The 45,919-nt window shown below is 72.2% G+C and carries 36 protein-coding genes, 1 tRNA gene and 2 pseudogenes (1 of these 39 running past the window's edge); 21 read left to right on the top strand and 18 right to left on the bottom strand.

Annotated elements, in window-relative coordinates; genetic code table 11:
- From PV342_RS18410 to PV342_RS18395, 4 genes are all read left to right on the top strand, one after another.
- Positions 1-1,579 (top strand): DUF2334 domain-containing protein (locus PV342_RS18410; RefSeq protein WP_500317885.1); only part of this gene is annotated, 1,579 nt, incomplete at its 5' end.
- Positions 1,576-2,640, top strand: a complete 1,065-nt coding sequence (locus PV342_RS18405) for a glycoside hydrolase family 113 (protein WP_500317883.1) — start codon at positions 1,576-1,578, stop codon at positions 2,638-2,640. The genes PV342_RS18410 and PV342_RS18405, both read left to right, overlap by 4 nt.
- A gap of 38 nt (positions 2,641-2,678) precedes the next feature.
- Positions 2,679-4,508, top strand: coding sequence for an alkyl/aryl-sulfatase (locus PV342_RS18400; protein ID WP_500317882.1), 1,830 nt, complete (start codon positions 2,679-2,681; stop codon positions 4,506-4,508).
- Positions 4,505-5,515, top strand: coding sequence for an alpha/beta fold hydrolase (locus tag PV342_RS18395; RefSeq protein ID WP_400803160.1), 1,011 nt, complete (start codon positions 4,505-4,507; stop codon positions 5,513-5,515). Before PV342_RS18400 ends, PV342_RS18395 begins: the two co-directional genes overlap by 4 nt.
- Before the next feature lie 12 nt (positions 5,516-5,527).
- On the opposite strand, the gene PV342_RS18390 is transcribed toward PV342_RS18395, so the two are convergent.
- From PV342_RS18390 to PV342_RS18380, 3 genes are all read right to left on the bottom strand, one after another.
- Entirely contained in the window at positions 5,528-6,430 is a 903-nt protein-coding gene (locus PV342_RS18390) for a hypothetical protein (protein WP_386989410.1), read from the bottom strand.
- Between the two features lie 33 nt (positions 6,431-6,463).
- Positions 6,464-7,486 carry a class I SAM-dependent methyltransferase gene (locus PV342_RS18385; RefSeq protein ID WP_400803164.1) on the bottom strand — a complete coding sequence of 341 codons (1,023 nt, stop codon included), beginning with the start codon at positions 7,484-7,486 and terminating at the stop codon, positions 6,464-6,466.
- Between the two features lie 103 nt (positions 7,487-7,589).
- A complete protein-coding gene (locus tag PV342_RS18380; RefSeq protein WP_361006081.1) occupies positions 7,590-7,988 on the bottom strand; it encodes a VOC family protein in 399 nt (132 codons plus the stop codon).
- A gap of 197 nt (positions 7,989-8,185) precedes the next feature.
- Here PV342_RS18380 and PV342_RS18375 point away from each other — a divergent pair, with 197 nt between their 5' ends.
- The 7 genes from PV342_RS18375 to PV342_RS18345 all read left to right on the top strand — a co-directional run bounded on the left by PV342_RS18375 (position 8,186) and on the right by PV342_RS18345 (position 16,462).
- Entirely contained in the window at positions 8,186-8,428 is a 243-nt protein-coding gene (locus PV342_RS18375; RefSeq protein ID WP_400803168.1) for a hypothetical protein, read from the top strand.
- A gap of 13 nt (positions 8,429-8,441) precedes the next feature.
- The gene (locus PV342_RS18370; RefSeq protein ID WP_500317878.1) at positions 8,442-9,041 is read left to right on the top strand and encodes a sortase domain-containing protein; all 600 of its coding nucleotides are present in this window, start codon (positions 8,442-8,444) and stop codon (positions 9,039-9,041) included.
- A 231-nt stretch (positions 9,042-9,272) separates the two neighbouring features.
- Positions 9,273-10,526 carry an acetamidase/formamidase family protein gene (locus tag PV342_RS18365; RefSeq protein WP_400803176.1) on the top strand — a complete coding sequence of 418 codons (1,254 nt, stop codon included), beginning with the start codon at positions 9,273-9,275 and terminating at the stop codon, positions 10,524-10,526.
- Between the two features lie 99 nt (positions 10,527-10,625).
- Complete coding sequence (pepN, locus tag PV342_RS18360) at positions 10,626-13,121, top strand: aminopeptidase N (protein WP_400803179.1); 2,496 nt, start codon at positions 10,626-10,628, stop codon at positions 13,119-13,121.
- Positions 13,122-13,244: 123 nt separating this feature from the next.
- Entirely contained in the window at positions 13,245-13,385 is a 141-nt protein-coding gene (locus PV342_RS18355; RefSeq protein WP_018557199.1) for a hypothetical protein, read from the top strand.
- Between the two features lie 261 nt (positions 13,386-13,646).
- A complete protein-coding gene (locus PV342_RS18350) occupies positions 13,647-15,032 on the top strand; it encodes a pyridoxal phosphate-dependent decarboxylase family protein (RefSeq protein ID WP_400803182.1) in 1,386 nt (461 codons plus the stop codon).
- Positions 15,029-16,462, top strand: coding sequence for a lysine N(6)-hydroxylase/L-ornithine N(5)-oxygenase family protein (locus tag PV342_RS18345; protein ID WP_018557201.1), 1,434 nt, complete (start codon positions 15,029-15,031; stop codon positions 16,460-16,462). Before PV342_RS18350 ends, PV342_RS18345 begins: the two co-directional genes overlap by 4 nt.
- On the opposite strand, the gene PV342_RS18340 is transcribed toward PV342_RS18345, so the two are convergent.
- Genes PV342_RS18340 through PV342_RS18330 form a run of 3 tightly spaced genes read right to left on the bottom strand, consistent with a single transcriptional unit; the run spans position 16,404 to position 19,821 of the window.
- Positions 16,404-17,162: a succinate dehydrogenase/fumarate reductase iron-sulfur subunit gene (locus PV342_RS18340; protein ID WP_018557202.1), complete on the bottom strand. Its 759-nt coding sequence runs from the start codon at positions 17,160-17,162 to the stop codon at positions 16,404-16,406. The two genes, PV342_RS18345 and PV342_RS18340, sit on opposite strands and share 59 nt — an antisense overlap.
- Positions 17,159-19,093: a fumarate reductase/succinate dehydrogenase flavoprotein subunit gene (locus PV342_RS18335; protein ID WP_361006103.1), complete on the bottom strand. Its 1,935-nt coding sequence runs from the start codon at positions 19,091-19,093 to the stop codon at positions 17,159-17,161. The genes PV342_RS18340 and PV342_RS18335 overlap by 4 nt, the downstream gene beginning before the upstream one ends.
- A 2-nt stretch (positions 19,094-19,095) precedes the next feature.
- Positions 19,096-19,821 (bottom strand): succinate dehydrogenase cytochrome b subunit, encoded by a 726-nt coding sequence (locus tag PV342_RS18330; RefSeq protein ID WP_037730947.1) that lies wholly within the window; start codon positions 19,819-19,821, stop codon positions 19,096-19,098.
- Positions 19,822-19,914: 93 nt separating this feature from the next.
- On the opposite strand from PV342_RS18330, the gene PV342_RS18325 reads away from it, so the two are divergent.
- Positions 19,915-20,802, top strand: a complete 888-nt coding sequence (locus PV342_RS18325) for a LysR family transcriptional regulator (RefSeq protein ID WP_400803188.1) — start codon at positions 19,915-19,917, stop codon at positions 20,800-20,802.
- A 113-nt stretch (positions 20,803-20,915) separates the two neighbouring features.
- Here PV342_RS18325 and PV342_RS18320 read toward each other — a convergent pair whose 3' ends face one another.
- The gene (locus PV342_RS18320; RefSeq protein WP_400803191.1) at positions 20,916-22,745 is read right to left on the bottom strand and encodes a bifunctional metallophosphatase/5'-nucleotidase; all 1,830 of its coding nucleotides are present in this window, start codon (positions 22,743-22,745) and stop codon (positions 20,916-20,918) included.
- Between the two features lie 174 nt (positions 22,746-22,919).
- On the opposite strand from PV342_RS18320, the gene PV342_RS18315 reads away from it, so the two are divergent.
- Together PV342_RS18315 and pyk are read left to right on the top strand one after the other, a co-directional pair.
- Complete coding sequence (locus PV342_RS18315) at positions 22,920-23,624, top strand: SIMPL domain-containing protein (RefSeq protein WP_400803194.1); 705 nt, start codon at positions 22,920-22,922, stop codon at positions 23,622-23,624.
- A 139-nt stretch (positions 23,625-23,763) separates the two neighbouring features.
- Positions 23,764-25,203: a pyruvate kinase gene (pyk, locus tag PV342_RS18310; protein WP_400803196.1), complete on the top strand. Its 1,440-nt coding sequence runs from the start codon at positions 23,764-23,766 to the stop codon at positions 25,201-25,203.
- A gap of 22 nt (positions 25,204-25,225) precedes the next feature.
- Here the strand turns inward: pyk and PV342_RS18305 are convergent.
- Together PV342_RS18305 and PV342_RS18300 are read right to left on the bottom strand one after the other, a co-directional pair.
- Positions 25,226-25,510: pseudogene (locus tag PV342_RS18305) on the bottom strand (porin PorA family protein); the annotation flags it as partial.
- A gap of 4 nt (positions 25,511-25,514) precedes the next feature.
- Complete coding sequence (locus PV342_RS18300; RefSeq protein ID WP_400803199.1) at positions 25,515-26,720, bottom strand: lytic transglycosylase domain-containing protein; 1,206 nt, start codon at positions 26,718-26,720, stop codon at positions 25,515-25,517.
- A gap of 138 nt (positions 26,721-26,858) precedes the next feature.
- Between PV342_RS18300 and PV342_RS18295 the strand changes: the two genes are divergently transcribed.
- A complete protein-coding gene (locus PV342_RS18295; protein ID WP_400803201.1) occupies positions 26,859-27,761 on the top strand; it encodes a DUF4184 family protein in 903 nt (300 codons plus the stop codon).
- Here the strand turns inward: PV342_RS18295 and polA are convergent.
- Positions 27,692-30,427 carry a DNA polymerase I gene (gene polA, locus PV342_RS18290; protein WP_361006124.1) on the bottom strand — a complete coding sequence of 912 codons (2,736 nt, stop codon included), beginning with the start codon at positions 30,425-30,427 and terminating at the stop codon, positions 27,692-27,694. The genes PV342_RS18295 and polA overlap by 70 nt on opposite strands.
- 67 nt (positions 30,428-30,494) lie before the next feature.
- On the opposite strand from polA, the gene PV342_RS18285 reads away from it, so the two are divergent.
- Both PV342_RS18285 and PV342_RS18280 read left to right on the top strand, forming a co-directional pair.
- Positions 30,495-32,804 (top strand): FdhF/YdeP family oxidoreductase, encoded by a 2,310-nt coding sequence (locus PV342_RS18285; protein ID WP_400803205.1) that lies wholly within the window; start codon positions 30,495-30,497, stop codon positions 32,802-32,804.
- A 56-nt stretch (positions 32,805-32,860) separates the two neighbouring features.
- Positions 32,861-33,337: a PaaI family thioesterase gene (locus tag PV342_RS18280; protein ID WP_018557213.1), complete on the top strand. Its 477-nt coding sequence runs from the start codon at positions 32,861-32,863 to the stop codon at positions 33,335-33,337.
- A gap of 115 nt (positions 33,338-33,452) precedes the next feature.
- On the opposite strand, the gene PV342_RS18275 is transcribed toward PV342_RS18280, so the two are convergent.
- The 5 genes from PV342_RS18275 to PV342_RS18255 form a co-directional block, all read right to left on the bottom strand.
- The gene (locus PV342_RS18275; protein WP_089221981.1) at positions 33,453-34,220 is read right to left on the bottom strand and encodes an ABC transporter ATP-binding protein; all 768 of its coding nucleotides are present in this window, start codon (positions 34,218-34,220) and stop codon (positions 33,453-33,455) included.
- Positions 34,217-35,149 (bottom strand): ABC transporter ATP-binding protein, encoded by a 933-nt coding sequence (locus tag PV342_RS18270; protein ID WP_400803209.1) that lies wholly within the window; start codon positions 35,147-35,149, stop codon positions 34,217-34,219. The genes PV342_RS18275 and PV342_RS18270 overlap by 4 nt, the downstream gene beginning before the upstream one ends.
- Positions 35,146-36,513 carry a branched-chain amino acid ABC transporter permease gene (locus tag PV342_RS18265; RefSeq protein WP_400803212.1) on the bottom strand — a complete coding sequence of 456 codons (1,368 nt, stop codon included), beginning with the start codon at positions 36,511-36,513 and terminating at the stop codon, positions 35,146-35,148. Before PV342_RS18265 ends, PV342_RS18270 begins: the two co-directional genes overlap by 4 nt.
- Positions 36,510-37,439, bottom strand: coding sequence for a branched-chain amino acid ABC transporter permease (locus tag PV342_RS18260; RefSeq protein ID WP_018557217.1), 930 nt, complete (start codon positions 37,437-37,439; stop codon positions 36,510-36,512). The genes PV342_RS18265 and PV342_RS18260 overlap by 4 nt, the downstream gene beginning before the upstream one ends.
- 133 nt (positions 37,440-37,572) lie before the next feature.
- On the bottom strand, positions 37,573-38,712 hold the full coding sequence (locus tag PV342_RS18255; protein ID WP_396344991.1) for a branched-chain amino acid ABC transporter substrate-binding protein: 1,140 nt from the start codon (positions 38,710-38,712) through the stop codon (positions 37,573-37,575).
- 310 nt (positions 38,713-39,022) lie between these two features.
- Between PV342_RS18255 and PV342_RS18250 the strand changes: the two genes are divergently transcribed.
- Positions 39,023-39,553, top strand: a complete 531-nt coding sequence (locus PV342_RS18250) for a DUF4352 domain-containing protein (RefSeq protein ID WP_500317875.1) — start codon at positions 39,023-39,025, stop codon at positions 39,551-39,553.
- Positions 39,554-39,571: 18 nt separating this feature from the next.
- Here the strand turns inward: PV342_RS18250 and PV342_RS18245 are convergent, their stop codons facing one another.
- Positions 39,572-40,198 (bottom strand): ANTAR domain-containing response regulator, encoded by a 627-nt coding sequence (locus PV342_RS18245; RefSeq protein WP_018557220.1) that lies wholly within the window; start codon positions 40,196-40,198, stop codon positions 39,572-39,574.
- Positions 40,199-40,297: 99 nt separating this feature from the next.
- Between PV342_RS18245 and PV342_RS18240 the strand changes: the two genes are divergently transcribed.
- Positions 40,298-40,370, top strand: a tRNA-Leu gene (locus tag PV342_RS18240).
- Between the two features lie 111 nt (positions 40,371-40,481).
- Positions 40,482-41,218, top strand: a pseudogene (locus PV342_RS18235) (hypothetical protein).
- On the opposite strand, the gene hrpB reads toward PV342_RS18235, so the two are convergent.
- Complete coding sequence (gene hrpB / locus PV342_RS18230; protein ID WP_400803222.1) at positions 41,199-43,844, bottom strand: ATP-dependent helicase HrpB; 2,646 nt, start codon at positions 43,842-43,844, stop codon at positions 41,199-41,201. The pseudogene PV342_RS18235 and the gene hrpB sit on opposite strands and share 20 nt — an antisense overlap.
- On the bottom strand, positions 43,748-44,581 hold the full coding sequence (locus PV342_RS18225; protein WP_361006150.1) for a class I SAM-dependent methyltransferase: 834 nt from the start codon (positions 44,579-44,581) through the stop codon (positions 43,748-43,750). Before PV342_RS18225 ends, hrpB begins: the two co-directional genes overlap by 97 nt.
- A 302-nt stretch (positions 44,582-44,883) precedes the next feature.
- Here PV342_RS18225 and rpsA point away from each other — a divergent pair, with 302 nt between their 5' ends.
- Positions 44,884-45,919: the 5' portion of a 30S ribosomal protein S1 gene (rpsA, locus tag PV342_RS18220; RefSeq protein WP_354795880.1), read on the top strand. It continues 461 nt past the right edge of the window; only the first 1,036 of its 1,497 coding nucleotides appear in the window; it begins with the start codon at positions 44,884-44,886; its stop codon lies off the right edge, out of view.

Below are 45,919 nucleotides of genomic sequence, written 5' to 3'. Positions count from 1 at the left end.
CGCCGGCGCGCGCGCCCCGCTGGCAGCCGGCTCCGCGCGGGCCGCGGCCGCCGCCGACGCGGGCACCACCGCGCTCGTCCTGTACGACACCGCCGGCCCCTACGGGCACCTCGGCGAGCTGTACGCCATGGCCACCGCCAACCTCGCCGGCCACTTCGGGACGGTGACCGCCAAGCCCGTCTCGCAGTACACCGCGGGCATGGTCGGCCAGTACACGGCCACCTACTACATCGGCTCCACCTACTACGGCGGAAGCGTCCCGGACGCCGTTCCCGCCGCCTTCTACCAGGACGTGGTCACCACCACGCGCCCGGTGACCTGGCTCGCCGACAACATCTGGTCGCTGGCGAACGCGACGGGCGTCGCCCAGTTCCAGAACAAGTACGGCTGGGACCCCACCGCGTCGTACTTCGAGGCGAACGGCAGCGTCGGCAGCGTCACGCAGGTGACGTACAAGAACCAGACCCTCACCCGGAAGGTCCCCGCCGGCCAGGACGGCGGCGTGCTGCGGCCCGCCGTCATGCCGGGGCCCGGCTACCCGGCGGTGACACGGCTGGCCACCGCCCGCGACACCAGCACGGGCACCGACTTCCCGTGGGCGCTGCGCTCGGGCAACCTCACCTACGTCGGTGAGATCCCCTTCGCCTACGTCTCCGAGAGCGACCGGATCATCGCCTTCCAGGACCTGCTCTTCGACTCCCTCGCCCCCGCCACCGCCGAGCGGCACCGGGCCATGATGCGGCTGGAGGACATCAGCCCCAACTCCGACCCCGCGGAGCTGCGGGCCATCGCCGACTACCTCGCCGCGGAGCAGATCCCCTACGGCATCAACGTCATCCCCGTCTACACCGACCCCAAGGGCACGTACAACAACGGTCAGCCGCAGACGGTCACCCTGGTGCAGCGTCCGCAACTGGTCGCCACCCTGAAGTACATGCTCCAGCACGGCGCCGTGCTGATGAACCACGGGTACACCCACCAGCACGGGAACACCGCCAACCCCTACAACGGCGTCACCGGCGACGACTTCGAGTTCTACCGGGCCCACGTCGACGCCTCCGACAACGTGGTCTATGACGGGCCGGTCACCGGGGACTCCGCCCTGTGGGCGCAGACCCGGGTCACCCTGGGCCTGACGCAGTTCGCCCTGGCGGGCCTGCCGGTGCCCAAGCTGTGGACCACCCCGCACTACGCGGCCTCCGCCACCGACTACAAGGTCTTCGCCCGGAACTACACCGCGCGTCTGGAACGTTCGCTGTACTTCTCCGGCACCCTCGGCGGCAGTACGGCCGACCCCAACCGCTTCATCGGGCAGTTCTTCCCCTACGTCGTCAAGGACGTGTACGGCACCAAGGTGCTGCCCGAGAACATCGGCAACTACGAGCCCGAGGCCTACAACAACCACCCGGCGCGCCTGCCGGCCGACCTGATCGCCTCGGCCAAGGCGAACCTCGCCGTGCGCGACGGCTACGCCAGCTTCTTCTACCACCCCTACTACCCGGTCGAGCCGCTCAAGGAGACGGTCGAGGGCATCCGCGCCCTGGGCTACACCTTCGTCAGCCCCGCGACCGCCGGATGACCCTGTCCGGGAGGACCGCCGCCGCGACCGTCGCGGCGGCGGTCCTCGCCCTCACCGCCGGCTGCACCACCGTCGGCGCCCGGCCCGCGGACCGTCCCGACGACCGGCCGCACGAGCGCCCCCGCGACACCGCGGACGACCGCGTCCGCGGCATCGCGCTGCCCTCCTGGGCCGCGGACGACTACGACAGCCCCGCGGCCGGGCGCTACCTGCGCGGCATCGCCGCCACCGGCGCCGGGTGGGTGTCCTTCACCCCCACCTGGTACCAGTCCGGTATCCACGACTCCTCGATGCGCACCACCGGGGAGACCGCGAGCGACGCGAGCCTGCGGCGGATCGTCCGAGAAGCGCACGCCGCCGGCCTGAAGGTGCTGCTCAAGCCGCACGTCGACCTCACCGGCGGTGGCGACCGGGCCGGCATCACGCCCGCCGACCCCGGCGCGTGGTTCGCCTCGTACACCCGCTTCATCACCCACTACGCGGAACTGGCGGGATCGCTCGGCGTCGAGCGGTTCTCCGTCGGCACCGAACTGGCCGGCACCTCGCGGGACGGTAGGCGCTGGGAGGCGGTGATCCGCGCCGTCCGGGAGGCCTACGGCGGTCCGCTGGTCTACGCCGCCAACTACGACGAGTACGAGCACGTCCCCTTCTGGGGCGCCCTCGACCTGATCGGCGTCGACGCCTACTGGCCGCTGGCCGACCGCCCCACCACCGACGCCCGCAGGCTGCGCGACGCCTGGCGGCCCGTCATCCGGGAGCTGGCCGGCCACTCCGCCCGGTACCACCGCCGCGTGCTGTTCACGGAGGCCGGGTACGTCAGCCAGCGGGGGGCGACCACGGCGCCGTACTCCTGGACCGTCAGCCGGCAGCCGGGGGAGGCCGAACAGGCGGCCGCCTACGAGGCGCTGCTCTCCGCCCTGGACGGGGAGCGCTGGTGGGCCGGGGTGTGCTGGTGGATGTGGGACGACTGGCCGGACAGCGGTGAGACCCCGGCCCGGCTCACGTACAGCCCGCACGGCAAACCCGCGGAGGAGGTACTGCGCCGCTGGTGGCGCACATGAGCGTGACAATTCCGACTAAACGCTGACATTGTGTCGTCATGACGGCTCTCGCACCCGGCGCAACCGAGGACACGACGGACTTCGCCGACGCCGACCGGGGATTCCTCGGTGCCCTGACCCCCGGCCGCGTCACCGACGGCGGCGGCCGGGTGGTCTGGGACGGTGACGCGTACTCCTTCCTGCAGGGCCCGTGCCCCGACACCGCGCACCCCGGCCTGTGGCGGCAGAGCCGGCTCGCGTCCCGGCAGGGCCTGTTCGAGGTCGTCGAAGGCATCTACCAGGTACGCGGCCTCGACCTGTCGAACATGACCCTCGTCGAGGGGGACCGCGGGGTCGTCGTCATCGATCCCCTCCGCTCCGCCGAGTGCGCCGCCGCCGCCCTCGCCCTCTACCGCGAGCACCGGGGGGACCGGCCCGTCACCGCCCTCATCTACAGCCACTCGCACGTCGACCACTTCGGCGGCGCCCGCGGCGTCCTGCCGCACGGCCACGACCCGGTGCCCGTCCTCGCCCCGTCCGGCTTCCTGGAGCACGCCGCGGGCGAGAGCGTCGACGCCGGGGTCGCGATGACCCGCCGCGCCGTCTACATGTACGGCTCCGAACTGCCCAAGGGGCCGGCCGGGCAGATCGGCTGCGGCCTCGGCCAGACCGCCTCCACCGGCACCGTCACCCTGATCCCGCCGACCGTGCACGTCACCCGCACCGGCCAGGACGAGACGATCGACGGGGTCCGGATGATCTTCCAGCTGACCCCGGGGGCCGAGGCGCCCGCCGAGATGAACTTCCACTTCCCCGCCAAGCGGGTGCTGTGCATGGCGGAGAACGCCACGCACACCATGCACAACGTCCTCACCCTGCGCGGCGCGCAGGTCCGCGACGCCCGGCTGTGGGCGCACTACCTCAACGAGGCCCTCGTCCTCTTCGGCAACGCCTCCGACGTCGTCATCGCCTCCCACCACTGGCCGACCTGGAGCCGCGAGGGCATCCACCGGCTGATGTCCCACCAGCGCGACCTGTACGCCTACCTCCACGACCAGACCCTGCGGCTGATCAACCGAGGCCTCACCGGCAGCGAGATCGCCGAGGAACTGACCCTGCCCCCCGCCCTGGAACGGCTCAACTCCAACCGCGGCTACTACGGCTCCCTCAGCCACAACGTGAAGGCCGTCTACCAGCGCTACATGGGCTGGTTCGACGGCAACCCGGCCCACCTGTGGCAGCACCCCCCGGTGGCGGAGGCGCGCCGCTACGTGGACTGCCTCGGCGGCACCGACGCCACCGTCGCCAAGGCCAGGGAGTACGCCGAGGCGGGCGACCTGCGCTTCGCCGTCACCCTGCTGGGCCACGCCGTCTTCGCCGACCCCGGGCACGCCTGCGCGGCGGAGGAACTGGCCCTGCTCTACGAGCGCCTGGGGCACGGCTGCGAGAACGGGCCCTGGCGCAACTTCTACCTGATGGGCGCCCAGGAACTGCGGCAGGGCGTCACCAGGACCCCGGTCGTCATCGCCAACCCGGACGTGATGGCCGCCCTCACCGTCGACCAGCTCATCGACTCCCTCGCCATCCGCGTCAACGGCCCCAAGGCGTGGGACGTCCACCTGACCATCGACTGGCGCCTCACCGACGAGCACCGCACCTGGCACCTGACCCTCTCCAACGGCGCCCTCACCTACTTCTCCACCCAGGACGGGCGCCCCGCCGTACGGCACGCCGACCTGACGCTCACCCTCACCCGGCCCGAGCTGCACCGGCTCCTCGCGGGCGGCCGCTTCGAGGGCGTGGAGCACGAGGGGGACCTGAAGGTGGTCGCGACCCTCGTCGGGCTGCTGGACGCCGCCGACCAGGACTTCCCGATCGTCACACCGTGAAGGTCCCCCGGAGCGCGGGGCGCGCGGCGGTCCGGCACCGCACCGTCGAAGCGAACGGAATCCGGCTGCACATCGCGGAGGCGGGCGAGGGCCCGCTCGTCCTGCTGCTGCACGGGTTCCCCGAGTGCTGGTACTCCTGGCGCCACCAGTTCGGGCCGTTCGCCGCCGCCGGCTACCGGGTGGTCGCCCCCGACCAGCGGGGCTACGGCCGCAGCGAACGGCCCGGCGCCGTCGAGGAGTACACCGTGCTCGACCTCGTCGGCGACGTCGTCGGCCTCGTGCACGCCCTCGGCGAGAGCCGCGCCGCCGTGGTCGGCCACGACTGGGGCGCCCCCGTCGCCTGGAACACCGCGCTGATGCGGCCGGACGTCGTCCGCGCCGTCGCCGGCCTCAGCGTCCCGCCGACCGTGCGCAGCGGCGGCACACCGCCGTTGCGGGCCATGCGGGAGCTGTACGGCGGGCACTTCTACTGGAACTACTTCGAGCGGCCCGGTGTCGCCGACGCCGAGTTCGCCGCCGACCCGCGGACGACCTTCCGGCGCTTCCTGTACGGCGCCTGCGGCGCCAACCCCGCCAACGACCCGGTTCCGGCGCAGCCCCTCGTACCGCCGGGCGGCGGCTTCCTCGACATCGTCGAGGAGCCCGAGGAACTGCCGGAGTGGCTCACCGAGGAGGACCTCGACGCCTTCACCGCCGAGTACGCCGGGCCGGGCTTCACCGGCGGGCTCAACTGGTACCGCAACATCGACCGCAACTGGCGGCTGACCGCGCCCTGGGCCGGCGCCGCGCTCCAGGTCCCCGCCCTCTACGTCACCGGCGACCGCGACCTCGTCCACGGCTTCCCGGGGATGTCCGAGCTGATCCCGGCGCTGCGGCGGCTCCACCCCACGCTGCGCGAACCGGTGGTGCTGCCCGGGTGCGGGCACTGGACCCAGCAGGAGCGCCCGGCGGAGGTCAACGCCGCGCTGCTGGACTTCCTGCGGGAGGCCGCCCCGCCCACCGGCTGAGCACCCGCGCGGTCAGGTGTCGCACTCCAGCACGGTCCGGCACAGCCCGCACCGTGCCTTCACCCGGCCCCGCACGGGTACCCGGATCCGCTGGTGGCACATGGGGCAGGGGAAGGAGACCCGCTGGGGGTCGCCGCCCTCGAAGGCGTAGCCGGCGGCCGGGTACGCGAGGCCGCGCCGCCGGTCGTGGGCGTACCGGCGGCGGCCCGCCCAGCCGCAGCCGACCATCGGCGGATGCCGCAGATCGTCCTCGGCGACCCGCAGTCCGGCCCGGTAGGCCTCGCGGGCCCTCGGGCTGGTGAGCCACGGCTCGATGTCGTCGCCGAAGGCCTGCGCCCGCTTGGCCAGGACGTAGCCGAACTCCTCCGGGGTGAGGTAGCCCAGCTTGGACGCGGCCGTCGTCAGCCGCTCCCCGAGCAGCGCCGGCTCCTCGCGGTAGGAGTCCAGCAGCAGCCATCCCGCGCCCAGATAGGTCGTGGCGGTGTCGGTCAGGATCTCGTTCTCCCGCGCTCCGGGGAACTCCAGGCCCAGCCGGTGCAGGTAGACGTGCATGACCTCGTGCGCCAGCACCGCCCCGACGTCCCGCCGGTCGTCCCGGAAGCGGCCGTGCAGCTCCACGAAGTACTCGGGCCCCGCGGCCAGTTCCACGTTGCCCGCGTGCACCATGTCCCGGAAACTGACCACCATGCGGGCCTCCGGCAGGCGGAAGTGCTGCACGATGGCCCGGGCCACCCGCTGGGCGCCCAGATGGAGGTCCTCGTCCGCGGGGAAGGCCACGGCCTCCGGGCGCACGCTCGCCGGGAAGCGGCTCACCGTGTCGTACGACAGCCGCCGGTAGAGCGCGGTCAGGGCGGTCCGCACCTGCTCCAGATGCGGGAAGCCGTGCACGATCGGGCTGGACGACGGCTCGGTCACGGCGCCTCCCCAAGCGGGTACGACGCTTCGAGCCTACGCGTCGACCCAGGCCGTTGTCGCCGTGCGCTCCGGCCCCGCGCCGCTCGCCGAACCACCCACCGGCACACCCAGCGCCGCGAGCCGCTCCACGGCGGTCGGCGCGGTGCCGCCCTCCGCCTGGTACACGCTGAGCAGCAGCCGGCCGCCCGGCTCCACGAGCTCCGCCAGGAGTCTGCGCACCAGGTCGCCCAGCCGGCGCTCGGGCACGCAGTCGGCGAGGGCGTGCACGAACGTGAACCGCCCGCCGTCCGCCGGCCGCCAGTCCAGCGCGTTGCCCACGGCTATCCGCCCGGCCCAGCGCGGCAGCCGGCGCCGGGCCAGCTCCACCAGGCGCGGGGCGAAGTCCACACCGTAGGGCTCGATCACCCGGCCCCGCTCCGCCGCCCACCCCCGCACCGAATCCATCAGCAGCCCGTTGGCGCAGCCGACGTCCAGGAACGTGCCGTCCTTGTGCAGCGCCTCGACCACCATCGAGCGCCGCGCGCGCCACTGCTCCGGCTCCCGGCCGAAGCCCGAACCGCCCTCGGGCGTGGTCGCCCGCAGGTAGGCGGGCTCCAGCAGGCGCAGGTTGTCGGCGAAGTACGAGGCGTCGTCCTGTTCCCGGAAGGAACGCGCGGCGTCCAGCACGGCACGCCGGTCGGAACCCTGGGGGAGCATGCCCGCGATCGTGCCGGCGTCGGCCACGACCAGGTCCGCGTCGGCGGCGTGCGGCCGCCGGCCCCGGTAGCGGTCGCCGTCCAGCCAGGCGTAGAGCCGCTGCCGCCCGGGGTCCCAGGCGAAGGGGTGCACACGCTGCCGGTAGTAGCCGGCGGTCTCCAGCGGCACCCGGGCGGCGGTGTCGAGGATCCAGTCCTCTCCGGGCAGCACCTCGCCGGAGGGCAGCCGCACCACCCCGTCGCCGCCGCGTACCGCGCCCACCAGGCCGCCCGGCAGGAACGGCACGAAGGTGACCCGGCGCACCGACGCGGGGTCCGGGTCCTGCCCGACCGGCTCGTACGCCGTTCGTCCCGTGTCCATACCGTCCCCCTCGGCCTTGTGTGTCCGCATGCCGCCGCACCCGGCGGCGGCATGCGGACACCGTACAAGCGGGCACCGACACCGACACCGGGCCGGCGGCCCCTCACCCCGTGACGGCCGGCCCCGGAGCCTGCCCGTAGCAGAGGCAGAACGGGTGCCCTGCCGGGTCGGCGAAGACCCGGAAGCCGCTGCGCTCGCCGCCGCTGTCGTGCAGGAAGACGGCGCCCAGCGCCACGACCTCCTCGTGGGCCCGCTCCACGTCGGCGCGGGTCGGGACGTCGAAGTCGAGGTGGAACTGCTGGGGGTGCTCCGGGTCGGGCCAGCGCGGAGGCCGGTGGAAGGGCACTTCCTGGAAGGCGAACCGGGCACCGTGCGGGGCCGTCAGGGTCACCCACGAGGGGTCCGCGGTGTCCAGCGCCCAGCCCAGGATGCCCTGGTAGAAGGTGCCCAGCGCGGTCGGGTCCGGGCAGTCGATCACGGTGCACTGCAAGGTGGCGATCATCCGCCGAGCCTGCCCGGCGTCCTCCTGCGGACGCAAGACCCGCCCCCAGGACCATACTTTCGGCTGATACGGAACCCGTCCGGCGGTGGAGGCCCCGGCACCCTCGGGCTCAGTACGGTGGGACCCGTGGCCGGCCGCCCGTCGCCCGGCGGCCGGCCACGACGTCCGTACCGCCGCCGCCCGAGGGACCCCGACCCATGTCCGCCGTCCGCGCCACCTCCGCCGCGACCGTCCGGACCGCCGTCGCCCGGACCGCCGTCGCCCGGACCGCCGTCGCCCGGACCGCCGTCGCCCGGGGCGCGGCGCTCGCCGCGCTCGTGGTCCTCGTGGGGTGCGTGGCCGGGATCCCCGGCGCCCTCGGTCCGGGGCCGGCGCTGACCGGCGCGCTGCTGCCGGCGACGGGCGTCTTCGGTGTCCTCCACGCCGTCCGTCCGAGGTGAGCCCGGGATGCGGATGACGCACCGTCGCATCAACGTCCTCGCCCTCGTCCTCCTCGCCGTCGCCGCCGCCGCGACCGGCTGGGCGGCCACCCACGCGGGGCAGGGCCGGGCGGCCGCCGTCGTCCACGGCAGCACACCCGCCCGCGCCTCCGACCCGGACGGGCACACCCCCGTGACGATCGACATCCCCAGCGCGGGCGTGCACGCCCGGGTCGTCGATCTCGGGGTCACCGACGACGGCACCCTCCAGATCCCCGCCACCGAGCAGGGCCGCTACGCCGGCTGGTACGACCGCAGCGCCGCCCCCGGCGACACCGGCACCTCCGTGATCGTGGGCCGCGACGACGGCAGGCGCGGACGCGCGGTCTTCCACGACCTCCACGAGGTGCGCCTGGCCGACACCGTCGACGTCACCCGGCGCGACGGCAGCCGCGTCCGCTTCACCGTCACGCAGGTCGAGCACCTGCCCCGGCACGCCCTGGTCACCGAGGTCCGGCGCGCCGGCGGCGACACGTCCACCCTTCGGCTCGTCACCTGCGCGGGAGACCGGCACGACGGTGGCCGGCCCACCGGGACGCTGGTCGTGCGGGCGACCGCCGTCCACGCCTCCTGAGTCGCGCGCCCGCACGTCCCCCGCCCCCGGTTGCCGCGGCATTTTCGGCGGAGGATCGTGAGGAGCGGGGCCGCTCCGCATCGGATGACGGAGTCGCGCGCCCTCGCAGCGGCGCGCCACCCGGTTCCCCGCCGCCTCGGGCGCCGCCCGGCCGACACCGGGTCGTGCCCCGAAAGCCGGGTGGCCGCGGGCACCCGGGACGCAGGGCCACGGGAGGCCGCGATGTGTTTCGTGCATTCTGGTACCGCAGGCGCCCGCAGCCTGGTCCAGCAGGCCTCCGCGGGACCGGCCGCGGCCGCGCTGTCGGCACTGGCGGCGGGTGGCGGGACGGTCGGCGGCATGGACGTCGCCGGCGCCGGCGGCCCGGACGTGACGACGGGACCGGACGGGGACAAGGTCGTGGACGGGTTCGGCCACGTGCTGCACAACCGATGGAACCGCGACCTGCGTCCGGTCACCACGGTGCGGCCGGGCGAGGTCGTCCAACTGCTGTGCCGCGACGCCCTGGACATCGGCGCCGCGGCCCGGACGATGACCCCCGAGGCGACCCTGACCATCGACCTGGGGAAGGTCCATCCGCTCACCGGCGCCATCGAGGTGGAGGGCGCGAAGCCGGGTGACATCCTCGAGGTCGAGGTCCTGGACGTCGCCCCCCTCGTGGACTTCGGCTACGTCGTCGTCAGCTCCGCCCTGGGCCTCTTCGGATCCCTGCGCCCCGAACCGCTCGCCCCGCTCGCCCCGTGGAGCGAGGCCTCCCAGCTGAGCGACCCCACTCCCGGCCCTGCCGCCGGTGCCCTGCCGGAGGACCAACCCCACAACAGCGGCGCCCCGTTCATCCAGTTGTTCGGCTTCGAGCGCGGCCAGAACACCGGCTTCGCCACGTTCACCGGCGCCGACACCGGCCGGCAGGCCCGCATCCCCGTCGCGCCCTTCATGGGGATCATGGGCGTCGCGCCCCTGCGCAAGGGCATGTACCGCACCTTCCCACCCGATGTCAGCGGCGGAATGGGCGGCAACACGGACATCCGGCAGCTCGTCAGGGGAACACGGATGCAGATCCCGGTCTACGCCGAGGGCGCGTTGTTCTCCGCCGGGGACGGGCACATGGCGCAGGGCGACGGAGAGGTGACCGGGACGGCCATCGAGACGCTCATGGCGGTCACCCTGCGCTTCGGCATCGTCCCGGACACGGTGATCGCCGGCCCCCGCGCCGTCGTGCCCGCCGCGGACCCGACTCAGCTGGCCCTGTCCGAGGAGATGCTCGCCCAGGGCTACTACCAGACGACCGGCACCGGACCGGACCTGATGGAGAACGCCAAGAACGCGGTCCGGGACATGATCGACTGGCTCGCCGGCGACCAGGGGCTGAGCCTGCACGAGGCCTACACGCTCTGCAGCGTGGCGGGCGACCTGAAGATCAACGAGACGGTGGACCTGCCGTCCTGGCTCGTGTCGATGACCCTTCCGCGCGGCATCTTCACCTGACGGCAGGCCGGGGCCGACGTCCGGGCGCCGGAGCCGGGCGACGGCGGGCCGCGGGGAACCCCCGTGCGCCGCGGGCCGGGCATGGGGCAGCATGGCGGCATGCCTGCTCTCACGCGCGCCGAGGCCGAGACCCGCGCCCGGCTGATCGCCGTCCAGCACTACTCCGTCGACCTGGACCTCACCCGCGGCGACGAGGTGTTCGGATCGACCACCGACATCCGCTTCACCGCCCTCGCCGACGGCGACACCTTCGTCGAGCTGAAGCCGGCCGTGCTGCACGCCGCCGTCCTGGACGGGCGACCGCTGGATCCCGCGACCCTGGACGGCAACCGGCTGCCGCTCACCGGCCTCGCCGCCGGACCCCACGAGCTGCGGGTCGAGGCGGACATGCGGTACTCCCGCACCGGTGAAGGCATGCACCGCTTCACGGACCCGTCCGACGGCGAGACGTACCTGTACACCCAGCTCTTCCTGGACGACGTGCAGCGCGTCGTCGCCGCCTTCGACCAGCCCGACCTCAAGGCCGTCTTCGAGGTCGCCGTGACCGCGCCCGCCGCGTGGACCGTCCTCGGCAACGGCGTCGCCGAGCGCACCGGCGAGGCGGAGGGCCGCTGGCGCGTCGCGGCGACCCCGCCGATCAGCACCTACCTGCTCGCCGTCGCGGCCGGCCCCTGGCACTCGGTGCGCACCGAGCACGCGGGTCTGCCCTTCGGGCTGCACTGCCGCCGCTCGCTCGCCCCGTACCTGGACGCCGACGTCGAGGAGCTCTTCGACATCACCCGGCGCTGCTTCGACCGCTACCACGAGCTGTTCGAGGAGCCGTACCCCTTCGACTCCTACGACCAGGCCTTCGTCCCCGAGTTCAACGCGGGCGCGATGGAGAACCCCGGCCTGGTCACCTTCCGCGACGAGATGGTCTTCCGCTCCGCCGTCACCGACACCGAGCGGCAGACCCGCGGCATGGTCGTCGCCCACGAGATGGCCCACATGTGGTTCGGCGACCTGGTCACCCTGCGCTGGTGGGACGACATCTGGCTCAACGAGTCCTTCGCCGAGTACATGGGCTACCAGGTGCTCTCCGAGGCGACCCGGTTCACCGATACGTGGACCGACTTCGCCGTCGCCCGCAAGGGCTGGGGCTACGACGCCGACCAGCGCCCCTCCACCCACCCCGTCGCCCCCGCGCCGGAGGCCGTTCCCGACACCGCCTCGGCCCTGCTGAACTTCGACGGCATCTCCTACGCCAAGGGCGCCTCGGCGCTGCGCCAGCTCGTCACGTGGCTCGGCCGCAAGGACTTCCTCGCCGGCATCAACGAGCACTTCGCGCGGCACCGCTTCGGCAACGCCGCCCTCGCCGACTTCATCGACTCCCTCGCCGGCGCCACCGACCGCGACGTGCACGCCTGGGCCGACCGCTGGCTGCGCACGACCGGCGTCGACACGCTCACCCCCGTCCCCGCGGACGCCGACGGCGGCTGGCGGCTCGACGTCACGCAGCAGGGCGGCCGCCCGCACCGCATCGCCGTCGCCGCGTACGACCGCGCCGGCGACGACCCGGCGCAACTGGTGCTGCGCGAGCGCTTCGAGACCGACGTGCCCGCGAACGGCGAGACGCCCGGCGCCCGTCCTGGAACCCGTCCCGACCTGGTGCTCCTCAACGACCAGGACCTGACGTACGCCAAGATCCGCTTCGACGCCCGGTCCTGGGACACCCTGGTCGCCGCGCTGCGCGGCCTGCCCGACCCGCTCAGCCGGGCCCTGGTCTGGAACGCCGCCCGCGACCTCGTCCGGGACGGCGAACTCCCGCCCGCCGCCTACCTCGACGTCGCCCGTACCCACCTGACGTACGAGACCGACATCGCCGTCGTGCAGGGGGTGCTCGGGTTCGCCCGCGGGCAGATCGCCGACCGCTACCTGCCCGCCGCCGAACGACCCGGCGCGCTCGCCACGCTGGAGGCGCTCGCCCGCGACCTGCTCGCCGGCGAGGACCCCGGGCTGCGGCTGGCCGCGGCCCGCGAGCTCATCGCCGCCACCGCCGACCCCGGTGCCCTGCGCGGCTGGCTCACCGAGGGCTCACTGCCCGGCGGGCCCGCGCTCGACCCCGAACTGCGCTGGCAGATCCTCACCCGGCTCAGTGTCCTGGGCGCGGCGTCGGACGAGGACATCGCGGCCGAACTGGCCTCCGACCCCAGCGCCACCGGCCAGGAGGGCGCCGCCCGCTGCCGGGCGGCGCTGCCCGACCCGGAGGCCAAGCGGGACGCCTGGGCGCGGATGTTCGACGGCGACACCCTGTCCAACTACCTCTTCACGGCCACCGCCCAGGGCTTCTGGCAGCCCGAACAGCTCGACCTCGTCCGGGAGTACGTGCCCCGGTTCTTCCCCGCCGCGGTGGCGGTCGCCGCCCGCCGGGGCCCCGCACTCGCCGAGGCCGCGGGCCGCTGGGCCTTCCCCGTCCCCGTCGTCGAGGCCGCCGTGCTCGACCTCGGCGAGGAGTGCCTCCGCACCGGCGACCCCGCCCCCACCCCCGCGCTGCGCCGCCGACTCGCCGACCAGCTCGACGACCTGCGCCGCGCCCTGCGCGTGCGGACCGGCTGAGGACGCCCGCGCGGGGCCGGGCGGCGCGGACGGCCACGGTGACCGGTGCGCGCCCGGGAGCCGATGGGGGCATTGCGCCGTACAGTGAGCGACGCTCGAGCGGAAAGCAACCTGGAGGTACGCATGTTCGGCAGAGTCGGGGCACCGGAGCTGCTCCTGATACTGGTCGTACCGGCCGTCGTCGTCATCGGCATCGTGATCGCCGTCGTGCGCAGGCGGCAGCCCCGGCCCGACGCGGCGGCGTGGCAGGAGCGGCAGCACTGACCGCCTCGCACGCGGACTGACGCACCGAAGCCCCGCGGCGGCCCGGAACCATCCGGGCCGCCGCGGGGCTTCGCCATGGTCCCCGGGTGGGCGCCCACGGGGTCCGGGGCGGCGCCTCGGCTCGTGGGCGGTCCGCGGGTGCGCCGGGGCGGCGACCGTTCGGGGCGCGGTGGCAACACCCGGGGCGGGGGAGCGTCGTTACGCAGGTCGCCCAGCGCGCACGCGCCGGTGACCCGCGACAACGGAGAGGGCGCCGACTCCATGCCACCCCATCTCGCCGGCGGAAGTGAAGGGCCGGACCGGTTGAGCCCGTTGGTCGAGGACGCGCTCGGCGCGCTCGCGGCGGGGGCGGCCGCCCGGAAGGGACCGCTTCCCGCGGGTGGCCCGGGGGCGGTGGAGCGGCGGGTACGGGAGGTACTGGGGGAGGCTCTGCCGGAGGACGGCACCGGGGCCGCGGAGGCGCTGCGCGCGCTGGTCGGGGTGGTCGCCGAGGGCGCGGCCGATCCGGCGGACCCTTTGTGCGCCGCCCACCTGCACTGCCCTCCGCTCGCCGTGGCGGTGGCGGCCGACCTGGCCGCGAGCGCGCTCAACCCCTCGATGGACTCCTGGGACCAGGCACCGGCCGCGACCGCGCTGGAGGCGGAGGTCACTCGCGCACTGGCCCGCCTGGTCCACCCGGACGCGGCCGCGCCGGACGCGCTGATCACGACCGGCGGCACGGAGTCCAACCAGCTCGCCCTGCTGCTGGCCCGGGAGACCGCCACCGGCGTGCGGGTCGTCGCCGGGGCCAACGGCCACCACAGCGTGCCGCGTTCCGCCTGGCTGCTCGGGATGCCCGCCCCCCTCGTCGTGGACACCCCCGGCGGGGTGCTCGACCCGGAGCGGGTGCGGGACGCGCTCGCCGCGGACGGGGGCCCGGCCCTGCTGGTCGCCACCGCGGGCACCACGGACTCGGGGGACATCGACCCGCTCCCCGAACTCGCCCGCGCCGCCCGGGAGTACGGTGCCCGCCTGCACGTCGACGCCGCGTACGGCGGGTCGCTGCTGTTCAGCGACCGGGAGGCGGCAAGGCTCACCGGGCTGCGGGAGGCCGACACCGTCACCCTCGACCTGCACAAACTGGGCTGGCAGCCCGTGGCGGCCGGGGTGCTCGCGGTGCGGGAGGCCGGGCTGCTGCGCCCGCTCGACCACCGCGCCGACTACCTGAACGCCGCCGACGACACCGAGGCCGGCTTCCCCGACCTGCTCGGCCGCTCGCTGCGCACCTCCCGCCGCCCCGACGTGCTGAAGATCGCCGTCACCCTGCGCGCCCTGGGCCGCCGCGGCCTGGGCGGGCTCGTCGAGGCCGTCTGCGACCGGGCCCGCCACCTCGCGGACCTGGTGGACCGGCACCCCGCACTGACCCTGCGTGCCCGTCCGGCCGTCAGCACCGTCCTCTTCCGCCCCACCGGCGCCCGCGACGAGGAGGTCGCCGCGATCCGCCGCCGGCTCATGCTCGACGGCCGCGCCGTCCTCGGCCGGGCCCGCGCCGACGGACGGCTCTGGCTCAAGGCCACCCTGCTCAACCCGGCCACCGCACCCACCGACCTCGAGGCACTGCTCACGCTCGTATGCGCGACCCACCAGGAAGGCAGCACCCCCCGATGACCGCGACCGACGACCACGACCCCCACCGGGACCAGCCCTTCGACCTGCTCGGCATCGGCATCGGCCCGTGCAACCTGTCCCTGGCCGCGCTCGCCGACGGCGTGCCGTACCTCAGCGCGGCCTTCTACGAGCAGGAGCGCTCCTTCCGCTGGCACCCGGGGCTGCTGCTCGACGACGCCACCCTCCAGGTGCCGTTCCTCGCCGACCTGGTGAGCCTGGTCGATCCGACGAGCCGGTGGAGCTACCTGAACTACCTCAGGACCCGAGAGCGGCTCTTCCCGTTCTACTTCGCCGAGCGCTTCCACACGCACCGCGCCGAGTACGACGCCTACTGCCGGTGGGTCGCCGAGTCGCTGCCCAGCACCTGCTTCGGCCACCAGGTCGACACCGTCCGCTGGAACCCCGGGCGCGCCGTGTTCGAGGTGGACCACACCCGGCTGGACGCCGACGGCCAGGCCGAGGCCCTCGGCCGCACGTACGCCCGCAATCTGGTGCTCGGGGTCGGCAGCGCGCCGTACGTGCCGGAACCGCTGCGGCCGCTGGCCGAGTCGCCCGCCGTCCCCGTCGTGCACTCGGCCCACTACCTGGAGCACCGGGACCGGCTGCTGGCCGCCGAGCACGTCACCGTCGTCGGCTCCGGGCAGTCGGGCGCCGAGGTCTTCCTGGACCTGCTGCGTGCCCGGCCCGCCGGGCGCGAACGGCTGACGTGGATCGCCCGCAGCCCCTCGTTCGCCCCGATGGAGTACAGCAAGCTCGGCCTGGAGCAGTTCACCCCCGACTACACGCGCTTCTTCCACGGGCTGGCCGAGCCGGTCCGCGACAACCTCCTGCCCCGCCAGTGGCAGTTGCACCGGGCCATCGACCACGGGACGATCGGCGCCGTCCACGACGAGCTGTACCGCCGCACCCTGGGCGGCGGCTGGCCGGACGCCGTCCTCACTCCCGGTGTGACGGTCCGTACGGCCGGCCGGATGGGGCTGGGAGCCGTCGAACTCCACCTGGAGCACGAGCAGCAGGGCACCCGCAGCAGGCTGGTCACCAACGCGGTCGTCCTCGCCACCGGCTACCGCGAGCGCTCCCTGGACGCGCTGCTCGCCCCGATCCACCCGTACATCCGCCGCGACGCGTCCGGCCGGCCCCGGATCGACGAGTGCCACCGGCTGGAGCTGGACCCGGTTGTCGCGGGCACCGGCGCGGCCGTGCACGTGCAGAACGCCGAGCGCCACACCCACGGTGTCGGGGCCCCCGACCTGGGGCTCGCCGCGTGGCGCTCGGCGGTCGTCCTCAACGCGGTGACCGGCAAGGAGCCCTACCCGCTGCCCTCCCGGACGGCCTTCACGACCTTCGGGCTCGGCGCGGCCACCGAGCCGGTCAGCCCTTGGACCGCGACTTCTCCTTGCGCAAGGCCCGCAGGTACTCGCGGTTCATAGCGGCGATCGACGGCAGCGGGATGCCCTTGGGGCAGGCCGTGGCGCACTCCCCGGTGTTGGTGCAGCCGCCGAAGCCCTGGTCGTCCATGGCCGCGACCATGTCCAGCACCCGGGTCTCGCGCTCGGGCTGCCCCTGGGGCAGCACGTTGAGGTGGTTGACCTTGGCCGAGGTGAACAGCATCGCCGAGCCGTTGGGGCAGGCCGCCACGCACGCGCCGCAGCCGATGCACTCGGCGTGCTCGAAGGCGAAGTCGGCGGCCTCCTTGGGCACGGCCGTCGCGTGCGCCTCGGGGGCGCTGCCGGTGGGCACGCTGATGTAGCCGCCCGCCTGGATCACCCGGTCGAAGGCCGAGCGGTCCACCACCAGGTCCTTGACGACCGGGAAGGCGGCGGCCCGCCACGGCTCGACGTCGACGGTGTCGCCGTCCTTGAAGTGCCGCATGTGCAGCTGGCAGGTGGTGGTCCGCTCCGGGCCGTGGGCCTGGCCGTTGATGACCATGCCGCAGGCGCCGCAGATGCCCTCCCGGCAGTCGTGGTCGAAGGCCACGGGCTCGTCGCCCGCGAGGATCAGCTCCTCGTTGAGGACGTCGAGCATCTCCAGGAAGGACATGTCGGGGCTGATGTCCTCGACGCGGTAGGTGACCATGGCGCCCTCCTCCTCGGAGGACTGCTGGCGCCAGATGCGCAGGGTGAGGTTCACGCGTAGCTCCGCTGGGTGGGGTGTACGTACTCGAAGTCGAGGGCCTCCTTGTGGAGCACCGGGTCCTCGCCGGGACCGGTGAACTCCCAGGCCGCGGCGTACGAGAAGTTCTCGTCGTCGCGCAGGGCCTCGCCGTCCGGGGTCTGGCTCTCCTCGCGGAAGTGGCCGCCGCAGGACTCGGCGCGGTGCAGGGCGTCCAGGCACATCAGCTCGGCCAGCTCCAGGAAGTCGGCGACCCGGTTGGCCTTCTCCAGGGACTGGTTCAGCTCCACGCCGCTGCCGGGCACCTTCACCCGGCGCCAGAACTCCTCGCGCAGCGCCGGGATCCGCTCCAGTGCCTTGCGCAGCCCGGACTCGGTGCGGGCCATGCCGCACTCGTCCCAGAGCAGTTCGCCCAGCTCGCGGTGGAACGAGTCCGGTGTGCGGTCGCCGTCCACGGCGAGCAGCAGGTTCAGCCGGTCCTCGACGTCGGCGACGGCCTCGGCGACCGCGGGGTGGTCGGGGGCCACGGTGTCGTGGGGGCCGCGCGCCAGGTAGTCGTTGATGGTGGCGGGCAGGACGAAGTAGCCGTCGCCCAGGCCCTGCATCAGGGCGCTGGCGCCCAGCCGGTTCGCGCCGTGGTCGGAGAAGTTGGCCTCGCCGATGGCGAACAGGCCCGGGACGGTGGTCTGCAGGTCGTAGTCGACCCACAGGCCGCCCATCGTGTAGTGCACGGCGGGGTAGATCCGCATGGGCCGGGTGTAGGGGTCCTCGGCGGTGATCCGCTCGTACATCTCGAAGAGGTTGCCGTACTTCTCCTCCACCTTGGCGCGGCCCATGCGGGCGATCGCGTCGGCGAAGTCCAGGTAGACGCCCTGGCCGCCCGGCCCGACGCCGCGGCCCTCGTCGCAGACGTTCTTGGCGGCGCGGGAGGCGATGTCCCGGGGCACCAGGTTGCCGAAGGAGGGGTAGATCCGCTCCAGGTAGTAGTCGCGCTCGTCCTCGGGGATCTCGTTCGGCGCACGTGTGTCGCCCTTGGCCTTCGGCACCCAGATGCGGCCGTCGTTGCGCAGCGACTCGCTCATCAGCGTGAGCTTGGACTGGTGGTCGCCGGAACGCGGGATGCAGGTCGGGTGGATCTGCGTGAAGCAGGGGTTGGCGAAGTACGCGCCGCGCCGGTGGGCCCGCCAGATGGCGGTGGCGTTGGAGCCCTTGGCGTTGGTCGACAGATAGAAGACGTTTCCGTAGCCGCCGCTGGCCAGCACCACGGCGTCGCCCATGTGCACCGACACCTCGCCCGTCACCAGGTCGCGGGCGACGATGCCGCGGGCCTTGCCGTCCACCACGATCAGGTCGAGCATCTCGGTGCGCGCGTGCAGTTCCACGTTGCCCGCGTCGATCTGCCGGGACAGCGCCTGGTAGGCGCCGAGCAGCAGCTGCTGGCCCGTCTGGCCGCGGGCGTAGAAGGTGCGGGAGACCTGGACGCCGCCGAAGGAGCGGGTGTCCAGCAGGCCGCCGTACTCGCGGGCGAAGGGCACGCCCTGTGCCACGCACTGGTCGATGATCTGCACCGAGACCTCGGCGAGGCGGTGCACGTTGGACTCGCGAGCGCGGAAGTCGCCGCCCTTGACGGTGTCGTAGAACAGGCGGTGCACGCTGTCGCCGTCGTTGCGGTAGTTCTTCGCGGCGTTGATGCCGCCCTGGGCGGCGATGGAGTGCGCCCGGCGCGGGGAGTCCTGGTAGCAGAACTGCACGACGTGGTAGCCCTGCTCGGCCAGGGTGGCGCCCGCGGCGCCGCCCGCCAGGCCCGTGCCGACCACGATCACCGTGTGCTTGCGGCGGTTGGCCGGGTTGACCAGCTTCGCCTCGAACCTGCGACGGTCCCAGCGCTCGGCGATCGGTACGTCCGGCGCCTTGGTGTCGGCGATCGGTTCGCCCAGTCGGTAATCCATGGTCAGTCCACCAATCCGGTCATCACGGCGACGGGTACGACGAGGAAGCCGGCGGTCAGCGAGGCCGCCAGCACGTTCGCCGTGATCTTCAGCGCGCGGTCGCGGCGCTTGTTCACCGCTCCCAGGGTCTGCGCGGCGCTCCAGAAGCCGTGCCTGATGTGCAGGCCGAGGGCGAGCATCGCGACGATGTAGACGACGTTCACCCACCAGATCCGGAAGTCGGCCACGATGTTCTCGTAGGGGTGGTGCTCCTTGCCCAGCGGGTTCACGGTGAGCGTCGTCAGGTCGAGGATGTGCCAGACGATGTAGAGGCCGAGGATCACCCCGCCCCAGCGCATCGTCCGGGTCGCGTAGCTGGCCCGCTGCCGCTTGTGCTCGTACTTCGCCGGGCGTGCCTTGATGTCGCGCTTGCTGAGCTGGTAGGCGGCGACGCCGTGCAGCACCACCGCGACGACCAGGCCGGTGCGCTGGATGTACAGGTACCAGCTGTTGTGCAGGGCGGGCTCACCGATGGTGCGCAGCCACGCCGCGTACCCGTTGAACTCCTCCGCGCCGAAGAAGATCTTCAGATTGCCCAGCATGTGCGCGACCAGGAACAGCAGCATGATCACGCCGGTCCCGGCCATGACCGCCTTCTTGCCCACGGTCGAGCCCCACAGTGCCCGTAGGAGCGACGGGCGGCGGCCCGTGCCGGTCGTCGTCCTCGTCCTCGTCGTCGCCAAAGCCATGGGCCCGACGCTAGGTCTGCCTGCTACGACAGGTCCAAGACATGTTCCGGCTCGTTTCGATAGGGGGCGCCTATCGTGGGTTATCGTGCGGTCATGCAGCTGCAGCAGCTCGTGTACTTCCTGGCGGTCTCCGACACCCTGCACTTCACCCGCGCCGCCGAGCGCGTCCACGTCGCGCAGCCCTCGCTGTCGCAGCAGATCAAGGCACTGGAGCGGGAGCTGGGCGCGAACCTGTTCAGCCGGGCCCGGGGCAACATCGCGCTGACCGACGCCGGGGAGGCCCTGCTGCCGCTGGCCCGCCGCATCATCGCCGACACCGAGACCGCCACCCAGGAGGTCCAGGAGCTGGTGCAGCTGCGCCGCGGCCGGGTGCGCCTCGGCGCGACCCCCAGCCTCGCCACCGGCCTGCTGCCGGACGTGCTGCGCGACTTCCACGACCGCTACCCGGGCATCCGGCTGGTCGTCGAGGAGGGCGGCTCACGCGACCTGGTGCGCGAGCTGGCCTCCGGCAGCCTCGACCTCGCCCTGATCGTCCTGCCGCTGCAGAGCCACGACCCCGCCCTGGACGCCACGCCGCTGCTCCACGAGGACCTGGTGGTGGTCACCGCCGCCGACGCCCCGCCACCCTCCGCGGGCCCCACCATCCGTGTCGGCGACCTCAGGGACCGGCCGCTGGTCATGTTCCGCAACGGCTACGACCTGCGGGAGCTCACCGTCAGCGCGTGCCGGGCGGCGGGTTTCGAGCCGCGCTTCGCGATCGAGGGCGGCGAGATGGACGCCGTGCTGGGCTTCGTGGAGGCGGGACTCGGGCCGGCGGTCGTGCCCAGCATGGTCGCCGGACGCCGTCCCCGGCTGCGTACGACGCCCTTCGAGGCCCCCGGGCTGCAGCGCACCGTCGCCCTGGCGCACCGCAAGGACGCCGAGCCCCCGCGCGCCGCCCGCGAGCTGCGCCGCGTACTCCTGGAACACGTACCGGCCTGAGGCCCGAGGCCTGAGCCCGGCGGCCGGCGCGACGGCCGCCGTCGAACGCCCGGAGGGCGTGTGCGCGCCGCGCACACGCCCTCCGGTTCTCCGCTGCGAACCCCTGCCCGGGTCTAGAAGACCGGCGCGCCGCCACGGGTCAGCTTCCAGTCCTGCGAGCCGAACCGCGCCGGGTCGATGGAGCCGTTGGCCTGCACCCAGGTGATGATGGTGTTGCGGATCTCCTCGGAGTTCGCCCACACCTGCTGCGCCGTGGCGACACCGGGGAAGTTGCCGCCACCGTTGGCCCGGTAGTTGTTGACGGCCAGCACGAAGCGGGCCGACTCGTCGATCGGCGCGCCCTGGAAGAGCACGTTCGACACCCGGGAACCGGCGGGCCGCGAGATGTCGATGTCGTAGGTGACGCCGCCGACGACGTCGTAGTTGTAGTCCGGCGTGCCGTTCGCGTTCGTCAGCTTCGCGACGTCGACGGGCACGTCGGGCGCGGTCTGCACGAAGTAGTTCGCCGAGAACTCGATGTACGCCTTGATCTGGGCACCGGTCAGGACCCGGGCCTCCAGGGTGTTCTCGAAGACGTACAGCCCCGCGACGTCGCGGATGGTGACCTGGCCCGCCGGGATGGCCGCGGTGCGCGAGAAGCAGGCCGCCTGCGACAGCACGGGCAGGGAGGCGTACTCCGTCGCGGCGAGCGCCGCCTTGACCGTCTCGGCCTGGACGAAGTTGATGAAGTCGATGATCGGCGTGTCCTTGTAGGGCGACTCCTCCGCCGACATCGCGGCGGCCGAGGTGCCGATCACCTGGTTGACGTAGCCCACGACCTCCTTGTGCTCGTCCGCGAGCAGCCGGACGATCCGCGGGTCCTCCTCGACCGTGTTGGAGTTGAGGACGGACGCGCCCACGGTGACGACCTCCCACTTGCCCCGGACCAGCTCCAGGCCGAAGTCGAAGACGGTCAGCCGCTGGCCCCACTTCAGCGGCTCGGAGAGCACCACGCCCTGGCCGGTCTGCTTGTTGGCCACCACGTACTCGGGGATCTCGGAGTGGGCGTGTCCGACCAGGATCGCGTCGATGCCCGGCACCTGCTCGGCGACGAGCGCCGCGGCGTTCTCGACGTACGGCAGCTGGTCACCGTAGGAGGAGGTGCCGGAGGAGCCGCTGTGGGCCGAGACGACGACCACGTCCGCGCCCATGGCGCGCAGCCGCGGCACGTACTTCGCGGCCTGCTCCTCCAGACCCGGGAAGGTCATTTTGCCCTGCACGTTGGCCTTGTCCCAGATCGCGATGCCGGGGTTGGTCAGGCCCAGGACCGCCACCTTCACGTCGGGCGCGCCCTTCACGCGCAGCCGGTGGAAGGAGTAGGGCGCGAAGGCCGGCCGGCCCGTGCGCGCGTCGAGCGCGTTCGCGCCGAGCAGCGGGAAGTCGCACTGCTCCTCGAACTTGCGCAGCACGGGGATGCCGTAGTTGAACTCGTGGTTGCCCAGCGCCGCCGCGTCGTAGCCGATGGCGTTCATGGCCTGCGCCATCGGGTGCACCGGACCGTGCTTGGCGGTGATCGGGTCGATCTTGGCGTAGTAGTAGGACAGCTGGGTGCCCTGGATGGTGTCGCCCGCGTCGATCAGCAGGGTGTTGCCGCGGCCCTTGGCGGCGCGCTGCTGATCGACCAGCGTGGAGATCTTGGCGAGACCGACGTCGTTGTGCGCCTTGTCGTCGTACTCGGCGTCGGTGAAGTAGTCCCAGTTGAAGACGTTGCCGTGCAGGTCGGTGGTGCCGAGGACGCTGAAGGAGTACTTCTTCGGTCCGTGCCCGTGCCCGTGCCCGTGGCCGTGGCGGCCCGTGGCCTGGGCCGGGGCCGCACCGGCCACGGCGCCCGCCGTGCCGGCGAGCGCGAGACCCGCGCCGGTGGCGGCGGAGCGGTTGAGGAAGTCCCTGCGGTTCAGCGGCATACGTCGGCTCCTGGGGTCCGGTGGCGCCCCCGGTGGTCGCCAGGGGCGGGATGATCGTCTTTTTGTGGTGTTAACGCGCGTAGATTCTGGCGCAAGGGCGCTCCCGGCAACACCCCCGCCAGGTTGCGAACAGATGACTCGTCACGGCCGCGGCGGCCTGGCAGGGTGGGACGCATGACCACAGAACCGGCCAGGACGTACCCGACGCCCGAGACCCCGCACGTGGGGGTTCGGGGCGAGGCGACCCTCGAGGTCGAGCCCGAGCTCGCCCGGATCGCCGTCACCGTCAGTGCCCGGGGCACCGACCGCCGCGCGACGCTGGACGACCTCACCCGGCGCAACGCGCAGGTGCTCGAACTCGTCAAGGGCTGTGCCGACGCCGTAGAGAAGCTGGAGACCGGCGCCTTCGTGATCACCCCCGAGCTGCGGGAGCGGGGCCGCGGCGAACGCGTACGGGCGTACCACGGCAGCGTGCGCGTGGGCGCGGCCCTCACCGACTTCACCGTTCTGGGGGAGCTCACCACCCGGCTGGCCGATCTGGAGCTCACCCGCGTCGACGGTCCCTGGTGGTCTCTGCGCCCCGACTCCCCGGCCTACGGCGAGGCCCGCCGGCAGGCCGTGCGCGACGCGGTGCAGCGCGCCCGCGAGTACGCCGAGGCGCTCGGCGCCCGCCTGGTCGCCCTGGTCGAGCTGGCCGACGAGGGCGTGCAGCAGTCCGCACCCTTCCGTGCCCGGCCGGCGATGCGGACCGCCGCCTTCGCGGCGCCCGGCGGCGGCGCGGAGTCCGCACCCGCCCTTGACATGGAGCCGGAGCGACAGAGCGTGTACGCGCAGGTCACCGCGCACTTCACGATGACGGCCCCCGACCTGTCGTCCTGAGGCGCGCCGCACCCGCGGTGTGCTCATCAGAGCGGAACACGGCTCACTTCACCACTTGTCAACAACCGTTAATCAGGCTGACGTTGGTCAGTCGCATTCCACGAGGTACCTACTGTGAAGTAGGTCATAGGCTCGCTCCATGCGCCGAGCAAAAATCGTCTGCACCCTCGGGCCCGCCACCGACTCCTACGACCAGATCAAGGGCCTGGTCGAGGCCGGTATGGACGTCGCCCGCCTGAACATGAGCCATGGTTGCCACGCCGATCACGAGGAGCGTTACCGGCGCGTGCGCAAGGCCGCCGACGAGAGCGGCCGGAGTGTCGGGATCCTCGCGGACCTTCAAGGCCCGAAGATCCGGCTGGGACGCTTCGCGGAGGGCCCCGTACTCCTTGAACGCGGTGACGAGTTCACGATCACCACCGAGGAGATCGAGGGCGACCGCCTGGTCTGCGGCACCACCTACAAGGGTCTCGCCGCCGACGTCACCCGCGGTGAGCGGATCCTCGTCGACGACGGCCGCGTCACCCTGGAGGTCACCGGCGTCGACGGCCCCCGGGTCCGCACCCTGTGCATCGAGGGCGGTCTGATCTCCGACAACAAGGGGCTCAACCTCCCGGGTGTCGCGGTCTCCGTGCCCGCCCTGTCCGAGAAGGACGTCGAGGACCTGCGCTGGGCGCTGCGCACCGGTGCCGACATCGTCGCGCTGTCCTTCGTCCGCAGCGGCCGGGACGTCGAGGACGTGCTGCGCATCATGCGCGAGGAGGAGCGCCGGGTCCCCGTCATCGCCAAGATCGAGAAGCCGCAGGCGGTCGAGAACCTCGAGGAGATCGTCGCCGCGTTCGACGGGATCATGGTGGCCCGCGGCGACCTCGGCGTCGAGATGCCGCTGGAGGCCGTGCCCATGGTGCAGAAGCGCGCCGTCTCCCTCGCCCGGCGCAACGCCAAGCCGGTGATCGTCGCGACGCAGATGCTGGAGTCGATGATCGACTCCTCGCGCCCCACCCGCGCCGAGGCCTCCGACGTCGCGAACGCCGTCATGGACGGCGCCGACGCGGTCATGCTCTCCGGCGAGACCAGCGTCGGCAAGCACCCCGTCGAGACGGTCAGGACCATGGGCCGGATCGTCGCCGCCGCCGAGGAGGACATGCTGGCGGCCGGCCTGCCGCCGCTGACCGAGCAGAACAAGCCCCGCACCCAGGGCGGCGCCGTCGCGCGCGCGGCCGCGGAGATGGGCGACTTCCTCGACGCCAAGTACCTGGTGGCCTTCACCCAGTCCGGCGACACCGCCCGGCGGCTCTCCCGCTACCGCTCGCCGATCCCGGTGCTCGCCTTCAGCCCCGAGCCGGCCACCCGCTCGCAGCTGAGCCTCACCTGGGGCGTGGAGACCTTCCTCGGGCCGATGGTGCAGACGACCGACGAGATGGTCGACCAGGTCGACGAGGAGCTGCTGCGCATCGGCCGCTGCCAGGAGGGCGACATCGTCGTCATCACGGCGGGGTCGCCGCCCGGCGTCCCAGGGACCACCAACCTCGTGCGCGTGCACCACATCGGTGAGGACGACTCCCCTTCGCACCGCTGACGCCGCTGACCCCGTCGGCGCCGCCGCCCGCGGCCGGGCGGCGGCCGCGCGCCTCCAGCAGGAGCGCGAGCGACAGCAGCGCGGCGCCGAGCAGCAGGGAGCCCCACGGCAGGTAGGAGGTCATCAGCAGCACCGCCTGCCGCTGGGAGCTCACCAGGCCGACGGTGTGCCGGACGTAGTCCTCGCGCATCCTCACATGCCCGGCGAACGCGGTGATCGGCCGCTGCTTCCCGTCGGTGAAGCGCATCTCCTCGCGGTGGACCTCCTCCCCGTTGACCCCGGGAGGTGAAATGAGAACAGGTTCTACGGCGTCAGTTGACCGGGCCGGAGGCGGTGCCGCCCTCGGTCTCCGTCGGCGACGGGCTGTCGCTGGGGGAGGCCGTCGCGCACGGGTCGGGCGTTCCGGTCGGCGACGGGGAGGCCGTGTCGGTGGGGGTCACCGTGGGTGTGCCGGAGTCCGTCGGACAAGTCGGCGGATCCGTCGGGTCCGTGGAGGGGTCCGTGGAGGGGTCCGACGTCGGGGAGCTCGTCGGGGGCGTCGTCGTCGGCGAGGGGCTGCCGGGGGTGCCGATCGTGCCGCTGGAGGACGCGGTCGGGGTGGGCTTCTTCGTCGGCCGGGGCGAGGAGCTCGCGCTCGGGGACTTCGACGGCGAGGGCGTGGCGGAGGGGGAGCCGGAGAACGGCGGGTTGCCGGGGGTGTCGCTGCCCGCGCCGCCGATGTCGGGAACGGAGACGACGTCGCCCTCGCGGAAGTGCTCGTACCAGGACAGGACGGTGTTCAGGTACGCGGTCGAGTTGTTGTAGCCCAGGATCGCCTGGTGCAGGTTGCTCTCGATCGACAGGTCGCGGTTGCCCGCGCAGAGGTAGCGGCCGGCGGCGAGCGCCGCGTCGAATATGTTGTTCGGGTCGCTGACACCGTCGTCGTTGCCGTCGGAGCCCCAGGTCTGCCAGGTCGACGGGATGAACTGCATCGGGCCGACGGCGTGGTCGTGGACGCGGTCCCCGTCCCAGGCGCCGTCGTCGGTGTCCGTGATCTTCGCGAAGCCGTTGCCGTCCAGGGTCGGGCCGATGATCGGTGAGATCGTGGTCCCCTCGGAGTCGACGTTGCCGCCGCGCGCCTGGTTGGACTCCACCTGGCCGATCGCGGCCAGCAGTTCCCAGCGCATGTTGCAGCCCGGGTCGCTGGCGGCGAGCGCCGTCTCGGCCCTGCGGTAGGCCTCCAGGACGGTGGCGGGCAGGCCCGTGCCGTCGGTGGTCACGGTGCCGGCGCCGGCGTCCGGGGTGGTGGTGCTGCCCGGAGCGGGGGTGTTGAGCGGCGGGAGCGCGGTGAAGTACTCCGACGAGTTGCCGTCGATGGGATCGCCCGGCGGGGGCACGATCGGGGCGCCGACGCTGGTGTTGAGGACGCCCTGCAGCAGTCCGGGAGCCTGGGAACCCGTCAGCGCCGCCATGGCCGCGGCGGCCACCGCGGTGCCCGCGACTCCCCTGCGGATCCGCCGTCCGTACCGCGCTCGCATACCCGGTGCCCCTCCCCAAAGCCGTATTGCCCGTCTCCCTGCGTGGCAACCCTGGTGACCCTACGGCAACTTCCTGAACGGAGCCACCGTCCCGGACGTCGCATACTGATCGGACCGATGTGTTCCGGAAGAGGTTGCATGCCGTTCACGATCAGTCATGCGTTGGCCGTGCTGCCCGGTCTGCGGCAGGACCGCGCTGGCACCGTACGAGGACGCGGCCCGCTCGTCGCGGCGGCCCTCGTCGCCGGCTCCTTCGCCCCCGACGTGCCCTACTTCGCCGACTCGCTGGTGCGGGGCCTGTTCGGCTACGGGCAGTTCACCCACGCGCCGCTCGGCGTCGCCCTCGTGGACCCGCTCATCGCCGCCGGACTGGTGGGCGGCTGGATGGTGCTGCGCGGCCCGCTGGTGGCCCTGCTGCCCGAGCACCGGCAGGCGGGGATCGCGGCCCTGGCGGGTGTCGGCGACCCGGTGCGGCCCTCGGCCCGCTCGGTCGCGGCCTTCTGGCTGTCGGCGGTGGCCGGGGCGACCACCCACGTGGTCTGGGACGCCTTCACCCACCCCGGGCGGTGGGGTGTGCGCCTGCTGCCCGTGCTCGACCACGAGGTGCACGGCACGGCCCTGCACAAGTACGTCCAGTACGGGAGCTCGGCCATGGCGCTGGCCGTGCTGGGCTGGTACGGGCTGCGCGCCCTGAGGGCCGCGTCCGATCCGGCCGAAAAGCGTCCCTCCCCCGTGCCCCGGCTCTCCCGCCGGACCCGGCGGCTCGCCCTGGCCGTCCTCGGCGCCACCACGGCCGCCGGGGCCGCAGTACGCGCGGAGCAGTGGTACGGGGCGACCGGCGACGCCGCCGGGATGATCCCGGCCGGACTCTTCGGCGCCGGAGCGGGACTCGCTCTGGCCGCCGCGACCTGCGCCGGCGCGGTGCACCTCACGCACCGCGCCGCCCGCCGCGACGGCCGGGGGACGCCCGGTCAGTGGGCCGCCGACTCCCAGTCCGGACCGACGCCCACGGAGACGTCCAGCGGCGCCCGCAACGGATAGGCGGCCGCCATCTCGCGGCGGACCAGCTCCTCCACCGCGGCCCGCTCCCCGGGGGCGACCTCGACCACGATTTCGTCGTGCACCTGGAGCAGCAGCCGCGACCGCAGCCCCTCCCGCGCGAGTGCCGCGTCGACCTTCAGCATCGCGACCTTGACGATGTCGGCGGCCGAGCCCTGGATCGGCGCGTTGAGCGCCATCCGCTCGGCCATCTCCCGGCGCTGCCGGTTATCGCTGGTGAGGTCCGGCAGGTAACGGCGGCGGCCCATCAGCGTCTCGGTGTAGCCCGTGACCCGGGCCTCCTCCACCACCCGCTGCAGATAGTCCCGCACACCGCCGAACCGCTGGAAGTACGTCTCCATCAGGCCGCGCGCCTCGGCCGCCTCGATGCCCAGCTGCTGCGACAGGCCGAAGGCCGACAGCCCGTACGCCAGGCCGTACGACATCGCCTTGATCTTGCGGCGCATCTCGGCGTCCACCTGCTCCGGCGGCACCGAGAAGACGTAGCTGCCGACGGTGGTGTGCAGGTCCTCGCCGGAGTCGAAGGCCGCGATCAGACCCTCGTCCTCCGACAGGTGGGCCATCACCCGCAGTTCGATCTGGCTGTAGTCGGCGGTCAGCAGCGACTCGTAGCCCTCGCCGACCACGAAGCCGCGGCGGATCGCCCGGCCTTCGTCGGTGCGCACCGGCACGTTCTGCAGGTTGGGGTCGGTCGACGACAGCCGGCCCGTGGCGGCCACGATCTGGCTGAACGTGGTGTGGATCCGCCCGTCGGGAGCGATCGTCTTGACCAGCCCCTCGACCGTCACCCGCAGCTTCGCCTGCTCCCGGTGACGCAGCATGATCACCGGCAGCTCGTGCTCGGTCTGCGCCGCCAGCCACGCCAGCGCGTCCGCGTCGGTGGTGTAACCCGTCTTGGTCTTCTTCGTCTTGGGCAGCCCCAGCTCGCCGAAGAGCACCTCCTGGAGCTGCTTGGGCGAGCCCAGGTTGAACTCGTGCCCGACCGCGGCGTGCGCCTCCTTGACGGCGAGCTGCACCTCGCCGGCGAACCGCTGCTCCAGACGCTCCAGATGCTCGCGGTCAGCGGCGATGCCCGCCCGCTCCATCCGCGCCAGCAGCGCCGAGGTCGGCAGCTCCACCTCGCGCAGCAGCCGCAGCGCGCCGTCCTGCTCCAGCCGCGCGGCGAACGCGTCACCGAGGTCCAGCACCGTGCGCGCCTGCACCATCAGCGCCTCGGACTCGGCCTCGTCGTCGGCTCCGAAGGCCAACTGCCCGTCCTCGCCGCCCGCGGGGGCCAGTTCCCGACCCAGGTACTCCACCGACAGGTCGTCCAGTGCGAACGAGCGGCGGCCGGGCTTCACCAGATACGCGGCCAGCGCCGTGCACATCGCGACCCCGTCCACGCCCCAGCCGTGCTCGGCCAGGACCCGCGTCACGTTCTTGGCGTTGTGCAGGACCTTGGGCCGCGCGCCGTCCGCCAGCCACGCGGCGAAGGCCCGCTCGTCCTTCTCGTCCAGCGCCGCCGGGTCGAACCACGCCGCCGGGCCCTGCGCCGTCGCCAGAGCCACCTCGGACACGCTGCCCGCGCCCAGCGCCCACGCGTCGACCGTCGCCACGCCCAGCGGCCCGCCGGCGTGCTCCGCCAGCCAGTCGGCCAGCTCGCCCGCGGCCAGCACCCGGCCCTCGACGGCGACGCCGCCGGCGACCTCCTGCGTGGCCTGCTCCTCGGCGCCCGGGTCGGCCGCGTACAGCCGCTCCCGGAAGTTGGGGTGACGGAACTCCAGGGTGTCCAGCACGTCGTCGAGCGCGGCCCGGTCGTACGGCTGCCGTGCCAGCTGCTCCGGCCCGCACGGCAGCTCCACGTCCCGCACCAGCTCCGTCAGCCGCCGGTTGAGCTTCACCGACTCCAGGTGCGCGCGCAGATTCTCGCCCGCCTTGCCCTTCACCTCGTCCGCGCGCTCCGCGAGCTCCGCGAACGACCCGAACTGGTTGATCCACTTGGCGGCGGTCTTCTCGCCGACACCCGGGATGCCGGGCAGATTGTCCGACGGGTCGCCGCGCAGCGCCGCGAAGTCCGGGTACTGCGCGGGGGTCAGCCCGTACTTCTCCTCGACCTTGCCCGGGGTGAACCGGGTCAGCTCGGAGACGCCCTTGGTCGGGTACAGCACCGTGACGTGGTCCGAGACGAGCTGGAAGGAGTCGCGGTCCCCGGTGACGATCAGCACCTCGAACCCCAGCGCCTCGGCCTGCGTGGCCAGCGTGGCGATCACGTCGTCCGCCTCGTAGCCCTCCGTGGCGAAGCGCTGCACGTGCATCGTGTCCAGCAGCTCGCCGATCAGCGCCACCTGGCTGCGGAACTCGTCCGGCGTCGCGGACCGGGTCGCCTTGTACTCGGGGAACTCCTCCAGCCGCCAGGTGCGCCGCGAGACGTCGAAGGCGACCGCGAGATGCGTCGGCTGCTCGTCACGCAACGTGTTCGCCAGCATCGAAGCGAAGCCGTACACCGCGTTCGTGGGCTGGCCGGTGGTGGTGTTGAAGTTCTCCACGGGCAGTGCGTAGAAGGCCCGGTACGCCAGCGAATGCCCGTCCAGCAGGAGCAACCGGGGCCGCTCACCCCCCTGGGGTGCGGTGCCGGTCGCTGCGCTCGTCTTCTCTGCCTTTGCTGCCACGTCCCCGATCCTCCCACGCCCGACTGACACTGCCGGTCCGCGGTCTCGCCGTGGCAGGATCGAAGTCATGGCAGGCAAAGCACCCGCAGGCGACCCCGTCCAGGACGCACCCGAGGTCAGCGCCCCGCAGCAGGCCGCTGCCGGGCTCACGGCCATCGGGCACACCCTCCGCGTCGCGCAGCAGCAGATGGGGGTGCGGCGCACCGCGCTCACCCTCCTCAAGGTCAACCAGAAGGACGGGTTCGACTGTCCCGGCTGCGCCTGGCCGGAGCCGCAGCACCGGCACACCGCCGAGTTCTGCGAGAACGGCGCCAAGGCCGTCGCCGAGGAGGCGACCCTGCGCCGGGTCACCCCGGACTTCTTCGCCGCGCACCCCGTCGCCGACCTCGCCCGGCGCAGCGGCTACTGGCTGGGCCAGCAAGGCCGCCTCACGCAGCCCATGTACCTGCCCGACGGCGCCGACCACTACGAGCCCGTCCCCTGGGAGCGTGCCTTCGAGATCGTCGCGGACGAGCTGAACCGCCTGGCGGGCCCCGACGAGGCCGTTTTCTACACCTCCGGCCGCACCAGCAACGAGGCCGCGTTCCTCTACCAGCTCTTCGCCCGCGAGTTCGGCACCAACAACCTGCCCGACTGCTCCAACATGTGCCACGAGTCGTCCGGCTCCGCGCTCGCCGAGACCATCGGCATCGGCAAGGGCAGCGTCCTGCTGGAGGACCTCTACCGCGCCGACCTGATCATCGTCGCCGGGCAGAACCCCGGCACCAACCACCCCCGCATGCTCTCCGCCCTGGAGAAGGCCAAGGCGAGCGGCGCCAGGATCGTCACGATCAACCCGCTGCCCGAGGCCGGCCTGCAGCGCTTCAAGAACCCGCAGACCCCCAAGGGCCTGGCCGGCGGCGGCACCCCGCTGGCCGACCTCTTCCTGCAGATCCGCCTCGGCGGCGACCAGGCCCTCTTCCGCGCGCTCAACAAGGCCCTCCTGGAGGCCGAGGACCAGGCGCCCGGCACCGTGCTCGACCAGGCCTTCATCGCCGGGCACACCCACGGCTTCGAGGAGTGCGCCGCCGCCGCCCGCGCCACCGGCGCCGACGAGGTGCTGCGCGCCACCGGGCTGCCGCAGTCCGAGATCGACGAACTGCTCGCCATGGTGCTCGGCGCCAAGAGCGTCATCGTCTGCTGGGCGATGGGCCTCACCCAGCACAAGCACTCCGTGCCCACCATCAAGGAGGTCGTCAACTTCCTCCTCCTGCGCGGCAACATCGGCCGTCCCGGCGCAGGCGTGTGCCCCGTGCGCGGCCACAGCAACGTCCAGGGCGACCGCACCATGGGCATCTACGAGAAGCCCGCACCCGCCTTCCTCGACGCCCTGGAGAAGGAGTTCGGCTTCGCCCCGCCCCGCGAGCACGGCCTGGACACCGTCGCCGCCATCCGCGCCCTGCGCGACGGCGACGCCAAGGTCTTCTTCGCCATGGGCGGCAACTTCGTCGCGGCCTCACCGGACACGGACGTCACAGAGGCGGCCATGCGCCGCGCCCGCCTCACCGTTCACGTGTCCACCAAGCTCAACCGCTCCCACGTGGTCACCGGCGCCCGCGCCCTGATCCTGCCCACGCTGGGCCGCACCGAGAGGGACGTCCAGGCGGCCGGCGAACAGTTCGTCACCGTCGAGGACTCCATGGGCATGGTGCACGCCTCACGCGGCGGCCTGGAGCCCGCGGGCCCCCTCCTGCTGTCGGAGCCGGCCATCATCTGCCGTCTCGCCCGTGCCGTCCTCGGCCCGGACAGCCGGGTGCCCTGGGAGGAGCTCGAGGTCGACTACGACCGGATCCGCGACCGCATTTCCCGGGTGGTCCCCGGCTTCGACGACTTCAACGTCAAGGTGCGCCGCCCCGGCGGTTTCACCCTCCCGCACGCCCCGCGCGACTCCCGCAGCTTCCCGACCGCCACCGGGCTGGCCAACTTCACCGCCGCGCCCCTGGAGTACCCGCACGTTCCCGAGGGACGGCTGCTGCTGCAGACGCTGCGCTCGCACGACCAGTACAACACCACCATCTACGGCCTCGACGACCGCTACCGCGGCATCAAGGGCGGCCGCCGCGTCGTCCTGGTCCACCCCGACGACGCCGGCGCTCTCGGCTTCGCCGACGGCGCCTACACCGACATCGTCAGCGAGTGGACGGACGGCACCGAACGCCGCGCCGAGGGCTTCCGGGTGGTCCACTACCCGACGGCCCGCGGCTGCGCCGCCGCCTACTACCCGGAGACCAATGTGCTGGTCCCTCTCGACCACACCGCCGACACCAGCAACACCCCGGCCTCCAAGTCCGTCGTCGTCCGGCTGGAACGGACCACCCCGGTCGGCGGTCCCCGCTGACCGTCCGGTAGAAAACGGGCCAGTACACCGAACGACGACGATCGGAGCCACCGTCCATGGGCGAGCAGACCACCACCAGCCTTTTCTCCCCGGAGGTCATCGAGCAGTACGCCGGTCTCGGCGTCGACCTGGTGGCGCTCTTCTCCGCCGGCGATCTCGGCTCCCGCATGGGCGTCGAGATCGTCGAGGCGACCGCCGAGCGCGTCGTGGCCACCATGCCCGTCGAGGGGAACACCCAGCCCTACGGGCTCCTCCACGGCGGCGCCTCCGCCGTCCTGGCGGAGACCATCGGGTCCATCGGCGCCATGCTGCACGGCGGCCCCGGCAAGATCGCCGTCGGGGTCGACCTCAACTGCACCCACCACCGCGGCCTGCGCTCCGGCAAGGTGACCGGGGTCGCCACCCCCGTCCACCGCGGCCGCTCCTCCGCGACCTACGAGATCGTCATCAGCGACGAGCAGGACCGCCGGGTCTGCTCCGCCCGCCTCACCTGCATGCTGCGCCCGGCCACCCCGGGCACCGTCGCCCCCTGACGACCTCCTGTACGGCGCGGCACGCGCCACGCACGGCCCGCACGAGGAGAACGGCCCCCGGAATGCTCCGGGGGCCGTTCTCCTCGCCGTATGACGCGCCGTACGGCGCCGGACGTTACGCCGCGCCCTCACCGAGGTAGGCGGCACGCACGCGCGGGTCGGACAGCAGGGCGGACGCGTCGTCCTCCATGACGATCGCACCCGTCTCCAGCACATAGCCGCGGTCGGCCAGCTGCAGCGCCTGGGAGGCGTTCTGCTCCACCAGCAGCACCGTGGTGCCCTGGTCGTTGATCTCCTTGATGATCTCGAAGATCTGCTGGACGATCAGCGGCGCCAGACCCATCGACGGCTCGTCGAGCAGCAGCAGGTTCGGGCGGCCCATCAGGGCCCGGCCGATGGCCAGCATCTGCTGCTCACCGCCGGACAGGGTGCCCGCCAGCTGCGTACGCCGTTCCGCCAGGCGCGGGAAGAGGTCCAGCACCCGCTCCAGGTCGTCCTTGGGGACGCCCTTGAACCGGTACGCGCCCATCTCCAGGTTCTCCAGCACCGTCATCACCGGGAAGACCCTGCGGCCCTCGGGGGACTGGCCGATGCCGAGCTCCACGACCTTGTGTGAGGGAACGCCGTCGATCCGCTCGCCGCCCAGCCGCACCTCGCCGTGGCGCGGCTGCAGCAGACCCGAGATCGTGCGCAGGGTGGTGGTCTTGCCGGCGCCGTTCGCACCGAGCAGGGCCACGACCTCGCCCTGCCGGACCGTCACATTGATGCCCTTCAGCGCCTGGATCGCGCCGTAGAACACCTGCAGGTCGACCAGCTCCAGCATCGCCGGGGCCTCGGTGACGGAACCAGCCGTCTCCTTCTCGAAGTTGGCGGCCTCGGTCATCGGCCCTCCTCCTCGGACTCACGCGGCGCGGGGACTTCGGGAACGTCGGCCGCGTGGTGCGACTCGGCGATCTCCACCATCTCCGCGACGGCCTCCACGGCCTCCTCGTCGGCCGAACCCAGGTACGCCTCGATCACCGCGGGATCGCGCTGCACCTCCTCGGGCAGACCTTCGGCGATCACCTTGCCGAAGTTCAGCACCATGACGCGGTCCGCGACCGACATCACGAGCTTCATGTCGTGCTCGATCAGCAGCACGCTGACGCCCAGGTCCTGGTTGATCCGGCGGATCAGCTGCTCCAGCTCCAGCTTCTCCGTCGGGTTCGTACCGGCCGCCGGCTCGTCCAGCAGCAGCACCTTCGGGTCGGTCGCCAGCGCCCGGGCGATCTCCAGACGTCGCTGGTCACCGTAGGAGAGGCCGGCGGCGAGCTCGTTGTGCTTGCCCGCCAGACCCACGTACGACAGCAGCTCCTGCGCCCGCTCGTCGCTGGCCTTCTCGTCCCGGCGCGCCCGCGGCAGGCCCAGCATGATCGAGATCGCTCCCGACTTCTGCCGCGACTCCGCCGCGATCTTGACGTTCTCCAGGGCCGTCAGGGCGGCGAAGAGCCGGATGTTCTGGTAGGTGCGGGCCACGCCATAACGGTTCACCAGGTAGGGCTTGGCGCCGAGCAGCTTGTGCTCCGCACCGCCCTCCTCGTGGAAGGTGATGGCGCCCTCCTGCGGGACGTACACGCCCGTCAGGGAGTTGAACAGCGAGGTCTTGCCGGCGCCGTTCGGGCCGATCACCGCGAGGATCTCGCCCCGCCGCATGGTCAGGTCGACGTCCGAGAGGCTGGTGAGGCCGCCGAACCGCAGCGTCACGCCACGGGCCTGCAGCACCGCATCGCCGGTCTGCGCGGGCTGCACGCCCGCGTCCTTCACCGCGTTCACGACTTCACGCCTCCCGTCGGCTCGGTCATCGCATCGGCGTCACCGATGCCCGCCTCCGCCATGTGCAGCTCGCGCTGCCTGCGACGGGAGGGGATCACACCCTGCGGACGGAAGATCATCATGATGACGAGCAGCGCACCCAGGTAGATGAAGCGGTCCTGCTCCGGAACATAGTCGCGCAGCGCGTTCGGCAGCCACACCAGCAGCGCGGCACCGAACAGCACGCCCGCGATGGAGCCCATGCCGCCGAACACCACGTACGCCAGCGCGAGCACCGACAGCACGATGGTGAAGTTCTCCGGGTTGATGAAGCCGACCTTGCTGGAGTACACCACGCCCGCCAGACCCGACGTCGACGCGCCGATCGCGAACGCCAGCAGCTTGTACCGGACGGTGTTGATGCCCGTCGCGGAGGCGGCCACCTCGTCCTCCCGGATCGCCGTCCAGGTGCGGCCGATCCGCGAGTGCTCCAGGCGGTTGTACAGGAAGATCAGCACCACCAGGAAGAACAGCAGCAGGTACCAGTACGGCAGCGGGTCCAGCGTCCAGTCGTAGTTGATCGGACCGATGTGGATCGACGGGTGCGGGATGCCGATGACACCGCGCGAACCGTTGGTGAACCCGTCCGAGTTCTTGGCGACCAGGTACACGATCTCGTGGAAGCCCAGCGTCACGATCGCCAGGTAGTCACCGCGCAGCCGCAGCGTCGGGGCGCCCAGCAGCACACCGGCGATCAGGCAGGTGACGATGGCGAACGGGATCGACTCCAGCGCGCCCACCGTGAACGGCGGCTTCACCGGCATGTGGCCGGTCCAGAAGGCGCAGGAGTACGCGCCGATCGCGTAGAAGGCGATGAAGCCGAGGTCCAGCAGACCGGCCCAGCCGACCACCACGTTCAGACCGACCGCGATGATCATGAAGATCCCCATCTGCGTGACGAGGACCTCCTGCCAGAACAGACTGGTGTTCGCGGGGATGACGATCGCCAGCACCAGGACGACCACCAGGCCGCCGAGCCGCAGCCAGCCGTTGGACCGGAGCATCGCCCGGGTCGGCTCCAGCGACTTGTTGACGCCCTGCGCACCCTGCCGGGCCGCGTCGCGCACCGGAGTGCCGAACTCCACCAGCGCCCACACGCCCACCAGGATGGCGATGCAGATCCACAGCCGCGCCGACTCGAAGGCGCCGGTGAACGCCGACAGCCTCTCCGCCGGGTTGCCGTCCTCGCCCGTCATCAGCGCCAGGATGAAGCCCAGCACCACCATGCCGAGCAGCCGCGTCCAACGGGGCTGCTGGTACCAGGCCTTGCGACGCAGTTTGGCCACGTCCACCGAGAAGGACTTGGAAGCGGTCGCGTTGCTCATGCCGACCTCCCCAGACGCTCGCCCATGATGCCCGTCGGACGGAACATCAGCACCAGGATCAGGACCACGAACGCGGTCACGTCGATCCACTGGGTGCCGAAGAGCGGGGAGCTCAGGTTCTCGACGATGCCCAGCAGCAGGCCGCCCAGCATCGCGCCACGGATGTTGCCGATGCCGCCCAGCACCGCCGCAGCGAAGGCCTTGATGCCCGGCAGGAAGCCCACCGTGAACCAGACCTGGCCGGAGATGCCGAAGCCGTACAGGAAGCCGGCCGCACCACCCAGCAGACCGCCGATGATGAACGTACGGGAGATGATCTTGTCGATGTCGACACCCATCAGACCCGCCGTCTCGGCGTCCTGCGCGACGGCCCGGATGCCCGCACCCATCTTCGTGCGGTTGACCACCAGGTCCAGACCGATCATCATCGCGACCGCGGAACCGATGATGATCAGCTGCGTGATCTTCACCGGGGTGCCGAAGACGCTGAAGACCTCACCGTTGGTGTACAGCTCCGGCATCGGCACGGGGTTGCGGCCCCACAGCTTGCCCGCCAGGTTGTACAGGAAGAACGACGCGCCGATCGCGCTGATCAGGAAGACCAGCTTGGGGGCGTTGCGCTTGCGCAGCGGCTTGTACGCCGCCTTCTCCAGCCCGAACGCCGTCAGCGCTCCGACCAGGGCGCCGGCGATCATGCCGACGATCACCCACACGACGGAGGTGAACCCGTGCGGGGACTGCGGGGCGAGCTCGGAGAGCACGACGAGCGAACCGAAGCCGCCCATCATGAAGACCTCGCTGTGCGCGAAGTTGATGAGCTGGAGCACGCCGTAGACCAGGGTGTACCCGATCGCTATGACGGCGTACATGGAACCCGTCGTCAAGCCTGGGATGAAGTAGTCCCAGAAGTTGTGGAAGAGATTCATCGTGCGTGGGAATCCTTGCTGAAGCCGGTGAAGGGCGGCGAAAACGCGTCCGACACAGCGATGGGGAGCGCAGGGCGGCGGCCGGAATCCGTGCCGCGCCCCACGCCCCCCACCTCAGATGCCGGTTGCCGGATCAGCCGTTGCTGAGGGTGGCCACGTCACCCAGGTAGCCGATCTTGCCGTCGGCGACCTGGTACAGGTACACGTTCTTGATCTTCAGCTCGCCCTTGTCGTCGAAGGCGAACTCCTTGGTCAGACCCTTGTAGTTGACACCCTTCAGGGCCGCCAGCAGCTTGTCGCGGGTGACGTCCTTGCCGAGCTTCTTCATCTCGGAGATGATCAGGTTCGCGATGTCGTACGACTCGGCCGAGTAGGTGCCCGGAGGCGTGTTGAACTTCGCGGTGTACGCCTCGGTGAACGCCTTGGTGCTCTCGTTCTTCGTGGCGTCGGTGCACGGGCAGGTCAGGAACCACTTGTCGGCCGCGGCGCCGGCCAGCTCCACGAACTTCGCGTCGTTGGAACCGTCACCCGAGATGCCGATGCCCTTGAAGCCACCGTCCTTCAGCTTCTTGGCGAACGGCGCCAGGTCCGCGTAGTAACCCGCGTAGATCAGCGCGTCGGCGTTCGAGTTGACGACCTTCGTCGCGGCGGCGGTGTAGTCCGGGGTCTTCGCCGGGACGGAGTCCGTCTCCACCGTGACACCCGCGGCCTTCAGGCTGTCGATCGCGACCTTCGCCAGACCGACGCCGTACTCGCTCTTGTCGTCGATGACGAAGACCTTCTTGGCCTTCTCCTTCTTCGACAGGTACTCGGCCATGCCGGCACCCTGCTCGTTGTCGTTCGGAGCACCGCGCAGGAACGAGGTGAAGCCCTGGCTCGTCAGGTCCGGGTTGGTCGCCGACGGCGACACCGCGGCGAGCTGCGCCTGGGCGTACAGGCCACCCGAGGCCTTCGTCGGGCCGGAGAACGCCGGGCCGACGACGGCGACGACGCTGGTGTCACCGATGAGCTTCTGGGCGGCAGCGGGCGCCTGGTCCGGCAGACCCTGGTCGTCACCGTCCACGACCTTCAGCGTGAAGGGCAGGTCGCCCTTCTTGTTGGCCTCTTCGACAGCCAGCTTCAGGCCGTTGTCCTCGTTGATGCCCAGCGCGCTGTTGTCGCCGGACAGCGGACCCTGGAAGCCGATGGAGAACGTCGGCTTGCCGCCGCCGCCGTTGCCGCTGTCGTCCTTGCCGCCACCGCACGCGGTGAGCGCGAGAGCGCCAACTGCCACCGGGATAGCAAACTTGACGAACTTGTTGTTGAGCACTACGACCCCCTGGAGCCGCCCAATGAGATTACGAGTCGGCGGGCCGTAGGCCCTCCGGATTGCGACCGCGTGAACAACACGCGGGTTGGCGGGAATGTAATCCGCTGATCAGGCACACAGATAGGTCGTAGGAAGATATGTGATCGGACGGTGACCTGGGTCATGTGCCGGAAACAGAACGGTCCTTACCGGTAACCGGACGACACCTGGGGGAGAGATGCAGACAAAGGTCCGATTTGGTGGCCTTGTGCGACGGGCGGCCGCCCGGCCACTCGTGACCGCGTTGGCCGGAGCGCTCGCCGGGGCCACGGTAGCGGCCCTCACCGCCGCGGCGGTATGGCCCCACCCTTCCCCGCCCACGACCGGCCAACCCCTGCGTCAGCTCGAAATCCCCCTCGACGCACCGGCCGTCAAAGCGGGGAACCTGGAATTCCGCGCCCTCGCCCTTCGCTGCGGCATCGCCGTGATCGTCGGCACCCACGCCGAACACCCCGCGAAGGGCCGCCTCTGCCGCGTCCGCCTCTCCGTGACCGTCGACGACTCCGTCAGCGCACGCCTCGACAACGACCTCCACCAGCTCGTCCTCGCCGACGGGAGCAGGCACTCCATCGACTGGGAGGCCATGCAGATCAAGCGCCAGCCCCTCACCATCGACATCGGCGCCCACGACAGTGCCCAGTACGACCTGTGGTTCGACATCCCCCGCGACGCCGCCGTCGACCGCCTCGCCGTCACCAACGACAAAGGGATGCCCTCATCGGACATCCCCCTGCCGGCGCGCGACTGGCCCGACCACTCGGCCTGAACCGCTTCCCGGCCGACGCTACTTGGCGCCGCCGTCCACCTCTTCCAGCACGGCCTGCGCCACCGCCTGCATCGTCATGCGGCGGTCCATCGACGTCTTCTGGATCCACCGGAACGCTGCCGGCTCCGACAACCCGTACTTCGTCTGCAGGACGCTCTTCGCCCGGTCCACCAGCTTCCGCGTCTCCAGCCGCAGGCTCAGGTCCGCGACCTCCGCCTCCAGCGCCCGCAGCTCCGTGAACCGCGACACGGCCATCTCGATGGCCGGCACGACGTCGCTCTTGCTGAAGGGCTTCACCAGGTACGCCATGGCGCCCGCGTCCCGGGCCCGCTCCACCAGCTCGCGCTGCGAGAAGGCGGTCAGCATCAGCACCGGCGCGATCTTCTCCTTGGCGATCCGCTCCGCGGCCGAGATCCCGTCCAGCACGGGCATCTTCACGTCCAGAATCACCAGGTCCGGCCGCAGCTCCTCGGCGAGCTTGACGGCGGTCTCGCCGTCCCCCGCCTCACCGACGACGGAGTAGCCCTCCTCCTCGAGCATCTCTTTCAGGTCGAGCCTGATCAGAGCCTCGTCCTCGGCGATCACCACGCGGGTGGTCTGCGGCGGTACGTGCGACTGCTCGTCAACGGGCTCGGCGGCGCTCACGGGACTCCTCGTTCCAGGGCAGGTGCTGCCCCAAGAGCCTACCTATCTCCGGTATGTTTAGGACACGGAGGGTATACGCTAGCCTTCGCTTCAAAGGAAGCCCCGGTAGCCCAGCGGTAGAGGCAATGGTCTCAAACACCATATAGCGTGGGTTCGAATCCCACCCGGGGTACTCCGCCTTCAAATTCAAGGCGTTTATCACTCAGAGTGATCTTCACTGAGTCGAGTGAGCGGCAGTGGATTTCCGGTCGCGCGTGGCCGAAATCACGTCAAGGTCGACCCTGTGTACGACCTGGAAACGCGCCGCCGGGTCCTCGCGCTTCTCGGCGAGGGCCGAAGCCTCAACTCCGTGAGCCGGATGGCCGGTATATCCCGTTCCGCCATCCGCGCCTGGCGCACCCGCATCGAACCCGCGCGGAGCGGCACCGACTGCACCGGCCGCGTGTCGGGCCCCGCCTACGCCTATCTGCTCGGCCTCCACCTCGGCGACGGCTGCATCAGTCGTCAGCCGCGCGGCGGCCACGCCCTGCGCATCGCCTGCGCGGACGCATGGCCCGGACTGATCGACGCGTGCGAGGAGGCCATGAGGGCCGTCCGGCCCGGGAACTCCGTGTGCCGCGCCCACACCCAGGGCTGCACCATGGTGACGTCGTACAGCGACCACTGGCCTGCCTGCTCCCCCAGCACGGACCCGGCAGGAAGCACGAGCGCCGCATCGTCCTGGAGCCCTGGCAGCAGGCGGTCGTCGACGTGCAGCCCTGGGACTTCCTGCGCGGGCTCATCCATTCCGACGGAAGCCGGGTCGTGAACCGGGTCACCCGGAACATGGCGGGCGAGACCAGGCGCTACGCGTACCCGCGCTACTTCTTCACCAACAGGTCCGGCGACATCCGGCGTCTGTGCACCGACACGCTCGACGCCCTCGGCGTCCCCTGGAGGCAGGCCAACGCGTGCAACATCTCCGTCGCCCGACGGGAGGCCGTCGCGCTCATGGACCGCTTCATCGGTCCGAAGCATTGAGCCGGGCGCTGGTGTGCCGGGTGGCGACCGCCGTCGTGGGGTCCTCGGGCCAGGGGTGCTTGGGGTAGCGGCCGCGGAGTTCCGCGCGCACCGCGCGGTAGCCGTCGCGCCAGAAGGAGGCGAGGTCGGCGGTGACGGCGGCGGGGCGGCCGGCGGGTGAGAGCAGGTGGACGAGGAGGGGGACGCGGCCGCCGGCGATGCGGGGGGTGGCGGTCCAGCCGAAGAGTTCCTGGAGCTTTGCGGCGAGGACGGGGCGGTCGTCGTCGTAGGAGACGCGGATCCTGGAGCCGGAGGGGATCTCCAGGCGTTCCGGGGCGAGCTCGTCGAGGCGGGCCGCTTCGCCGGTCGCCCAGGGCAGGAGGCGGCCCAGGGCGGTGGCGGCGTCGGCGCGGGCGAGGTCGGCGCGGCGGCGGGCGGTGGCGAGTTCGGGGGCGAGCCACTCGTCCGCGCGGGAGATCAGGGCCTCGTCGGAGACGTCGGGCCAGGGGGCGCCGATCTCGCGGTGGAGGAAGGCGAGACGCAGGCGCAGGGTGTCGGCGTCGCGGGTCCACCTGAGCAAGCCGGGTCCTTCGCGGCGGAGGCCGTCGAGGAGGGCGGTGCGCAGTTGTGCGGGGTCGGGGTGGGCGAGGGGGCGGGCGGTGAGGGTGATCGCGCCGAGCCGGGCGGCGTGGTGGGCGGTGACGTCGCCGTCGGTCCAGGTGACCTCGTCGGTCTCGGTGAGCAGGGGCGCCGCGGCGCTGCGGGCGGTGCCCTCGTCGATGACGGCGGCGAGGCGTACGCGGGCGGAGGGGGAGCCTGCGGGGCGGTCGGCGACGGCGACGGCGAGCCACTGGGGGGTGCCGAGGCGTGTGCCGTCGGCGAGTTCGGCGGCGGTGCCGGAGGCCATCAGGTAGCCGGTGCCGGTGGCGGTGCCGTTGCCGCCGCCACGGCGGCGGGCGACGCGTTCGGGGAAGGCGAGTGCGGTGACGAGTCCGGCGGCGGTGTCGTCGGTGAGCGCGGTGGCGGCGTGGTCGGGGGCCGCGGCGGCGAGGCGGCGGGCTTCGCGGCGCCAGCGGTCGGCGTGGGCGTCGTGGGCGCGGCGGGCGGTGCGCCAGGCCGTGGCGAGGTCGTCGCCGTGGTCGCGCGGGGGTTGCTCGGAGAGGAGGGCGACGATGTCGGCGGCGCGGCGGGTGCCGGTGCGGGGGGCGCCGTCCAGGAGCGCGCGAGCGAGGCGGGGGTGGAGCCCGATGCGGGCCATGCGGTCGCCGCGGTCGGTGGTGCGGCCGTCGGGGCGGAGGGCGCCGATGGCGGTGAGGACGTCGTGGGCGGCGGCGAGGGCGCCGGGCGGGGGCGGGTCGAGGAGCGCGAGCCCGGAGGCGTCGGGATCGCCCCACGCGGCGGCCTGGAGGGCGAAGGGGGTGAGGTCGGCGACGGCGATCTCGGGGGAGGGGAAGCGGGGCCGGCCGGTGTCCTCGGCCTCGTTCCAGCAGCGGTAGGCGGTGCCGGGGGCTTCGCGTCCGGCGCGTCCGGCGCGCTGGGTGGCGGTGGCGAGGGAGGCCCGGACGGTGGTGAGGGAGCCGAGTCCTCGGGCGTGGTCGGTGCGGGGTTCGCGGGCGAGGCCGGAGTCCACGACGACGCGGACGCCGGGCACGGTGAGGCTGGACTCGGCGACGGAGGTGGCGAGGACGACGCGGCGCCGGGCGCCGTCGCCGCCGCGGAGGACGGCGTCCTGAACGGAGGCGGGTGCCTGGCCGTGGAGCTGGAGGACCTCGGCGCCGATGTCGCCGAGCAGGCCGGCGACGCGGGCGATCTCGCCGGTGCCGGGGAGGAAGCACAGGACGTCGCCGTCGGCGGTGCGCAGCGCGGTGCGGACGGTGGCGGCGACGTGGTCGAGGAACGCGGGGTCGACGCGCATGCCGTGCGGGGGGCGGGTGCCGTGCGGCGGGGGTGCGTGGGTGACGGCCACGGGGTGCATGTGTCCCCGGGCGTGGACGACGGGTGCGTCGCCGAGCAGCCGTGACCAGGCGTCGGCGTCGGTGGTGGCGGAGGCGGCGACGATGCGCAGGTCGGGGCGGAGGGCGGCGCGTACGTCGAGCAGGAAGGCCATGGCGGTGTCGGCGTCGAGGTGGCGTTCGTGGCACTCGTCGAGGAGGACGGCGGCGGTGCCGGGGAGTTCCTGGTCGCGCTGGAGCCGCTGCAGGAGGACGCCGGTGGTGACGACCTCGACGACGGTGCGGGGGGAGACCTTGCGGTCGCCGCGGACGGTGTGGCCGACAAGGCCGCCCGGCTCCTCGCCGAGCAGCCAGGCCATGCGGCGGGCGGCGGCCTTGGCGGCCATGCGGCGCGGTTCGGCGACCACGACGGTCCGGGTGGGCCGGTCGTCGAGCAGGCCGGCGAGGGCGAGCGGGACGAGGGTGGTCTTGCCGGTGCCGGGCGGGGCGGCGAGGACGGCGCAGCCGTGGCCGTCGAGGGCGTCGTGGAGGGCGGGCAGGGCGGTGCGCACCGGGAGGGCGGCGAGGGCGTCCTCCCGGGTTCGCGCGGGGCGGGGAGTCACGGGGCGACGCAGACGAAGATCGCGGTGCCGGGGATGACGCGGCCGCGTTGCGGGGACCAGCCGCCCCACTCCGCGGTGTTCCAGGCGGGCCATTCGGGTTCGACGAGGTCGACGAGGCGGAAGCCGGCGGCGCTGAGTTCGCGGACGCGGTCGCCGAGGGTGCGGTGGTGCTCGACGTAGACGGCGTGCCCGTTCTCGTCCTGTTCGACGTAGGGGGTGCGGTCGAAGTAGGAGGCGGAGGCGGTGAGTCCCTCGGGGCCGGGTTCGTCGGGGAAGGCCCAGCGGACGGGGTGGGTGACGGAGAAGACCCAGCGGCCGCCGGGGCGCAGGACGCGCCGGACCTCGCGCATGACGCGGGCGGTGTCGGCGATGAAGGGGAGGGCGCCGTAGGCGGAGCAGGCGTGGTCGAAGGAGGCGTCGGCGAAGGGGAGGACGCCGGCGTCGGCCTGTACGAGGGGGAAGGGGCTGTGGCCGTCGTCGATGCGGCGGGCGTGCTGGAGCTGGCGGTGGGAGAGGTCGAGGGCGACGGGCCGGGCGCCGTGCGCGGCGAGCCAGCGGGAGCACTGGGCCGCGCCGGCACCGATCTCCAGGATGCGGGCGCCGTCGAGGCCGGCGGCGGGTCCGAGGAGGCGGAGTTCGTCCTCGGTTGCTCCTTCCGGGCCCCAGACGAAATCGGAGTCGCCGAGGAACTCCCCGTGGTCGCTCTGGTACTCGTCCGCGTTGCGGTCCCACCATCCGCGGTTGGCTCGGCTGCTCTCCGTGTCGTCGGCGACACGGCGCGTGGCCTCGGGTTCTTCGGGGGCTGGCCGGGGGGCCGGTGCTTGGATCATCGCGCTGGTCGTCGTACCCTCTGTGGTGACCTGTGGCTGCGGTGTCACCGCAGCACGTCTATGTGCCAGTGCCCGGTACGGGGTGTTAAGCCCGTGGTGTGCTCTTCGTGCATTGACCGTGCCCGGCTGCCCCCGTATGCTACAAGTTGCGCTGCGAGCCTGCGCGCCTCGGACGGAGCAGGCTGCGCTCACATCTGTTGTACCTCTCGGCCTTGTGGGCTGTCCGGAATCGGCAGGAGCGAAACGGGCTTACGGCGTAGCAGTACCTACGACTTCATGTCCGTACCGGAGCCCTTTTCCTAATGACGAGCAGCACCGAGGCCCAGGCCCCTCGTACCACCCCGCAGGTGGCGGTCAACGACATCGGTTCCGAGGAAGCCTTCCTCGCCGCGATCGACGAGACGATCAAGTACTTCAACGACGGCGACATCGTCGACGGCGTCATCGTGAAGGTCGACCGGGACGAGGTCCTGCTCGACATCGGTTACAAGACCGAGGGTGTCATCCCCTCGCGCGAGCTTTCGATCAAGCACGACGTCGACCCCAACGAGGTCGTCGCCGTGGGCGACGAGATCGAGGCCCTGGTTCTCCAGAAGGAGGACAAGGAGGGTCGTCTGATCCTGTCCAAGAAGCGCGCCCAGTACGAGCGCGCCTGGGGCACGATCGAGAAGATCAAGGAAGAGGACGGCATCGTCACCGGTACCGTCATCGAGGTCGTCAAGGGTGGTCTCATCCTCGACATCGGCCTTCGCGGCTTCCTCCCCGCCTCCCTGGTCGAGATGCGCCGTGTCCGCGACCTCCAGCCGTACGTCGGCAAGGAGCTCGAGGCCAAGATCATCGAGCTGGACAAGAACCGCAACAACGTGGTCCTGTCCCGTCGCGCCTGGCTGGAGCAGACCCAGAGCGAGGTCCGCCAGACCTTCCTCACCACCCTCCAGAAGGGCCAGGTGCGCTCCGGCGTCGTCTCCTCCATCGTCAACTTCGGTGCCTTCGTGGACCTGGGTGGCGTGGACGGCCTCGTGCACGTGTCCGAGCTGTCCTGGAAGCACATCGACCACCCCTCCGAGGTCGTCGAGGTCGGCCAGGAGGTCACGGTCGAGGTCCTGGACGTCGACATGGACCGCGAGCGTGTCTCCCTGTCGCTGAAGGCGACCCAGGAAGACCCGTGGCAGCAGTTCGCCCGTACGCACCAGATCGGCCAGGTCGTCCCCGGCAAGGTCACCAAGCTGGTGCCGTTCGGTGCGTTCGTCCGCGTGGACGAGGGCATCGAGGGTCTGGTCCACATCTCCGAGCTGGCCGAGCGCCACGTGGAGATCCCGGAGCAGGTCGTCCAGGTCA

Source organism: Streptomyces sp. PA03-3a (assembly GCF_033792735.1).
Lineage (GTDB): Bacteria > Actinomycetota > Actinomycetes > Streptomycetales > Streptomycetaceae > Actinacidiphila.
The sequence above is the reverse complement of the archived record's forward strand: the minus strand, read 5'-3'. Positions and strand labels throughout refer to the sequence as shown.

Coding starts and splice junctions, on each gene's coding strand:
- PV342_RS18405 (WP_500317883.1), top strand. CDS start 1,576: ATGACCCTGTCCGGGAGGACCGCCGCCGCGACCGTCGCGGCGGCGGTC.
- PV342_RS18400 (WP_500317882.1), top strand. CDS start 2,679: ATGACGGCTCTCGCACCCGGCGCAACCGAGGACACGACGGACTTCGCC.
- PV342_RS18385 (WP_400803164.1), bottom strand. CDS start 7,486: ATGGACACGGGACGAACGGCGTACGAGCCGGTCGGGCAGGACCCGGAC.
- PV342_RS18380 (WP_361006081.1), bottom strand. CDS start 7,988: ATGATCGCCACCTTGCAGTGCACCGTGATCGACTGCCCGGACCCGACC.
- PV342_RS18375 (WP_400803168.1), top strand. CDS start 8,186: ATGTCCGCCGTCCGCGCCACCTCCGCCGCGACCGTCCGGACCGCCGTC.
- PV342_RS18370 (WP_500317878.1), top strand. CDS start 8,442: ATGACGCACCGTCGCATCAACGTCCTCGCCCTCGTCCTCCTCGCCGTC.
- pepN (WP_400803179.1), top strand. CDS start 10,626: ATGCCTGCTCTCACGCGCGCCGAGGCCGAGACCCGCGCCCGGCTGATC.
- PV342_RS18355 (WP_018557199.1), top strand. CDS start 13,245: ATGTTCGGCAGAGTCGGGGCACCGGAGCTGCTCCTGATACTGGTCGTA.
- PV342_RS18350 (WP_400803182.1), top strand. CDS start 13,647: ATGCCACCCCATCTCGCCGGCGGAAGTGAAGGGCCGGACCGGTTGAGC.
- PV342_RS18345 (WP_018557201.1), top strand. CDS start 15,029: ATGACCGCGACCGACGACCACGACCCCCACCGGGACCAGCCCTTCGAC.
- PV342_RS18335 (WP_361006103.1), bottom strand. CDS start 19,093: ATGGATTACCGACTGGGCGAACCGATCGCCGACACCAAGGCGCCGGAC.
- PV342_RS18330 (WP_037730947.1), bottom strand. CDS start 19,821: ATGGCTTTGGCGACGACGAGGACGAGGACGACGACCGGCACGGGCCGC.
- PV342_RS18325 (WP_400803188.1), top strand. CDS start 19,915: ATGCAGCTGCAGCAGCTCGTGTACTTCCTGGCGGTCTCCGACACCCTG.
- PV342_RS18320 (WP_400803191.1), bottom strand. CDS start 22,745: ATGCCGCTGAACCGCAGGGACTTCCTCAACCGCTCCGCCGCCACCGGC.
- PV342_RS18315 (WP_400803194.1), top strand. CDS start 22,920: ATGACCACAGAACCGGCCAGGACGTACCCGACGCCCGAGACCCCGCAC.
- pyk (WP_400803196.1), top strand. CDS start 23,764: ATGCGCCGAGCAAAAATCGTCTGCACCCTCGGGCCCGCCACCGACTCC.
- PV342_RS18300 (WP_400803199.1), bottom strand. CDS start 26,720: ATGCGAGCGCGGTACGGACGGCGGATCCGCAGGGGAGTCGCGGGCACC.
- PV342_RS18295 (WP_400803201.1), top strand. CDS start 26,859: ATGCCGTTCACGATCAGTCATGCGTTGGCCGTGCTGCCCGGTCTGCGG.
- PV342_RS18285 (WP_400803205.1), top strand. CDS start 30,495: ATGGCAGGCAAAGCACCCGCAGGCGACCCCGTCCAGGACGCACCCGAG.
- PV342_RS18280 (WP_018557213.1), top strand. CDS start 32,861: ATGGGCGAGCAGACCACCACCAGCCTTTTCTCCCCGGAGGTCATCGAG.
- PV342_RS18275 (WP_089221981.1), bottom strand. CDS start 34,220: ATGACCGAGGCCGCCAACTTCGAGAAGGAGACGGCTGGTTCCGTCACC.
- PV342_RS18265 (WP_400803212.1), bottom strand. CDS start 36,513: ATGAGCAACGCGACCGCTTCCAAGTCCTTCTCGGTGGACGTGGCCAAA.
- PV342_RS18260 (WP_018557217.1), bottom strand. CDS start 37,439: ATGAATCTCTTCCACAACTTCTGGGACTACTTCATCCCAGGCTTGACG.
- hrpB (WP_400803222.1), bottom strand. CDS start 43,844: ATGGCCCGCCTGGAACACCGCGGAGTGGGGCGGCTGGTCCCCGCAACG.
- PV342_RS18225 (WP_361006150.1), bottom strand. CDS start 44,581: ATGATCCAAGCACCGGCCCCCCGGCCAGCCCCCGAAGAACCCGAGGCC.